Below are 55,713 nucleotides of genomic sequence, written 5' to 3'. Positions count from 1 at the left end.
AGCACAGTGTGGGCGCAGCGGAAGGGGGGCGATCACAAATTCTTATCGCTTCATGCTGGCCGGTCAAGCTGAAGGCATCGAAGGGGACCAGCGCATCAAATGTACAATGCCCCAGCCCAGCACCACCGCCAGCCTGGGCCCCCTCATTCTGCAAACCGCTTCCAGGAACAGGACACCAGCCATGCGCGACACCAGCCGGGCTTACCTTCTCGGTCCGCTGCTCAAGGGCGTCTCGCGTTCGTTCTACCTTACGCTGCGCGTGCTGCCCGCCGGCATGCGCGATCCGGTCGGGCTGGCTTACTTGCTGGCGCGTGCCGCCGATACGATTGCCGATACCTCGCTGATTCCGCCGCCCAGGCGGCTGGCATTGCTGCTGGCGTTGCGCGACCAGGTCAATGGTGCGTCGGCGGATCCAGCCCTGGCCGACAGCATTGCCATGGAGGCGGCGGCGCGGCAGGAACAGTCGGATGAGCGCCTGCTGCTGGAATCACTGGGCCCTGCGCTGGCGCTGCTGTCGCAACTGGATCCAAACGACCAGCAAGCCGTACGGCAGATCGTCTCGACGCTGACCGAAGGCATGGAGTTCGACCTGCGCACCTTCCCCGACGAGCATGCCGGGCGCATCGCCGCACTGCGCGATCCGCAGGCGCTGGACCATTACACCTACCTGGTCGCCGGCTGCGTGGGCGAGTTCTGGACCCGCATGGCCGCCGCCCATATGCCAGGCGCGATCGGCGACACTGCGACCATGCTGCACGACGGCGTGCGCTTCGGCAAAGCGCTGCAGATGACCAATGTGCTGCGCGATTGCGGCAAGGACTTGCGCATCGGCCGTTGCTACCTGCCGCAGACGATGCTGGAGAGGGAAGGTCTGCACCCGCAGGACCTGCTGCGCCCGGACGCCTCCGCGCGCACGCGGGCGCTGATGTTCGAACTGGTGCGCAACACGCTGGAACACTTTGAGGCGGCCATGGCATACACGCTTGCCATGCCGGCGCGCTACGTCAGGCTGCGGCTCGCGTGCCTGTGGCCGGTGCTGATCGGCATGGAGACGCTGCGGTGCCTGGTGCGCAATGACGACTGGCTCGACCCCGCGCGGGCGTCCAGGCTGCCGCGCGGCCAGGTCTACCGGATCCTGGCGGGCTCGCTGCCGGCGGTGCTGTCGAACCGGCTGTTGCGCTGGTGGTTCGCGCGCCAGCAGCGCGCGATCGGCGCCATCATCGGCCGGGGCGACACGGCCAGTGCCGCCTCGGCCGGACTGCCTTAGTCGGACTGGTACTTGGGCGAACGCGGCCCATACAGCAGGCCGCCGGGCTGGCCCGCGGCCAGCAGCCGATAGCTGGTGCTGCCGGCGACGGTGTAGCTGGCGTCCATCGTATGGTTCATCGCCTGCGTGATCGCCGCGCTGATCAGCATGCCGATCAGGCCGCCGCCGCTGCTGGAGCTGTCGGTGGCAGCCACCGCGGTGCCGGACCACAGGACGTCGCCGTTCTTCAGGTCGACCAGCTTGGCGTTGGCCGCGACCCGCGTCACGCTGCTGAGGATCTGGTACCGGGAGCCATACTCGGTCACGGTGACGTACAGCGCGGCGTCCGCGCCGAAGATCTCGCGCAGCTTGGCCACCGGCACGGCATGGATCTCGTCCGGCACGGTCAGGCCGTTCTGCCGGAAGGTTTCGTCGACCACGGCCACCGGGAATACGTAGTAGCCCGATTCCGCCAGCGGGAAGGTGGCTTGCGACAGCATGGCATAGGTAGCCTTGATGTCCGGCGACGTGTTCTGCGGCGGCAACACCACGATCGAGCGCGGCCGGCTGGACTTGAAGGCGGAATAATCGATCTGCTTGGTCGGCACGGCACAGCCCGCGAACAGCATGGCGATGACCGCGCCGGCGAGATAAGTCAGGAGTCGGCGCATCATTGGGGGCTCCCTGCGGTGGCGGCGTCCTTGCCCGCGGCGGTGGCGCCGGTCTTGATCTCGGTGCGGGTGTCGCTCTTCACGTTCCTGAGCAGGAAATCCATATAAGGCGCCGATTCCGGAAACAGCGTCTTTTCGGTCTGGAATTCCTTGATCATCTGCTCGCCCTTGCCGATGTTCAGGTACAGCATGCCAAGCTGGGCGTGATAGCCCGGCGGCACCGAACCGCTCTGGGCCTGGATCTTCTGCAGGCCGCTTTCCAGCGCGGTGATCTGCGCTTCCCTGGATTCGCCCTTGAAATACTCGTAGACCTGTGTTTGATAGCCTTCCCACTGGTACATGGGCTTGGGCGCCGCACAACCGGCAAGCAGCAGGCTGCCGGCGGCCGACAATAATGCTGCGTGGCGCAGCATGACCGTGTTCATCATTGTTGTTCTCGTTGCGTTGGACGCTTATTGCAGTGCCGGCTTCCAGGCGCCCGTCCCGATGGCGCTGACCAGGTTGTTCACGGCCTCGCGCATGGCCAGGTCCATCACCTTGCCGTTGAGCGTCGAGTCATAGCTCGCGGTGCCGCCAAACCCGATCACCTCGCGGTTCGACAGCTTGTATTCGCCGGCGCCTTGCGTGGCAAACACGACTTCCGAGGTATTGATGTTGACCACGTTGAGGTTGACCTTGGCATAGGCCACCTGCTCGCGGCCGCGGCCGAGGATGCCGAACAACTGCACGTCGCCGACTTCCTTGCGGCCGAACTCGGTGATATCGCCCGTGACCACATAGTCGGCGCCCTTGAGCCGCTGCGCCTGGTTCTTGATCGCCGCCTCGCGCTTGATTTCTTCCAGGTTGTCGCGCTCCAGCACATTGAAGCGGTTGGTCTGCTGCAGGTGGGTCACCAGGCTGGTCTTGGCCTGGCCGCTCAGGCGGTCGATGCCGTCCGAGAACACCCCGCGCATGTAGTTCGAGCGGTTGTCGAACTTGCCCACCGCGATCGGCGTGCGCACGCCGTGGTATGGCCTGGCGGCGCTTTCCACCTTCTGCACCGGCAACGCGGTCGAGGTCTCGGTAGCACAGCCTGCCAGCAGCAGCGCGGCGGCCACGCCGAGCAGGCAGCACGATTTCACGTTCTTCACTTCACTTCTCCCTGTGGTTATTCAGCGGATGCCATGCCCCATGGCGCGCCACGGCGGCCCGCGGCGCGCCATGCTACACCACGCCCTGCAAGGGAAGGTCGACCTGGATCAACAAGCTGGCGCGGCGGGTCGCATGGACCGCAGTCCTGTCTTACGGCAGGTGCTGGCAGATCCTTAGCCCCAGTTGAGACGAAAAAAAACCGGCCCAACGGGCCGGTTCGATACTGCAGACAGCAAGTGCCTGGCGGATGCTCAGTCCACCGTGGCCCCCGAGGCCTTCACCACCTTCGCCCACTTGGCCGTTTCCGACTTCATGAACGCGGCCAGCTGGGCCGGCTTTTCCGGGTTGGGTTCGGCGCCCTGGTCGGCCATCTGCTTCTTCACTTCCGGCATGGCCAGGATCTTCACCACTTCGGCGTTGAGGCGGTCGACGATGGCCTGCGGCGTGCCGCCGGTGGCGTACAGCGCGAACCACGAGGTGGCTTCATAGCCCGGCACGCCCGATTCGGCCACGGTCGGCACGTTGGGCAGCGCCGGCGAGCGCTTGGCCGAGGTCACGGCCAGCGCGCGCAGCTTGCCCGCCTTCACGTGCGGGTACGACGACGGCATGTTGTCGAACATCAGCCCGATCTGGTTGCCCAGCAGGTCGTTGACGGCCGGGGCGCTGCCCTTGTACGGGATGTGCTGGATATGCAGGCCGGTCATCGAGTTGAACAGCTCGCCCGACAGGTGCATCGACGAGCCGCTACCCGACGAGCCGTACGACAGCTTGTCCGGGTTGGCCTTGACGTAGGCGATCAGTTCCTTGATGTTGTTGACCGGCACCTTGGGGTTGGCCACCACCAGGTTCGGCACCATTGCCACGCGCGTGATCGGCGCGAAGTCCTTGACCGGGTCATACGGCAGCTTGGAATACAGCGACTGGTTGATCGCGTGCGTGCCGATGGTGCCCATGAACAGCGTGTAGCCATCGCCCGGCGCCTTGGCCGCCAGCGACGCGCCGATATTGCCGCCCGCGCCCGGACGGTTGTCGATCACCACCGGCTGGCCGAGCGCCTTGCCCAGCTGCAGGCCGACGATGCGGGCCAGGATGTCGGTGGTGCCGCCGGCCGAGAACGGCACGATCATGGTGATCGGCTTGGTCGGATAGCCGCCCTGTGCATGGGCCGCGCCGGCAAAGCCGGCAAGGGTGGTGGCCAGCGCCACGCCGGCGGCAAGCAGGCGGCGGCGCGTGGTGGAGGTCTGGGAATCTTGTCTCATCGGTAATGCTCCGGTGCTATGTCGTTCCGGCGGTGATCAGGTACCGCGGGAGGTTGTGCTGAATGGCGTGATTGCCGTTCCCGAACGGAGGGCGCGCACATGCGCGCTTCCGGTGGGCAGCCCGCTTACGGGCCGCCATGCGTGACGCTTGGTTAACGTCTCTTCTTGTTGAATGCTTGAGTCGCGCAGGCCGGCCGCGGCTTACACCGGCGCCACGCCCAGCGTGGTGCCGCCGCATACGTACAGCACCTGGCCGGTGACGAAGCCGTTGTCGGGCGACAGGAAGAACAGCGCAGCGCGCGCGACGTCTTCCGGGGTGCCCATGCGCTTGACGGTGATGCTGGCGAGAATCCGTTTGGTCTGTTCGGCGCCTTCCGGATTGCTCTTGCGGAACAGCTCGGTGGCGATCGGGCCCGGGGCCACCGCGTTGACGGTGATGCCGTCGCCGCCCAGTTCCATCGCCAGCGTGCGTGTCATGCCGACCAGGCCGGCCTTGGTGGCCGAGTACACCACGCGCTCGGGCTTGCCCAGCGCGGCGCGCGAGGCCATGTTGACGACGCGGCCGAAGCCTGCGGCGCGCATCGCGGGCAGGCAGGCCTGCAGCAGCAGCAGCGGGGCCTGCAGGTGCAGGCCGGTCACGTAGTCCAGGTCGGCAACGGTGGCGCTGTCGGCGGTGCCGGGGCGCGTGGCGCCGGCATTGTTCACCAGGCGCGTGACGGCAAAGCGCGACGTCACCTGCTCCGCCACGGCGCGGGTCGCGTCGGCGTTGGTCAGGTCGGCCTGGAAGAACGTCATGTTGGGATGCGACCACGCCGGCGCGGCGTAGTCGACATTGACCACCTGGGTCACGCCATCGGCCAGCAGCATTTCACAGATGGCGCGGCCGATGCCGGAACTGCCGCCGGTGACGAGGGTGGCTAGGGGGAGGGACATCTTGAGACTCCACTACCGGCAACGCCATGGCGCGGCCGGGACATGCATATGCGAAAAAACGATGCGTGAATCAGGGCGTGGCCCTGACAACTACTACTGGCCGGCTCCCTCTCCCGCTTGCGGGAGAGGGTTGGGGTGAGGGCCGGAGCATCGCGGCCTTACACCGCTTGTCGCGAGGCACGCGCCTGCCCTCACTCCCGGCCCCTCTCCCGCGCGCGGGAGAGGGGAGCAAACAAGCGGGAGATCAGCCGACCGCGCTCAAACCCGCTCGATCACCATCGCAATCCCCTGCCCCACGCCAATGCACATCGTGCACAGCGCGAAGCGGCCACCGGTGCGGTGCAGCTGGTACATCGCGGTGGTCACCAGGCGCGCGCCGCTCATGCCCAGCGGGTGGCCCAGCGCGATCGCGCCGCCGTTCGGGTTGACGCGCTTGTCGTCATCCGCCACGCCCAGTTCGCGCAGCACGGCCAGGCCTTGCGCGGCGAACGCTTCGTTCAGCTCGATCACGTCGATCTGGTCCATGGTCATGCCAAGCTGCCTGAGCAGCTTCTGCGTCGCCGGTGCCGGGCCGATGCCCATCACGCGCGGCGCCACGCCGGCGGTGGCCATGCCGACGATGCGTGCGCGCGGGGTCAGGCCGTGTTGCTTGATGCCGGCTTCGCTCGCCAGCAGCAGCGCGCAGGCGCCGTCGTTCACGCCCGAGGCATTGCCCGCGGTCACGGTGCCGTCAGCACGGACCACGCCGCGCAGCCTGGCCAGCGCTTCCATGCTGGTCGCGCGCGGATGCTCGTCGCGCTCGACCACGATCGGGTCGCCCTTCTTCTGGGCGATGGTGACCGGGGTGATCTCCTGCGCCAGCGTGCCGTCGGCCTGCGCGCGCGAGGCCTTTTCCTGGCTGCGCAGCGCCATCAGGTCCTGGTCTTCGCGGCTGATCTTGTAGTCGGTGGCGACGTTCTCGGCGGTCTCGGGCATCGAGTCGACACCGTAGGCGGCCCGCATCGCCGGGTTGATGAAGCGCCAGCCGATAGTGGTGTCGAAGATCTGCGCATCGCGCGAGAACGCGCTGGTGGCCTTGCCCATCACGAACGGCGCGCGGCTCATGCTTTCCACGCCGCCGGCGATCATCAGGTGGGCCTCGCCCGCCTTGATCGCGCGCGCGGCGGTGCCGGTGGCGTCCATGCCGGAGCCGCACAGGCGGTTGATGGTGGCGCCCGGCACGTCCTGCGGCAGGCCTGCCAGCAGCGACGACATGCGCGCCACGTTGCGGTTGTCTTCACCGGCCTGGTTGGCGTTGCCGTAGATCACGTCGTCGACGGCCTTCCAGTCGACGTTGGCATTGCGGGCCATCAGCGCCTTCAGCGGCACCGCACCGAGGTCGTCCGCGCGCACCGCGGACAGGCTGCCGCCGTAGCGGCCGATGGGGGTGCGGATGGCGTCGCAGATAAAGGCTTCGGTCATGGTGTGTCTCTCTCTTTGTGATGGGTATCGATGCCGGCGCTCAGGCCTGCTTCAGGGGCACGCCGGTCAGGCGCTGCAGTTCGTCAAAGCTCAGGCCCTCCACCAGGTCGCGCGCGACCAGCCCGTCGGCGGTCACGTCGAGCGTGGCGAGGTCAGTGTAGACGCGCGTGACGCAACCGATGCCGGTCAGCGGATAGGTGCATTGCGGCACGATCTTGCTTTCGCCCTGCTTGGTCAGGTGCTCCATCATCACGAACACCTGCTTGGCGCCGATCGCCAGGTCCATCGCGCCGCCCACGGCGGGAATGGCGCCCGGTGCGCCGGTATGCCAGTTGGCCAGGTCGCCCGTTGCCGACACCTGGAACGCGCCCAGCACGCAGAAGTCGAGATGGCCGCCGCGCATCATCGCAAACGAGTCGGCGTGATGGAAGTAAGAGCCGCCCGGCTTGATCGTCACCGGCTGCTTGCCGGCGTTGATCAGGTCGCCGTCCTCTTCACCGGGCGCGGGCGCGGGGCCCATGCCGAGCAGGCCGTTCTCGCTGTGCAGCAGGATTTCCTTGTCGGCCGGCAGGTGGTTGCCGACCAGGGTGGGCAGGCCGATGCCGAGGTTGACCACGGCACCGTCGGGAATGTCTTTGGCCACGCGGGCGGCCATCTGATCGCGGGTCAGGCGTTGCATGCTGTTTCTCCTGTATTCGCGCTCAGGCGACCTTGACGACACGCTTGACGAACAGGCCCGGCGTGACGATGTGCTCGGGATCCATCTCGCCCAGCTCGACCACGCGGCTGACCTGCACGATGGCGCATTTGGCGGCCATCGCCATGATCGGCCCGAAATTGCGCGCGGTCTTGCGGTAGGTCAGGTTGCCCCAGCGGTCGGCGGTGTCGGCCTTGATCAGCGCAAAGTCGGCGTGGATCGGGGTTTCGAACACATAGCCCTGGCCGTCGATGATGCGGGTTTCCTTGCCCTCGGCCAGCGGCGTGCCGTAGGCGGTGCGGGTGAAGAAGCCGCCGATGCCGGCGCCGGCGGCGCGGATGCGCTCGGCCAGGTTGCCCTGCGGCACCAGCTCCAGCTCGATCTCGCCGGCATGGTAGAGCGAATCGAACACGTAGGAATCCGCCTGGCGCGGGAACGAGCAGATGATCTTGCGCACGCGCTTGGTCTTGAGCAGCGCGGCCAGCCCGGTGTCGCCGTTGCCGGCGTTGTTGTTGACGATGGTAAGGTCGCGCGCGCCTTGTGCGATCAGCGCGTCGATCAGTTCCGCGGGCATGCCTGCCAGGCCGAAGCCGCCGGTCAGGATGGTGGCGCCGTCGTGGATGCCGGCAACCGCCGCTTCCACCGAGTCGTATAGCTTGTTGATCACTTGCGTTCCAGGTCGGAAGATCCGCCAGGCTACCGGAGCGGGCCGCAAGCCGCGGCGCATGAAAGACGGTCTCCAGGTAGTCCTGCCGGAAGGATGTTCGTTGCGGCGGGCAGCGCGGGCTGACCGGTGAACGAGTCCAGCAGTCTGCGCGTGCTCTTTGGTCGAGGTTGGACCAGGCACTCGTCGATCGAACCTCGGGCAAGCCCAAAATGTTCGATATACGAACTTGAATTCGCAGAATGAACAGAGTACACCTGCGCGTCGCCGACGGTCAAGCCGACCGGGCGGTCGGCAAATCAGTTTGTGCGATCACCGATCGCGGGTGACGCGCAGGCCCCGTATGTAGGACAGAGCCGACATCACAATCGGCTCGCGCGGGATAGGGCGCGCGCCCGGCCGGGCCTATCGTTGAATCGGAACAAGGCAGCGCCGCACAGCAGCCACCGGACCACCCGGCTGAGCACGCCGCCTGGCAACACACAAGAACGAGGAGCCCGTCATCATGGCCACCGCCAACGTCCCGTTTTCTTCCACGTCCCATGCGGCAGCGCTCGCGCGCATCCTGCATGTCACCCGTAGTGCCTGGGCCAGGGACCTGCGCCCGACGCAACCTGCCACGCCGCCGCTATCGCGCCGCGCGCGCCTGGCCCGCTCGGCCGCCCGCGCCTTCGAGGCGCAGGTGATGGCAATCCGCTGCCGCCAGGTGGTGGTCGCCTGATCCGCCCCCTCCACCCGTCTAGACCGCCACCGGTACACCGGTCAGCAGCACACGGCTGCCGCCGGTGCCGGGACGCACTTCCAGCCGCACGTCGATGCGCTCGCGCAACTCGGTCACGTGCGAGATGATGCCGACCAGGCGCCCGGCCTGCTGCAAGTCGAGCAGCGTGCGCAGGGCGAAGTCCAGGCTTTCGGGATCAAGCGTGCCAAAGCCTTCGTCGACGAACAGCGTATCGAGCTGGATGCCGCCCGCGCGCGACTGCACCACGTCGGCCAGGCCCAGCGCCAGCGACAGCGAAGCCAGAAAGCCCTCGCCGCCTGACAGCGTATTGGCCGGCCGCGCCGCGCCGGTATCGTGGTCGAACACTTCGATATCGAGCCCGCCGGCGCTGCGCTGGTCGGCCTGCTCGCGCACGCGCTGCAGCACGTAGCGGCCGCGGCTCATCGCCAGCAGACGCGCGGACGCGGCTTCCAGCACCTCGTCGAGCAGCGTGGCCAGCACGAAGCGCTGGAACGTCATGCGGCGCGGGTTGTTGCCGTTGGCCACCTCGGCCAGCCGGCCCAGCACGGCGAAGCGCGCTTCGATGTCACGGCCCTGCGCGTCCAGCTGCTGCAGCCGCTGCTGGCATTGCAGCAGCGCGTCGCGCGAACGGCCGCGCTCGGCCTGCTGCCGCACCAGGTCCTCCACCGTCGCCGCGCAAGCGCCGAGCGCTGCGCGCAGGCCATCCAGATCCGGGGCATCGAGCGCTTGCGCGGCAGCTTCGGCGCGTTCGCGCCGGTCCACGGCGGCGGCCAGCTGGCTGTCGAATGCGCGCAGCGTGGCGTCCAGCGCAAGCATTGCGTCCTCCTCCAGGCATGCATCGGCGTGCGCCCGCGCATCGCCAAAACCATGCTGCGCGAGCGCCTGCGCCAAGGCAGCATCGGCGTTGGCCATGCGTTCGGCAACTTGCGCCTGAGACTGCCGGGCCGATACCAGCGCGGCCTGCGCACCGGCGTCCCCGGCCGCGGCCTGCCGCTCGGCGGCCTGCGCCGCGGCCAGCGCCTGTTCCAGCCCCGACAACGTGGCCTGCGCCTGGCGCAGTGCCTCGCCCAGGGCCACCGGATCGCGCGAATCCTCGGGCACCTGCGCGCTCTCGGCCTGCCATTCGCCGCGGCAATGCGCCAGCGCCTGCGCGGCGGCATCGGCCGCTGCAACGGCATCGCGGTGCACGGCTTCGGCGCGGTCGCGCGCCGCGCGCGAGGTTGCGATCGCGGCCTCGCGTTGCGCCAGGCCGGCCGAGGCCTGGCGCTGCTGCGCCAGCGCCGCTTGCCGCGCTTCGATTTCGGCGTCGAGCCGTGCGGCCGCATCCTCGCTGGCATCGCCCAGTTCCGCGGCCAGTTCTTCCAGCCGCTCGCGTGCCTGTGCGATCGCCAGTTGCGCGGCCTGGTGCTGGCCGGCACAGCGCACCGCCTCGGCTTCCGCTTCCAGCACGGCGTGGCGCGCGGCTTCCAGCGCCAGGTCCGACAGCGGCTGCGCCACGTGGCGGGCCGGCTCGGGATGCGCGGTGCTGCCGCACACCGGGCAGGCGTCACCTGACGCCAGCGTCTGCGCCAGGCGCGCGGCCTGCCCGGCGCGCCACGCGGCTTCAGCGTCGGCCAGCGCGGCGCGGCAGCGGTCGCGCTGGCGCGCCGCCTGTTGTTCGGCCTGTGCGTGGCCAATGGCCTGCGTGTTCGCGGCTTGCAGCGAATGCCCAGCTTGACGGTAGCGTTCGAATTGCCGCGCGCGCTCCTGCAGCGATGCCAGCTGCAAGGCGCTCGTCTGTGCCTGCGCCGCGGCGAGCTGCGCCTGCCCCAGCGCCGCTTCGGCGTTCACGGCAGCGGCGCGGCATGTTTCCAGCTGCGCTGCCGCGCGCTCACGTGCGCTGGCGGCCGCGGCCTGTCCAGCTTCGGCTTCCTGCAACGCCCGATGCAGCGCGCCCAGCCGCTGCGCGCGCGGCAGCAGCGCCTCCAGCTGCGCCACCCGGCGCTGCGCTGCCTGGCGAGCGTCAGCCTGCTGCACCTGCGCCTGCAACATCGCCGCGGCCTGCGCGGCGCGTTGCCCGGCGCGCGCGGCGTGCTCGGTCGCCTGCGCCAATGCCGCGGAGGCGGCGGTGTGGTCGCGCTGCGCGGCCTGCGCGGCCAGCCACGCCGGCATGACGCGCGCGGCGCGCTGGGCGGCGTGCAAGCGGGCGCGCTGGTCTTCCATGGCCGGCTGCCGCGCCAGCAGCGCGGCGTGGGCGGCCTGCGCCTGCCCGCGCTCCTGCAGGCGCGCCGCCACCTGCTCGCCGGCGGCCAGCGCAGCCTGCGCGGCGGCTTGCGCGGCGCGGGCGCCCTGCTCCTGGCCTTGCAGCGCGTGCAATTCGGCCTGCATCGCCGCGACGCTGTCCGCCAACGTTTGTGCCGACTCCACCCCGGCCTGCCGCAAGGCTTCGTCGCGCTGGATGGCAATGCGCTCGGCGTCGCGCCGAATGCCGGCGGCCTCGGTCTTCAGCAGCTCTTCCACGCGCCGGTACAGCTCGGTGCGGAACAGCCGTTCCAGGATGGCCTGCCGCGCCTGCGAGCTGGCGGTCAGCAGTTCGCGAAAACGCCCCTGCGGCAGCACGATCACCTGGCGGAACTGCGCGCTGTCGAAACCCAGCAGGTCGCGCACGGCATCGCTGACCTTGCCCGGCTGGCTGGCCTTGCTGACCCAGCCGCTGCCGTCGTGCAGGTCCAGTTGCGCCCGCGCGGGCTCGGTCACCCAGCCCTCGCCGCGCTGCCTGGGCCGCTCCTGCACGGGCGAGCGCACCACGCGCCAGCGCTGCGCGCCAAGGCTGAACGTCAGCGTGACCTCGGTGCGCAGCGTGGACGCGGCATTGGCGCTGCGCATGGCCTGCGCACTGCGTTCGCCGCCGGAGGTATCGCCATACAGCGCGAAGCAGATGGCGTCGAGCAGCGTGGTCTTGCCCGCGCCGGTCGGGCCATGGATCAGCACGAAGGCCTGCTCGCCCAGCCGCGTGAAGTCGATCTCTTCGGTCGCGGCAAAGGGGCCGAACGCCTGCAGTGTCAGATGCAGCGGTCTCATGCCGACTCCCGCTCCGCCGCGGCGATGCCGGCCAGCACCTGGTCGAGCGCGGCGCGCTGGTCCGGGTCCAGCTCGGCATCGGCCACTTCGCGGAAGAAACTGGCGAACAGCTCGCCGGTGCCGAGTTGCCGCAGCTTGCGCCCGGCCTCCGACGCCATGCCGCTGCGCGCCAGCACCGTGCGCTCGATCGCGAGCGCGTTGGGATAGACCTGGCGCAGCCGGGCCATCGGGTCGAGCAGCGCGCCGGTATCGGTAAGGCGTGCGTGGATGTAGTCGTCGCGTTGCGCGTCGTCGGCGCCGGCGGCCAGCAGCTGTGCCAGTTCGCCCTCCACCACGCGCACGTCGCGCAGCGGCTGCAGCGCCACCGGCGTGATCGTCACGGCCCCGTCCGCATCCAGTTCGATGCGCGACACCGACTTCTGATGCGCGCACTCCGACAGCGAATATTTCAGCAGCGAACCCGCATAGTGGATGCGCCCGCCGCCCAGCGTCTGCGGCCGGTGCAGGTGGCCCAGCGCGACCAGGTCGAAGCCGTCGAACAGCTCGGCCGCCACGGCGCCACTGCCGCCTACGGACAGCGGCCGTTCCGATTCGCTGGCCGCGCCGCCCACCACGAAGGCATGGCCCACCACCACCGCGCGCACGCCCGCCGGATGCACCGCGCGGATGGCATCGAGCTGCGCGCGCAAGGCGGCTTCGTGCGACGGCATTTCGGTGCCCATGGCATCGCGCACCACGGCGGGCTCGGCATACGGCAGCGCGTAGACGCGGACTTCGCCGTGCGCGTCGTGCAGGCGCACGCAACTGGCGGCAGGCAGCGTGCGGCCGGCCACATGCAGGCCCTGCGCGCGCATCAGCCGTGCGCCGAATTCCAGGCGCTGCGCGCTGTCGTGGTTGCCCGCGATCATCACCACCGGCACGCCGGCGTCGACCACGATGCGGCCCAGCACGTCGTCGAGCAAGGCCACCGCTTCGGGCGGCGGCACGGCGCGGTCGTAGACGTCGCCGGCAATCAGCACGGCATCCGGGCGCTCGGTGCGGACCAGTTCGACAAACTGGTCGAGAAGATGGGCCTGGTCTTCCAGCAGGCTGCGCGCATGGAAGAGGCGGCCGAGATGCCAGTCGGCGGTGTGAAGGAAACGCAATGCGGGGTCCGTTGGAGAATCGGCGAAACCCGCATCATAATGCGTCGCAGGCCGCCCGCCATGGCGCGGGTCGCGCGCAACAGGCCGCGGATGCGCGACTACGGTGACGCCGGCCGGCGTTCAGACCGGCTCGGCCTCGCTGTCGGCGATCTGGTACTTGCGCATTTTTTCCCACAGCACCTTGCGGCTGATGCCGAGGCTGGCCGCGGTGTCCTGCCGCCGCCAGCCGTTGGCGTCGAGCGCGGCCAAGATGCGGCGGCGCTCTTCCATATCGCCGCGCAGGTCGGCGCGCTCGCCGCCATCGAATGCGCCCGGATGCAGCGCGCGGAACAGCGGCCGGATGCGTTCCTCGTCCCAGTGGCCGGTCTGCTGCACGGTGATGCCGACGCGCTCGGCCAGGTTGCGCAGCTCGCGCACGTTGCCGGTGAAGTAGGCGGTGCCGACCGCGCCCTTGAGCCAGTCCGGCATCGGCGGCAAGGCCTCGTAGCCCGACGCGCCCAGCATATGGCGCAGGAATGACTGCAGCAGCGCCACCTTGTCGGCCGGGCCGCGTTCTTCCAGGCTGGGGATGCGCATCTCGATCACGGCCAGCCGGAAGAACAGGTCGGCGCGAAAGCGCCCCTGCCGCACCGCGTCGCGCAGGTCCTTGTTGGTCGCCGCCACCAGCCGGAAATCCAGCTTCACCGCCAGCGTCGAGCCCAGCCGCGTGATCACGTTCTCTTCCAGCACGCGCAGCAGCTTGACCTGCTGGAACAGCGGCAGGTCGCCGATTTCATCGAGAAACAGCGTGCCGCCGTTGGCCTGCTCGAAGTATCCGCGATGCGCGAACGACGCGCCGGTGAACGCGCCCTTGGCGTGGCCGAAGAACTGCGACTCGAACAGCCCGTCGGGAATCGCACCGCAGTTGACCGCGACGAACGGGCCCTTGCCATAGGTGCTGTTGCGCTCGTGGAACAGGCGCGCGATGCGCTCCTTGCCCGCGCCGGTCTCGCCGTACAGCATCACATTGCTGCCGAAGTCGGCAAAGGTCTCGACGTGCTGCAGCAGCTGGCGCATCGCCGCGGAGCCGGCCACCAGGTCGGCCTCGCGCTCGGCGGGCGCGTCGGTGGCGAGCAGCTGCGGCAGCAGCTTGCCGATCTGGCCGCGCAGGTCGGCACCGGTAAAGTCATCGGCCAGGATATGCGCGTACTCGGGCGGGAAGCGGCCGGGATCGGTCTCGCGCCCCGGCCCGGCCACCCAGATCACCGGCATGCCGTGCGCGGCCTCCCAGTCCAGCGAAAAGCGAGCGGCGCCGATCACCGACACGCTGATCACCGCGATGCACGGCTTCAGCCGCGGCTCTGCGGGCAAGGCCTCGAGCGCGCCGGCGCGGATCACGTCCACGCCCAGCGGCGCGAGGAAACGCGTGACGCGGTCGGCAATCTCGTACTTGCCTTCCCACACGTAGACTTCAAGGTTTTCGTAGGCCCAGCGGTCTGTCTTCATTCTGTTTCTGCCATCAGGCGGTTTGGCGCGATCATGGCTCAGTACACCAGTTCTGCGTTGTTGCAATCGATGCTGTGGAGCCAGAGGTCGCTGTTGCCCAGCTGGACGCCGAGGCCATTGAGCAACGGCGGGACCAGCGCGTCGAGCGCAGCCCCCAGCGGCGCCAGCACCGGGCCGAGATCCAGGGGCAAGCTGAGGATCCCCAGCAATTTCGTCCGTACCTTCAGCGACAGCGCCTGCGAGAACAACCCGCCAAATGGATCAGCCATACCCGCTTGCGCATGCCCGCCCGGCGGCAGGGTGATGTCCTGGCCGACGGTGTTGCCATAGCGCGGCACGTCGGTGGCAATAACCTCTGCGACGTCCAGCGGCCCCACCTTAGCCTGGCCGAGCACCACCTCGCCACCTGTGCAGCCATCGGTCAGGCATGCCGTGGCCAGGCCGCTCTTCACATGCATCGTGGCCCGACGGTCCGCCGGGTTGGCCGCGCACTGCAGCCGGGTGAGGTCGGCCGTGGCGCCGGCGACATCGAGATAAAGCGGCACGTTCAGGTTGGCGTCCAGAACCGGCTTCAGGATGTCGGCCCTGATCTGGAGCAGCAGCGTCAGCCTGACCTGGGAGGAACTGGCGCTGGTCTGCCAGGTGTCCGGATTGCTGGACAGTTGCCGCGCCGGACCGGCCGCCGTGACCGGTGGTTCGATCACGCGCAGGTTGGCGCTGATGCCACCCAGGCCAAAGGGCAACTTGGGGATGTTCAGCGGCAAGGCGACCGCGGTGTCCCCGCGTGCGATTTGCGCACCGGCCAGCAGCAGCTGCGCGACATTCAGGCCCACTTCCACCGCCGACGATGCCGCGGGCGCCATCAGGCCAAGGTCAAGCAGCCTTGCCAGCGATACCGTCGCGGCGGCCCCGCTTGCTCCCAGCGTGGTCGGCGGGCTGCCCAGCATGGTCGACAGCAGCGTATCGCGCCCGGCCGCGCCAAGGACCAGCGCATAGTAATCACGCAGGCTCAGCGACGCATTCAGCAGTTGCTCCAGGGTGCCGACGTCCGCCTCGAGCCGCAGCTGGTCCAGCGTCACCGTGGTATTGACCAGTCCCTGCCAGTCCGCCAGCGACAGGTTCACCGTATTGCCAAGCAGCACGCTCAGCATGCTGTTGGCCGTAGAGACGTCCAGCAATCCCGTGCCCAGCGAAAACGCCGCCACCGGCGGGCTGCCGCTGGCAATCGATTCGGCAAACAGCTGCCTGCCGCTGCCGCCGTTGAATACGAACAGGATCGGCACCGTCTGCGTGGCCTGCACCCGCACGGCATTGGGCGAGACCGTGGCGGCGTTATACGCGCCATTGAAGTGCCGCGGACCGGCAGTCGCCGGGTCCCATACGCCAACGCACGCCGTCATCGCATCCGCGCTACCGCCGGCCGCGTCCGCACAGCCCATGGCGATGCCTGACGGATACCCGTTCTTCGCGCCGATATTGCTGACCGTTCCCAGCACCGCGGCGTTGAGACTGGCTGGACTATCCGCCCGCTTGAGCTGCTGCGCCGCCGACATCGCCGCCAGGTCCACCATGTTCTGCAGCTGCCGCTGGCGCATGAACACATGGCCGACGTCGATCGACACCAGCGCGGCAATCGCGACGGTGGCGATCAGCACCGCCGCCATCACGCTGACGGCGCCGCGTGCGCAGCGACGGGTGCGGGGCACCGGCGGCAGGCGCAGGCTCATTTTCCGCCCAGTACCTGCCCGGCCGAGCCGGCGCGCGTGGTGCTGGCGTTGGCCTGGCCGGTGTAGAACTCGGGCAGCGCGAAGCGGAAGCTGTTCAGGTAGCGCTCATAGCCCAGCGCGGCTTGCTCTCCGTGCATCGGCAGCATCGGACCAGCCTGCGTGCCTTCGCGCTGGATTGCCAGGATGGTGCGCGTGTCGGCGCCGATCTCGCGCTGCGCGGGTGGTGCCGCAAGCGGGCCAACGGAGGCGGGCGCCGCTTCGGCCGCCGCGGCGTCGCCCTGCGCGTGCGCGGGCGAGGCCAGTGCGCACAGGCTTAGCGCCACGCACGCGGCAGGCTTGCGGATCGCAACAAGAGGATTGGCTGTCATGGTGTAGCGCCGGCTTGCGCGGCGATGGCGATTGGCTTGGCCACGACCGCGACGGCGGCGGGCGCGGGGATCGGTTTCTGGCCCTGGCGCGCCGCGGCGCGGTCGCGCGCGGCGGCGGCGCGGGCGATGCGGTCGGCTTCCTTGCGGATCGCGCTGCGGGTGGGCTCGGGCAACGCGGCCTTCTGCATCATGGCGTTGGCCTGGGCGCGCTTGCCATCGGCCATCAGCCACACCACGGCATTGCTGATCACGCGCGGATTGCGCGCGTCCAGTTCGAGCGCCTGCATCACCGGCACGCGCGCGTCCTGCAGCGCGCCGGCGCGCATCAGCGCATAGCCCAGGTCGCTGGCGATGCGCGCGTTGACCGGGTCCAGCGCGGCGGCGGCGCGCAATTCGGTGACCGCGCGCGCAAAGTCGTCCTGGCGCCCGGCCAGCAGGCCCAGCCCGTGGTGCGCGTGCGCGGCCTCGGCGCCTTTGGCGGTGGCGGCCAGCTTCTGGTACGCCTCGGTGGCGGCCTGGTCCTGTCCGGTCTCGCGCAGCGCATCGGCGCGCATCATCTGGATCTCCGGGCCGGCGCCGAAGCGCTGCACATAGACCTCGATATGCGCGAGCGAGGCAAAGTACAGACCGTCCTGCTGCATCTTGCGAATCAGGCCCAGGTAGACCGCCTGCTCGCTGTATTCGGCGCGCGCGGTCTTGTCGCGCAATTTGGCCAGTTCCACCTGGGCCTCGGCCTGCTCGTGCATGGCCGCGGCGCCGTTGTTGCTGGCGGCGCAGCCAGACAGCCCGGCCAGCGCGGCCAGCAGCAGGCACGCGGCCGAAGTCCGGACCCGGCCCGTGGCCAGACCCACTGAGCGCGCCATGCGTCCCGTCATCGCGTTCCTCCCATGTTTGCCAGCATGCGGATCACCCCGAGAAAGCCGGGGCCCGCGGTCAGGATCAGCAGCACCGGCAGCAGGCTGACCACCATCACCGCGGTCATCTTGACCGTGAGGCGGCCGATCTCGTCCTTCATGCGCGACTTGCGCGCCTCCTGCATGCGCAGCCCGAACTGGCGCAGCGGCTCCTGCACCGCGCCGCCATGCTTGTCGACCTGCGTCAGCAGCGTGATCAAACTCTTCAGGTCTTCGCTGTCGAACAGCCGGCCGATGCGCAGCAGCGTCTGCTCGCGCGAGCGGCCCGACGCGAACTGCTGGTTGGCGCGCGCCAGCTCCGGGCCCAGCACGCGCAGCATGCTGCCGAACTCGGCCACGATCACCTGCAGGCTCTGGTCGATCGACAGGCCCACGCCCTGCAGCAGCCGCAGCATGTCGATCAGCACCGGCAGCTCGTCGTCGACCATGCGCAGGCGCGCGGCGGCGCGCCGGCGCAAATACCACTTGGGCGCCAAGTAGGCCACGGCGAAGGTGCCGAAACCCCATGCCACCACCGCGAACGCACCGGCGCCGAGGTGCCCCAGCATCGCCAGCACCGACAGGGCCAGCGGCAGGCCCAGCCGCAGCACGCCGAACACCGCGCGCGCCTGCAGGCCATACCAGCCGCATTGCTCCAGCAACTGCTGGTCTTCCGGCGTCACCACCGCGCGGCCCAGCCGCGATTCCAGCCAGTGGGCATCGAAGCGCTCGCCCACGCGCGCACCGAGCTGGGCGCCGAGCCCCGTGGCAACGCCGGCAGGTGCCGCGGCGGCCGTCGCCCTGGCGGCGGGATGCGCGCCCGGCGCGGCGGGTGCGCCCGGCGCACGCGGGGCGGCAGCCTGTGCGTTCTGCGTGGTGGCCGCGCCCTGGGCGGCCTGGGCGGCTTCCACCGCGCGCTGGCGCGCCAACGCGGCGTCGATGGTGCGGGCCGAGAGCCGGCGCTGGCGCCAGTCGCGCAGCAGCGGCAGCGCCAGTACGCCCACGCCGCACGCGGCGGCAAGCAGGCTCAGCGAGATCAGCGTCAGGCGGTCCATGATGGCGATGTCCGTGTCCTTGCGCTCAGATCGACCTGGCCAGCCGGTACAGCATCAGCGCGCCGGCGATTTCAAGCGCCGCGGCCGACAGCAGCATGGTCTTGCCGGTGGGGTCCTTCCACATCATCAGGATGTAGCCGGCGTTGAGCGTGAACAGGCCGCCGGCCACCACCAGCGGCAGCAGGCCCAGCACCCATGCCGACAGCCGGGTCTCGGCCGACAGCGCCATCAGCTCGCGCTGCGCCTGCTCGCGGTCGCGCATGAAGGTGGCGGTGCGCTCCATCACCACGTCGGCGCGGCCGCCGTAGCGCACCGACAGGCGCAGCACCGATGCCACCAGCACCAGTTCCTCGACCTTGTAGGCGCGCCCGACCTGCAGCACCGCCTGGTCCAGCTCCTTGCCGGCGCGCTGCAGGTGCACCGCCTGCACCAGGCACTGGCGCAGCGGCGCCTCGGTATTGGCGATGGAATTCTGAAACGCCGCGGGCACGCTGCTGCCAATGGTCATCAGCCGCACCACGCCATCCAGGAAGCCGGGCAGCTGCGACAGCAGCTTCTTGTGCAGCCGGCGCACGCGATGCCAGGCCGCGCACGCCGTCACCGCCAGCGCCACGACGAGGGCCGACACGGCACCGAGCCACTGCCCCGTGACCAGGCCAGCCAGCGTGCACAGCACCGTCGGTGCGAGCCAGACCAGCGCGGTGCGGCGCGTCGGCGCCAGGTCGGCGCGGCGCAGGAAGTCGTCCCAGCGCCGGCGCAGGTCGCGCGCCGGCGGCTGCAGCGACGGGTCGGGCGCCTGCGTGTAGCGCATGCGCACCTGCTCGGTCTGCGCCTGCAGGAACGCCTGCTGCTGTTCACGGCGCGCGCGCGACTGCGCGCCGGCGAGCAGCAGCAGCCCCAGGCCGGTGATGACCAGCGCGAGCGCGGCGAGCAGCAGCGTGGCGCTAGACATCGAAGCGGTCGTCCAGCATGAAGCCCGGCCCGCGCATGCGCGCCAGCTTGGGCGAGTGCGGCAGCAGGCCCAGCGACAGCCAGCGGTCGGTCTCGGTGCCGTCGGGGTTCAGGAACGGTTCGTGCCGGTACAGCTCCTGGGTCGAGATGATGTTGTCGCCCAGGCCGGTGACCTCGGTGATCGACACGATGCGGCGCTTGCCGTTGGACAGCCGCGCGATCTGCACGATGAAGTCGATGGCGTTGGCGATCTGGCGCCGCAGGCTCATCTCGCTGCCCTGGAAGCCGGCGAAGCCGGCCAGCATCTCGAGCCGGTACAGGCATTCGCGCGGGCTGCTGGCGTGGATGGTGCCCATCGAGCCGTCATGGCCGGTGCTCATGGCCTGCAGCATCTCCAGCACCTCGCCGCCGCGCACTTCGCCGACGATGATGCGGTCCGGGCGCATGCGCAGGCTGTTGCGCAGCAGGTCGCGGATCGACACCACGCCGGTGCCTTCGAAGCCGCCCGGACGGCTTTCCAGCCGCACCACGTGCGGGTGGTTCAGCGCCAGTTCGGCGGTGTCCTCGATGGTGATGACGCGCTCGGTGGGCGGCACGAAGGTCGCCAGCGCATTGAGCAGCGAGGTCTTGCCCGAACTGGTGCCGCCGCTCACCAGGATATTGCAGCGCGCCTGCACCGCGGCCTGCAGCAGGTCGCAGATCTCGGGGCTCATGGTGCCCAGCGCCTGCAGGTCGGCGGGCGTCATCGGGTCCTTGCGGAACTTGCGGATCGACACCACCGGCCCTTCCAGCGCCAGCGGCGGGATCACCACGTTGATGCGGCCGCCGTCGGGCAGGCGCGCATCGACCATCGGGTTGGATTCATCGAGCCGCCGGCCGATCGGCGCCAGGATGCGGCGCACGATGCGCAGCAGGTGGCCGCTGTCGGCAAAGCGCACCGGGATGCGCTCGAGCACGCCGTGTCGCGACACGTACACGTCGAGGTGGCCGTTGACCAGGATGTCCTCGACCGCGGGATCGTTGAGCAGGTCTTCGATCGGGCCGAAGCCGGCCAGCTCCTTGGTCAGCGCCTCGGCGATCTGGCGCAGCTCCACCTCGTTGATGGGGATGCGCCGCAGCCGCGTAAAGCTTTCCAGCTCCAGGTCGACGAAGCGCTGGATCGCGGTGCGCGACCAGCGGCCGAACTCGGCGCCCAGTTCTTCGATGCGCGTCAGCAGGTGCTCGTGCGCGGCTTCCTTGATGGTGTGGAACTCCTGCGACACCGGGAACGGTGCGGGGGCGTTGTCCGAGAATTCGATCGCTTGCGTCATGTCAGCTTCCTGTGCGTGCCGTGCGCGCGCCGCGCGCTACCAGCGCTGCGCGCAGCGCCCCGGGCAGTTTGTCCTTGATCCGCGCCAGCAGCGTGGTGTCCCTGGCCGCGGCGGCGCGGTAGCCCAGCCGTACCAGCAGCTCGGCCAGCGCGCGCACGTAGGGGCAGTGCGGGTCGTCGTCGGTCAGCACCGCGCCGCGGTTCGTCGCCAGCACCAGCGCCTCGCGGCTGTCCGGCAGCGTCGCCACCGATTCCACGCCGACGCGCCGTGCGATCTGCGCGGCGTCCACGCCCAGCCGCGCATCGAAGCGCGACACCAGCAGGTGCAGGTCGTCGCGCTCGACTTCGCGCGCGCGCAGCTCATGCACCAGTTCCGCCGCCGAGACGATCGCGCCCACGCTCTGGTCCGCCACCAGCACCACGCTGTCGGCCGCCTTGACGATCTGCGCGGTGAACTCGGCATTGCCGAAGCCGCCCAGGTCGACGATCTGCAGGTCGAAGAACGCGCGCAGGCGCTCGAGCAGGCCGAGCGCATCGGCGTACGAGATGTCGCGCAGCTCGCCCAGCGCCGCCGGCAGCGGCAGCACGCACACGCCGTTGGCGTGGCGCGTCAGCGCGGTCTGCACGAAGACCTGGTCGAAGCGGCGCAGGTTGCGCACCGCCTCGACGAAATGGAAGCCCGGGCTCAGGTTCAGGTAGAGCGCGCCGTCGCGCGCCGGCAGGCCCAGGTCGGTCAGCAGCACTTCGGCGCGGGCGTCGGTCTTGGCGTGGCGCGGCAGGTGGCGGCGCGCGGCGGCGGCCAGGTTGACCGCCAGGCTGGTCACGCCCACCCCCGCGCGCGCGCCCAGCAGCGCCACGATCTTGCCCTGGCGCGCCGCCTCGGCCGGGCGCACGTGCTCGCTCGGCACCGCCAGCCGCTTGACCACGGCCTCGGCCTCGGCCGGCGCGTCGCGCAGGTCGATAAAGTCCTTCACGCCCGCGCGCAGCGCGGCCAGCATCACGCCGGGATCGCCGGCGTGGCCCACCGCCACCAGCGGCAGGCCTGGAAACAGCCGCTGCAGCTGCTCGGCCAGGCGCGCCGACGGCGCCGCCAGTTCCGCCGAGAAATGCAGGAACACCAGTCCCGGGCGCAACTCGGAGACGCGCTCGATAAAGCCTTCCTGGGCGCCGCCATCGGCCACCAGCGTGCCCAGCGCGCCGATGACCCGGCCCAGCCAGTCCCTGACTTCGCCCTGCGTTGCGTGCAACAGAAAATAGTCCATCTCTCCGCCTCAAAAGCTGTTGGCCATGCCAGCCGGCATGGCCGGCGGCTATTTCGAGAAACCCGGCAAGGTCGGGTCCGCGTATTCACCCAGCACATACCAGCCCCACACATTGGGACTGGCGTTGGTCCGGCCGTCGGCGCCGACGGCCTGCGCCGCCGACGCGTTCTTCGCCATCGGCTTCACCAGGCGCGGCGTGACGACGATCATCAGCTCGCGGTCTTCCTGGTGGAAGTTCAGGTTCTTGAAGAACACGCCGATCACCGGCAGGTCGCCCAGCACCGGCACCTTGTTGACGTTGCTGACGGTGTTGCGGCTGACCAGCCCGCCGATCACGAAGCTCTCGCCATCGCCCAGCTCGACCGTGGTGTCGGCGCGGCGCGTGACGATGGCCGGCACCACCGCGCCGTTGATCGAGATGCCGCGCGACGGGTCGAGGTCGCTGGCCTCGGGCGCCACCTTCAGCGCAATGCGGTCGGCCGACAGCACCGTGGGCGACACCGTCAGCCCGATGCCGAACGGCTTGAACTGGATCGTGGTGGTGCCCAGCGCCTGCGGCACCGGGATCGGGATCTCGCCGCCGGCCAGGAAGCTGGCGCTCTGCCCCGACAGCGCCACCAGGCTGGGCTCGGCCAGCACGCGCGCCAGGCCGTTGGCCTCCAGCAGGCTGATGTTGGCGAAGATGCCGTGCGTGAGCGACGCTGCCACCAGGTTGAAGGCATTGCTCATCGGCGACGCGATGTCGGCGCTGAAGCTGCCGGGCGCGCCGCCGCTGCCCGGCGTGAAGGTGAACTTGTTCAGCGTCGACGGCGAGAACGTGCCGAAGGCAAAGCCCGAGTTGTTGCGGAAAAAGTTGATGCCGACTTCCTTGAGCACGGTCTTGCTGATCTCCACCACCTTGACATCGACCTGCACGGTGCCGCTCAGCGGCACCGTGGAGCGGTCGACCACCAGGCCCGGCTTGCCGTCGGTCTTGCCGGCGGTGGCCGCGCGCGCCGCCGCCTGCGCGCGCGCGGCGGCATACGCGTCCGGCGACTGGCCGGTGATGGTGGCGCCGGCTGCCGAGTAGCCCAGCGTGGCGCCGTTGGCGTCGGGCGCGATGGCGTCCACCTGCACGCTGTAGGTCTGCGGCTCGGCGCTGCCGCGGGTCCACACCATCACGTCGGTCACGCCGGGCTGCCTGGCCACCAGCAGCACGCTGGGCGCGCCGCGGGTGCGCAGCACCAGCGCATCGGCCACCGCGGGGTTGCCCACCGCCACGCGCTCTACCGGCTGCGCGCTGCGCAGCTCCTTCTGCGCGCCGGCCATCAGGCGCAACTGCCGCGCCGGGGCGGCGTCCTGCGCCTGCGCACGCGGCGCCAGCGCGCACCATGCGGTGGTGGCAAGCATGGCGGCGAGCGTGAACTGCATCAGCCGGCGGCGCAGCGTCGCGGCATGGGAGGGATGGGCTGGAGTCTTCTGGATTGGCATGCGATGGGCGCCCACGTTCTTATTCGATCTCGCGCTTGCCGGCGCGGATCACTTCCACGCCAGCGCGTTCTCTGACTTGTGCCGGCGCCGGCGGCGCGGCCACCTGCAGCGGGCGCGGTGCCGGCGCTGCCGCCGGTGCGCGCACAGCGGGTGGTCCGGTGGTGGCGGCCAGCCCGGACAGCAGCACGCCCGCCGTGGCCTTGTCGGTGGCGGCGCGCGGCGGGTCGGCGGGAACGCCGGCGCGTGCGGCCAGCGCGGGCGGGGGCTCGGCAAACAGGCCGTCGCTGGGCATGGCTTCGTCCTGCGGATTGCGCAGCGCCAGCATCAGGCGCCCGGAATGCTGCGCCATCGCCAGCCGGCTGACCTGTTCCAGCGGCACCGACAGCACCGCGGTCTTGGCGCCTTCCTGGCGCGCCATCATCTGTTCCGGCCTGGCCGCCTGCGGCCGGTTGACCGAGGCCACGCCGTAGGCCAGCACGCGCAGGCGCGACAGCAGCATGCGCGCCTGGCTGTCCGGGATTTCCTGCTGGTCGCGCCGCAGCACCAGGAACACATCGACATAGTCGCCCGGCTGCACCTGGTTGCCGACGCCGATGACTTCATCGACCGACACCGCCACCGCGCGCTCGCCTTCCGGCACCTGCGCGGCCAGGCCGGACAGCAGCTGGCTTTCCAGCACCGGCACGTTGGCGCCCAGCGCCACCAGCGGCACCTGCCCGGTCACGCGCGCCACCTCGCGGTAGGCGCCGGCGGGATCGATCGGCAGCATCTCGACCTTGAGCGCTTCGGCATCGAGCGGCTTGCCGGCTTCCGCCGGGCGCGTGGTCACCACCACCGGGTGCAGCGGCCTGGCGCCCGCCGATGGCTCGGGCCGGGCCGGCTGGCGTCCTACCTGCCATGCAAGCAGCGCCAGCAGCAAGGCCAGGCCGAGCAGCACGATGGCCAGTAATCGGATCTGCTTGCTGGTCATGCGGAAATCCTTGGTTCGGGCATGGGGCGGTTCGTCATGCGCATCAGATGTCTGGAGAGAGCTGGACCATGGCCGAGCCCGACAGCGCGGCCGGCAGCGGCACCATCGGTACCGCGGGCATGATGTTGGTGGTGGTCAGGGTCAGCGTGACCTGGACGCAGACGTCGGCCGAGCCCGCCGCGCAGGGCACGGCCGCGGCGACGCCGGCGGTGGGGATCAGGTCACGGAGGGATGCGGGTAAGGTGCCGCGCGCCATCGCGGCCGCGGCATCGACACGTGCCTGCTGCGTGGCGGCGAGGCTGGTGCCGGAAACCCCTGCGGGATAGCGCAGCGCGGCGCGCGCGCCTTCCTCGGCGGCCAGCGTCAGCACCTGCTGCAGCGCCAGCATCACGCCGTAGTACACGATGCCGATCACGATGGTGATCAGCACCGGCGCCACGATGGCAAACTCGATCGCGGCGCTGCCGGCACCGTGGCGGCGCCGGCTGATCTTCCTGTTGGCCCCTGCATGCAGCAACATCTGAAACCCCGGTCTCTTGGTGTCCTGCCGCGCCGACCGGCGGCGCGGCCTGCCGGCCTCAAGCCATTGCGGCTATCGGCCCGCAGCCATCCAGGCCAGCACGCCCACGGCCAGGTACGCCGCATACGGGATGCCCCGCGCCAGCGAAAACTGCGCCGTGGAAAGTGATGGGTCCTGGGAATGCAAAGCGTGATCCGTCGCCGGCGCGCGGCGCGCCAGTGCCAGCGCCAGCAGCGCGTGCACCAGCCCGAGCAGGCTGCCGACGACCCATGCCACCACCAGCCCTTGCGGACCGGTGAACAACCCCGCCACCGTCAGGAACTTGACGTCCCCTGCGGCCATGCGCCCAAGGGCGTAGACCGGCAAGGTGACGGCAAGACCCAGCCCCGCGCCGATCAGGCGCGCGGCCAGCGGCGGTTCCGCGGCCTGTCCGGCGAGCAGTGCCAGCCCGAGGGCCAGTACGGCAAGCGCCAGCAGGACGTTGGGAACACGCCGGTGGGCGAAGTCTGTGTAGAGGGTCGCCGCGCAGAGGAGCGCGGCAATCACGGCGCCTTACGTTGTTGGCTTGCCAAGCATGGTCACGACCTTTTCGCCAAGGCTCTTAAAGCCATCGCTAAGGTTGTTGCCAAGTTGGGTAGCGCCTGCGGCGACTGCGAGGGCAACGAGCCCCGCAATCAGCCCATATTCAATAGCGGTTGCCCCCCGCTCATCTTTAATAAAGCGTGCAATGAGTCGTTTCATGATTTGACACTCCCGAAGTGATCTGATGCCGCGATCACGCTTCCCCCGTTCGATTATCACGGTGCTCTGCTGGCCCGCTCTTTTATCGACTGTTCACGCTTGCTGCGCTTTTTTTATAAGACATGGTATGTCTCAACCATACCCCTCCCTCGGGTGATAGTAATGACCCGAAGGGGTTAATACCCGCGTTTGAATCGACCCGGCACGCGCTGGGTCGCAGTTTTTTAAAGAGCAGGCAGGCCGGCGTAAACCGGCCTGCAGCCTGGCCAGGCGGGCATTCAGCCGCGCGGCCAGCGGGAATAAAAAGATGCGCTGCGACGGGGTGATGAGCGACAGCGCACCGTGAAAACACCTATGCGGGTTGAGACATTTCAGTGGAGCAATCCGCCCAGGATCGGCAGTTGCGGCTTGCTGTCGCCACCGCCCGAACCGCCGCCGGCGCTGCCGCCGACACCGCTCTTGATGCCGCCAACCAGGCCGGTGACCGGGGCCAGCAGCGCACCGACCGGGCCCAGCGCGCCGCCGCCACCGGCACTGCCATCGCCGCTGCCGGGCTTGAGCAGCGGCAGGTTGCCGAGCAGGCCGCCCAGCGCATTGCTACCGTGGCCGCCATCGCCACCCTGGCCACCCTGGCCACCACCGGCCCCCACCAGCGGCAGGTTGTTCAGCAGGCCGCCCAGCGGGTTGCCGCCGGCCTGGCCGTTGCCGTTGACCAGCACGCCGACCGCGGCAACGGTCTTGCCGGTCTCGGTCACCACGCCGCCGAGCGGCGCCACCACCGGCGCCTGCGTGTTGCTGAGCATGCTGCCGCCGGTGGCCACGGTATTGCCCACCTTGTAGAGCAGGCCGTCGACCGGTCCGCCCAGGCGCGTGACCGCGCCCAGCGTCTGCGTGCCGTCGGTGACCTTGCTGGTCAGCGGCACGATGACCTTGCTGAGCGAGTTGGTGACCTGCGCGACGGCACCATCGGACAGCACCGTCTGCAGCTTGTCGCCGCCGCCCTGCACCACCGTGCCGACCTTTGCGACCAGCCCGCCCACCGGCGTGGTCAGCGGTGCCAGCGGCGCCAGCTTCTCGGTGCCCAGGCCCTTGACCAGCGCGCCGCCGCTGACCACGGCGTCGCCCACTTCGCGCACGACGTTGCCGGTGCTGGACACGGTGACGCCGAGCGGGTTGTCGACCGAGCCCATCTGGCCCAGCCCGTCGCGCACGCCGGCGCCGAGCGCGCCGACCGCTTCGCCCGCATTGACCACCACCCCGCCCGCGCCCTTGCGCGCGTCAGTGGGCAGCAGCGGCAGCGGTGCGTCCTGGATCGACTTGCCGATCTCGCTGACGGCATTGCCCGTTGCCACCACGGTGTTGCCCGCGCCTTCGGTGACCTTGGCGGTCGGCGTGGTTTGCGCGGCGGCGGGCGGCGGCGGCGTGACCGGCGTGTCGGCGCCGCCGCCGCTGGGCTGCGGATTGGCGCCGCTGCCGCCGCCGCTCGACGAGCAGCCCGCCATCAGCAAGGCAAGGGCGGCCACGCCGGCCGCGGCCAGCGAGGTCATGGAAAGCGGTGCGGGATGCTTGGTCTTCATTGTCCTTCTCCTGTCTGGTTGGCCACGGCGCTGCCGGGGCCGTCTTTTCTTGTGAACCGCATGGAATGCCGACGAGCCCCCCCTGTGTCCCGCTTTGTTCGCCCGGCGCGCCATCCCCATCAGTCATGGCAGCACGGTGGAACGCGAAATCGTCGGCGCGTCGGGATAGCGAATGGCAAGGCGCGTGCCAGCGCGGCAAGGTGCGCTGGCGCGCAGACCGGCGGGCCGCTTGCATGCCTTGTGCGGCGCGGGTTGCAGGGCGGAACCGGGTAGCGGCGAAGCGCGCGCAGGCAGCGTCGCCGCAGGGGCCAGACGTGTTACGTGCTACGTAACGTGTTCCGGGCCTGCGGGAACACGCAGCGCCAGCACGGCGGGCGCGCGGCGGCGGGCTTCGCACCGCCTGGCCCACGCGGTTTTGTTCCCCGCGCACGACACACGTTACGTAACGCGTAACACGCCGCCCCCTTCACGCAGACCCTTGCGCCGATCCCGCGGCGATCGCTTCGATCCGCGCACAGGCCGCGTGCCGCAAGGCTTCGCGGGTAGCGCACCCGACTTTGGCGGGGTCTGTTCGGTAGGGCGCCAAAGGGCTGGCATACCGATTGCGCCATCACCGTCACCGCCGCACGCAGAAGACGAACGCGTTGCGCGGCCGAGCGATTGAAACGACGGGAATGAGGGAACAGATCATGCGCAAACAACAACTCGCCGTAACGGCACTCCTCGCAACCCTGCTGGCCCTGGGTGGCTGCGCCAGCGGCAGCGGATCGACGTCGATGGGCACCAGCGATACCGCTGGCACTGGTGGCGGCACGAATGGCGGTACCAATGGCGGCACCACGGGCACCGGCGGCGGCACCGGCGGAACCGGAGGCGGCACTGACGTGGCCGGCGGCGGGACCGGAGGCACGGGCGGCACGGGTGGCGGTACGGGCGGCACTGGCGGTGGCACCGGTGGCACTGGCGGGGGTAGTGGCGGTGGCAATGGCGGCGGCAATACCGGCGGTGGCGAGACGCCCACCGCGCTGACGCCGACGGCCACGGTCATCAACAACGCCGGCACGGTGCTGGGCAATACGGGCAGCACCGTCAAGGATCTTGGCAACCAGCTTGGCAACGCCAACCTGCCGCTGCTGCCTGGCCAGACCCAAGGCGGCCTGGGCGGCGTGGTCGGGTCTACCGGCGACGCCGTGGGCGCGCTGGCCACGGGCCTGCAGTCCGGGCTGGGCAGCATGCCCAATTCGGCCAATCCGGTCGGCACCACGGTCGCCAGCACCGGCAACGTGGTGACTGAAGTGGGCAAGGCGGTGACCCACGCGGGCACCGCGGTGAGCGGGCTGGGCACGGGCCAGCTGGCACCGCTGGCGCCGCTGACCTCGCCGCTGGGCGCGGTGGTCGGCACGCTGGGCAACACCGTGAGCAACACCGGCCAGACGCTGACCTCGGTGCTGTCGAGCGGCGCGGTCGAGCAGGTCACCATCACCACCAGCAAGCTGATCGTGCCGATCACCTCGCAGCTGACCAGCACGACGCAGTCGCTGGGCGCGGCGACCGGCCTGGGCACGCCGACCGCCGGCCTGCTGGCGACGGTGGGCGGCGCGCTGGCAACGGCGGGCAGCAAGCTGCAGCAGACCAACACGCCGGTGGTCGCGGGCGTCGGCGGCGTGGTGAACGCCACCGGCACCACCGTGGCTTCGCTCGGCGGCGCGGTGAACGGCCCCGCCAGCGGCGGCGGCCTGGGCGCGCTGGGCCCGGTCCTGGCACCGGTAACTTCGCTGGCCGGGGGGCTGACGGGGGGTGCGGGCGCTGGCGGCGCGGGTTCGCCGCTGGCGCCTGTCACCGGCCTGGTCAGCACTGTCACCGGCGGCCTGACTTCGGCCACGGCCAACACGCCGCTGGCGCCGGTCACTTCGCTGGTCAGCGGCGCGGTGGGCGGCCTGGGCAGCGCAACCGGCGGCACCGGCGGTTCGCCGCTGGCACCGGTCACCAGCCTGGTCGGCAGCGTCACCGGCGGCCTGGCCTCCGCCACGGCGAGCACGCCGCTGGCGCCGGTTACTGGCGCGGTGAGCGGCGTGGTGAACGGCGTGGTCGGCGGCGTGGTGGGCAGCGTTGGCGGCGCCACCGCCGGCACCGGCACCGCCAGCGCGCTGGCGCCGGTCACCAATGTCGTCTCCGCCGTCACCGGCGGCGCCACCGCCACCACGGGCAGCACCACCGGCAAGGGCACGACGACCGGCCCTGCAGGTGGTCCGTTGGGTGGCCTGGTCGGTGGCTTGCTCGGCGGCCTGACCGGCGCGCTCGGCCAGAAGTAATCCTGCCTTGACCGCTGCCCCGGCGATCGCGGGATCGCGGGCAGCGGTGTTCACCAGATTCAACGTAGCGGCCACGCGCTGGACCGGCAGTATCGGCCAGCAGGCGCCCGGGGGTAGCGGCAATCCCCACGCCGGTGGCACGCGACGTCAATAGCCGCAGTGTTTCTTACAGGGGTTTTGCCATGCGTGCACGTCATCGCGTTGCCGCGCTGCTGGTCGGCGTCGGCGCGTTCCATCACGGCCTGGTCCAGGCCGATCCGCGCAGCCCGGTCCAGGGCGATCCCACCCAGACGCTGCCCAAGATTGCACCGGCCCGGCCCGACAGCCGCGTGACCGTGCAGGTCGAGCGGCCGCAGCCCGCCATGCAGGATCTGCTGAACGCGCGCCTGACGCCGCGGCGCTTCCGCATCGAGGGCGCGAAGACGCTGCCGTTCGACGAAGTGGCCGCGCAGTTCAAGCCGCTCGCCAACCGCGAGATCACGGTGGCGCAACTGCTGGAAGCCGCCAATGCGGTAACGCAGATGTACAAGGAGCGCGGCTACCCGCTGTCGTTCGCGTTCGTGCCGGCGCAGGACTTTGCCAATGGCGATGTGCTGGTCACGGTGGTCGAAGGCTACGTCGCCAAGGTCACGGTCACCGGCAAGGCGGGCCCCGCCGAGCGCCGGCTGCGCGCCATCGCCGAGAAGCTGCAGCAGGACCGCCCGCTGCGCCAGGACCGCTTCGAGCACTACGTCAACGCGCTGGCGCTGCAGCCCGGGCTGCAGGTGGCAGCCACGGTGCAACCGCCGACCACCACCGACGGCGCCTGCGAGATGGTGCTCGAGGTCAAGCGCAAGCCCTTCACCTTCGGCACCGGCATCGAATACATGTCGCCGGGGCTGCGCGCCATCGCCACGGCAACCACCAACAGCCTGACGCCGCTGGGCGAGCAGATCTCGGTGTCGGCGCTGTTTCCCAAGGGCCGCGACAACGAGGAGTACTACGCCGCCAGCTATGCCCAGCCGATCGGCACGGAAGGCATGGTGGCGCGGCTCAATGCCTCGCACTACCGCGGCGTGCCGCAGAACGCAACGCTCGAGCCGATCGGCTTCAACCCGCGCTATGTCAACGACACCAAGCGCATCGGCGGCACGCTGAGCTATCCGCTGCTGCTGTCCAACGCGCATACGCTGACGCTGACCGGCGGCGTCTACGGCGCCGACCAGTTCGAGCGCTATACCCATGCCGCCACCGGCACGCGCGTCACGCTCGGCACCAATGTGCGCGTGGCCACCGCCGAGCTGACTTACCTGCAGCGCGGCGAAGGCGTCAGCCGCAACGCCACGCTGGGCCTGTACAAGGGCTTCGATGCGCTGGGCGCGAGCCGCCAGAACAACATCAACGACCTGAGCTTCTTCCGCACCCGGCTGCTGCTGTCGCAATCGAAAGACCTGCCCGCCGGCTTTGGCCTGACCGTCGCCGCGGCCGGCCAGTACAGCGGCGACCGGCTGGCCTCCGGCGAGCAGATCAGCTTTGGCGGACGCTTCTTCGGCCTGGGTTATCCCGCGGGTGAAGTCGCGGGCGACAAGGGCTGGGGCGCGTCGGCGGAAATCAGCCGGCTGTTCCTGCCGGACCTGACCTACCTGCGCACGGTCCAGCCCTACGTGTCGGCCGACGTGGCGCGCGTGTATTCCAACAGCGTGTCGCTGTCGCACCGCAGCCTGTCGTCGGTGGCGCTGGGCGCGCGCTTCTCGGACCGGCGCTACTACACGCTGGACCTGTCGCTGGCGCAGCCGGTCGGGGACAAACCCACCAATGCCAGCCGCCGCTCGCCGCGCATCAACATGATTTATTCCTACCAGTTCGACTGAATACTGGTTCCTGAAGGGTTCCCTGCACGGCCGGCGGCAGTTCTGCGCCGGCCGATTTTTTTGGACGAGCGGCCGTCGGAGCCGGCCAACGGTCGCGTGCCGCAATTCCGCAACACTCCCGCTCACCGGTGTCCATGTACGCCATTGTCTGCATTGACCCGTCAACGCTAATCAAATGATAATCCTTCTCATTATTGTTCCACCTTCATAACAAGAGGTCAAAGTGCAGTATTCGGCAGTCATAACAAAAAAGAGCCACGGGAAGCTGGGTGCCATTCCACGATTGACCAGCATGGTCGGCGCCGCGGTCGCCGCCGCGCCGGTTGCCGCGCAGGAGGCGCCCAAACCGGTCAACCTGCCGCAGGTCACGGTGACCGGCGACAGCGGTTTCAAGGCGGAAACCTCGTCGTCGATCAAGAACCCCGAGCCGCTGCGCGATACGCCGCGCTCGATCACGGTGATTCCGCAGGAAGTGATCCAGAGCACCGGTTCGACCACGCTGACCGACGTGCTGCGCACGGTGCCGGGCATTGCCTTCGGCGCGGGCGAGGGCGGCAACCCGGTCGGCGACCGGCCGTTTATCCGCGGCTATGACGCGCAGGCCAGCACCTTCCTCGATGGCTTCCGCGATATCGGCGCGCAATCGCGCGAGCTGTTCAATGTCGAGAGCGTCGAGGTGACCAAGGGCCCGGCCGGTGCCTACGACGGGCGCGGCTCGGCCGGCGGCAGCATCAATATCACCAGCAAGGCGCCGAAGCTGGGCAATTTTGCCGAAGGCAATATCGGCGTCGGCAATGCGCAGTACGTGCGCGGCACGGCCGACGGCAACTGGCAGTTCGCCGACCACGCGGCGTTCCGCCTCAATGCGATGTTCCACGACCAGGACGTCGCCGGCCGCGACGCCGTGCACCAGAAGCGCTGGGGCGTGGCGCCGTCGGTGGCGTTCGGGCTGGGCACCGATACGCGCCTGACGCTGTCGTACTACCACATGCAGACCGACGACATGCCCGACGTCGGCATCCCGTACAACAACCCCGCCTTCGTCGCGCGCCGCGACGGCCTGCCGCGCACGCGCCAGATGGGCGACGGCTCGCCGGTCAACGTGCCGCGCAGCACCTACTACGGCCTGCTGGACCGCGACTTCCGCAAGGACCAGGCCGACATGGGCACGATCCGCTTCGAGCATGATTTTTCGCCGGCGCTGAAGTTCCGCAACCAGACCCGCTTCTCGCGCACCAACCAGGACTACATCTACACGCAGCCTGACGACAGCAAGGGCAACATCTACTACGACCTGCTCTGGCGCCGCGTGAACACGCGCTATTCCACCGCGCGCACGGTGGCCAACCAGACCGACCTGTCGGGCGAGTTCCTGACCGGCGCGATCAAGCACAAGTACGTCTTCGGCGTGGAGTTCTCGCAGGAAAAGAGCGAGAACGACAGCTACAACGTCGCCACCGGCAACAGCGCCTGCCCCACCGGCGCGGGCGCGGCCGGCGGCTACAACTGCACCACGCTGCTCAACCCCAACCCGAACGACCCGTGGGCCGGCAGCATCGCGCGCGCCAACAACCCGACCAACGCCAAGACCAACACCGCGTCGGTGTACCTGTTCGACTCGGTCGAGCTGAACAAGCAGTGGATCGTCAACGGCGGCGTGCGCCTTGACAGCTACCGCTCGAGCTTCACCGCGGCACGCGCGGCCAACGGCTCGCGCGCCGAATACTCGCGCGACGACAACCTGTTCAACTACCAGCTTGGCGTGGTGTACAAGCCGGTGGAAAACGCCAGCTTCTATGTGTCGTACGGCACCTCGTCGACGCCCGCGGGCGCGTTCCTGGCGCAGGGCTCGGACCCCAACGGCCTGGCCCCGGACCGCAGCGGCAACCGCGGCGACCAGCTGGCACCCGAGAAGAACCGCTCGTTCGAACTGGGCACCAAGTGGGACGTGCTGAAGAACCGCCTGGCGCTGACCGCGGCGATCTTCCGCATCGAGACCACCAACGCGCGCATCGTGCAGCAGGACGGCACCGCGGCGATGGCCGGCAACAAGCGCGTGGACGGCTTCGAGCTGGGCTTCTCCGGCAACGTGACCGACAAGTGGGCCCTGTTCGGCGGCTACACCCACCTGAAGAGCGAACTGCGCAACAACGGCGGCGCCGGCGCTGCCTTCGGCCTGACCGACGGCCAGTCGTTCCCAAATACGCCGGACGACAGCTTCAGCCTGTGGACCACGTACCAGCTGCTGCCGAACCTGACCATCGGCGGCGGTGCGTACTACGTGTCGAAGATCTGGGGCAACGAGGGCACCAACAAGTGGGTGCCGTCGTACTGGCGCTTCGATGCGATGGCCGCATATCGCATCAACAAGAACGTGGCGCTGCAGCTGAACGTGCAGAACCTCACCGACAAGACCTACTACAGCCAGGCCTACACCTCGCACTACGCGACGGTGGCGCCCGGTCGCACCGCGGTGCTGAACCTGAACCTGCGCTACTGAGCGCGGCGGTTACCCCCAGCGCCCCGCGGCACGCGGCCGGCACCGGCCGCGTGCCGCTTTGCCTTGCAACCGAAGCCCTTCGTATGGATACCCTGCCCTTTCGCGTCGCCACGCCGGTCGAACTCGACCAGCTCGGTCCCGCCGCGCTGCGCGACAAGCTCGCCGGCCCGCCGCAGCTGGCGCTGCCGTGGCTGGGCGGCGCCGCGGTGGCGGGCCAGCTCGATGCGCAGATGGTGCTGGGCCAGTGGTTCCTTGCCGGCCATGGCGTCGCGCGCGACGAAGCGCGCGCCTTCGCCTGGTTCAAGCATGCGGCGCACGCCGGCCACGCCGGCGCGGCCAACCTGGCCGGCCGCTGCTACGAAAACGGCTGGGGCACCGCGCAGGACGATCGCGCCGCCGCGCACTGGTACACGCTGGCGGCCGAGCGCGGCTCGGACTGGGGCATGTACAACCTGGCCACGGCGCTGGTGCTGGGCCGCGGCATCGGCGCGGACCGGCGCGCCGCGCTCGGCTGGTATCAGAAGGCGGCGGCGCTTGGCCATGCCAAGTCGCTCAACATCGTCGGCGGCTTTTATGAGGACGGCTGGGAGGTAGCGCCAGACCCGGCGCGCGCGGCCGCGTACTACCGCCAGGCGGCCGAAGGCGGCGACTTCCGCGGCCAGTTCAACCACGCGCGCATGCTGGCGCTGGCGGGGCGCGAGGCCGAAGCGCAGCAATGGATCCGGCGCGTGCCGCAGACCGCCACCGAGGCCTTCCTCGACAAGATCCTCGCGTTCCTGCGCGACGCGCCGCAGCAGGCGCTGCAGCGCCTGCACGCGCATGCCAGCCAGGCGGTGGGCCACGCAGCCCACTACGGCCGCTACGACCGCCTGAGCGCGGCGCGGAATCAGGGAATCAGGTCACGCGGAAGCCTACCTTCAGCGTGACCTGGTAGTGCGCGATCTTGCCATTCTGGATATGGCCGCGCGTTTCCACCACTTCGAACCAGTCGATGTTCTGGATGGTCTCGCCAGCCTTGGCGATGGCGCTCTGGATGGCCTGGTCGCAGCCGTCGGGCGAAGACCCGACGATCTCGACCAGCTTGTAGGTGTGGTTGCTCATGACCTCTCCTTGGCGGCCGCCGCCGCAGGGGTTGCCTCCATCATAGGCGCCGCCCGCGGATAGTCCCAAGGCTGCCGCGGGACGCCGCGCGCGCCACAGATCCTGTTACACAATCCCGCTTTGCCAGTGGCGTATGCGGCTGCTACGCTGCGTTCCCGCCCCGGACAGGTGCGGCGCGCGGCGCGCGCACGCTGTTCTTCACCGACGCAAAGATCCGCCGTGACTTATCGATTCATTCGCCGGGCCGTGCTGGGCCTGGGCCTGGCCGCCGCCTTGTCGGCCTTCACTTCGTTCAGTCCCTTCGCGCTGCTGGCGCACGCCCGTTCGGCATCGACCTTCGACCAGGTGTCCGAAACCATCGCCAACAGCATCAGCGAGACCTTCAACGAAGCCGTCGCCAACCACTTCCCCGCCCACACCGGCAAGCCCGCGCAACCGGCCCAGCCGCCCGATGCGAAGCCGCTGCCGGCCAAACCCTTTGCCGATGGCAGCGGCTACACGCTGTGCTTCGTTCCCGACGGCGCGAGTTGCCAGGCGCTGCTGATCAATGCGATCCGCAGCACGCGCCATCGCCTGCTGATCCAGGCCTATTCGTTCACCAGCGCGCCGATCGCCGAAGCCGTGGCGCAGGCGCACCGGCGCGGCGTCGACGTGCGCGTGATCCTGGACAAGAGCCAGCAGAGCGAGCGCTATACCAGCGCCACCTTCCTCAAGCACGCCGGCGTGCCGGTGGTGATCGACAACAAGCCCGCGATCGCCCATAACAAGGTGATGGTGTTCGATGACCAGGCGGTCTTCACCGGGTCGTTCAACTTCACCAAGTCTGCGCAGGAGCGCAACGCCGAGAACGGCATGCTGATCCGCGGCGACGCGGCGGTGGTCAAGGCCTATACCGACAACTGGAACAAGCGCTACCGGCAGTCGCGCGCGTACTGAGGGCAGCATCGGCGCGGACCGCCTGCACGAAGCGGCGCGCGGTGGCACACTGGCGAGCTGACATTGCGGCAACCCCTGCCAAGTCCTTTCCGGAGAACTCTTCGCCATGACAGCCATTCCCGACAGCCAGTGGATCCGCGTCGACACCGCCGCGGGCAGCTTCGATGCCTACCTGAGCCTGCCGCCGGCGGGCGTGCAGCCCGGCGCGCCGGGCATCGTGCTGCTGCAGGAGATCTTCGGCGTCAATGAACATATCCGCGCGGTGGCCGACCAGTACGCCGCCGACGGCTACGCCGTGCTGGCGCCGGACGTGTTCTGGCGCCAGGCCCCGCGCGTGCAGCTGGGCTACGAGGGCGACGACATGGCGCGCGCCATGGCCCTGCGCAAGGCGGTGGACGTGGCCGCCGCGCTCGACGATATCGCGGCCACGGTGCAGGTGCTGCGCCAGCATACCGGCGCCGGCAAGGTGGCCGCGGTGGGCTACTGCTTCGGCGGGCTGCTGTCGTACCTGAGCGCGGCGCGCGGACTGGTCGATGCCGCCGTGCCCTTCTACGGCGGCGGCATCCAGAACCAGTTGCAGGAAGCCGCGAACATCCGCGTGCCGGTGCAGTTCCACTACGGCGCGCTCGACGCGCATATCCCGTCCGACGCCGTACAGGCCGTGCGCGACGCGATGGCCGGCAAACCCGCCACCGAGATCCACGTCTACCCGCAGGCCGACCACGGCTTCAACTGCTGGGCGCGCGGCTCCTACCACCAGCCCAGCGCCGCACTGGCGCACGGGCGCGCGCTGGTGTTCCTGTCGGCAGCGCTGTAGTCCCCCGAGAGGGGCCGGCTTGCCATGGCAAGCCGGCAGCCCTTATCCTCGGCGCTTGGCTTCAAGACTTGCTGGACCCCAAACCATAACAATGGAGACCACCATGCAGTCAGAGCAGCAGCGCGCCCTGCGCAACACCATCCCCGACGCCATCGCCCGCGCCGTGCGGCGCAGCCCGGACAAGACCGCGATCCGCTTCGGCGACCGGTCCTGGACCTTCCGCCAGCTCGATGACGCCACTGCACGCGTGGCCGGCGCGCTGGCGCAATGGGGCCTGCGTCCCGGCGACCGGGTCGCCGCCTTCGGCAAGAATTCCGACGCCTATGTGCTGTTGTGGCTCGCCTGCCTGCGCAGCGGCCTGATCCATGTGCCGGTGAATTTCTCGATGACGCGCGCCGAGGCCGAATACATCGTCACGCAATCGGGCGCCAGCGCGGTCTTTTGCGACCCGGCGCTGGCCGAGCGCGTCGACGGCCTGCCGTGCAAGGTCCGTGGCACGCTGCATGGCGGCGATCGCCGCACCGATATTCTTGCGGCTGCTGCCGATGGTCCCGCAGTGCCGGTGTCGGACGCCCTCGCCGAAACCGCGCCCGCGCAGATCCTGTACACCTCCGGCACCACCTCGGCGCCCAAGGGCGCCGTGCTGACGCATCGGGCGCTGCTGGCCGAATACGTCAGCACCATCGCCGCCTGCGATATCCGCGCGTCGGACTATTCGCTGGCGGCGCTGCCGCTGTACCACTCGGCGCAGATGCATGTGTTCCTGATGCCGCTGCTGCTGTGCGGCGGCACCACGCTGATCGCCGACAGCCCGGAAGCCGGCTATTGCCTGCGCACCATCCACGCCGAGGGCATCACCAGCTTTTTCGCTCCGCCGACGGTATGGATCGCGCTGCTGCGCCATGCGGAGTTCGATCCGGCCCGGCTGGGTGCGCTGACCAAGGCCTACTACGGCGCCTCGATCATGCCGGTGCCGGTGCTGCTGGAGCTGCAGCAGAAGCTGCCGGCGCTGCGCTTCTACAACTGCTACGGGCAAAGCGAGATCGGGCCGCTGGCCACGGTGCTGGGGCCCGACGAGCACGCCGCACGGCCGGCGTCGGCGGGGCGGCCGGTATTGAACGTCGAGACCCGCATCGTCGATGAAACCCTGCAGGACGTGCCGCCGGGCGAGCTGGGCGAGATCGTGCATCGCTCGCCGCAGCTGCTGACGCACTACTGGGACAAGCCGGAGCAGAGCGCCGAAGCCTTCGCCGGCGGCTGGTTCCACTCCGGCGACCTCGGCTACATGGATGCCGAGGGCTACCTGTACGTGGTGGACCGGATCAAGGACGTGATCAACTCGGGCGGCGTGCTGGTGTCGAGCCGCGAAGTGGAAGAGTGCCTGTACACCCATGGCGCGGTCGCCGAGGCAGCGGTCTTTGCGCTGCCGCACCCGAAGTGGGTCGAGGCGGTGACGGCGTGCGTGGTGCGCAAGCGCGGGCATGAAGCCGCCACCGAGGACGAACTGATCGCGCATGCGCGCCAGGCGCTGGCGCCGTTCAAGGTGCCCAAGCGCATCGTGTTCGTCGCCGACCTGCCGCGCAATACCGCGGGCAAACTGCTCAAGCGCCAGCTGCGCGAGGACTACGCGCAGCTGTTCGGCGCGGACTGAAGGGCTCAGTAGGGCACGGCAACGCCGTTCTCGATCCTGACGCGGTCGCCGATGCGCATCTGGTAGGCGTTGGCCTGGGTCAGCGTCAGGTAGGCGTTGTCGCTGGTACGCACACGCACGCGGTAGGCCGGGGCACTGGTGCCGGTGCGCTTCTCGACCTCGTTGCCGGCCACCGCGCCCGCCACGGCGCCGCCGATGGTCGCCACGGTATTGCCGCGGCCGCCGCCCACCTGGTGGCCAAGCAGCCCGCCGACGATGCCGCCCACCACGGCGCCGGCGCCGCTGGTCGACGGCGGCTGGCCCGGCAGCATTTCGATCCCTTCGACCCAGCCGTAGCGCACGCCGTAGGCCTGGTTGCCGTAGCCGTTGCCATAGCCGCCGTCCTGGTAGGACGGTTGGGGATACGGCTGCTGCGGATACGAAGACTGCGGGTAGTCCTGCTGCGGATAGCCTTGCTGCGGGTATCCCTGTTGCGGATAGCCTTGTTGCGGATAGCCCTGCTGCGTCGGGTAGCCGCTGATGGTGGTGCCGCTGCCGTAGCCCGTGCTGCCGTAGCCGTTGCTGCTGTAGCCGTTGCTGCCATAGCTGCCGCCGTAGCCCCCGCCATACCCTGCGCCATAGCCGTTGTCGTAGCCATACGGCGTGGCACACCCGGCCAGCGCACCGGCGCCAAGCACCGCAAGCACAACCGAACGAAGGGGGATGGACATGTCAGGACTCCTGCGCGCTGCGCGTGTTGGGGAATGCGCGCGAGTCTAGGGCCGCCGGCGGCCAGCGGGTGTCACCGGAGCTTGTGATTGGTAACCGCCTGTAACGGGTAGCGATGCCGGCCTGGCGGGGCTCAGCCGCGCTCCGCGCCGTCGTCGTTGAACTGCGTGATGCGGGCCACGCGGAACGCGCCGCGCAGCGATTCCAGCTCGGTCCGGTGCAGCATGGCCAGGCGGTTCAGGTAGCGCTCGCCCTTGGCGGTCAGGTGCACCTGCACCACGCGGCGGTCTTCGGCATTGAGCTTGCGTTTGACCAGCCCGGCGGCCTCGCAGCGGTTGACCAGTGCCACCACGCCATGCTGCTTGGCCTGCAGGCGCTCGGCCAGTTCGCCGATCGAAGCCCAGTCCTTGTCGACACAGCCGCGGATATGCAGCAGCAGGTATTGCTGCACCGTCAGCCCTTCTTCGCGCGCCGCGTCTTCGGAGAACCGCAGGAAGCGGCGCAGCTGGTAGCGGAAGTCGGACAGTGCCTCGAAGTCGGCCTTGCTGAGCGGGGCGGGATGCGGCGACGAGGCGGACTTGCTGGGCATGGGCGGCAAAAAACGCGAAAGGAAAGGATGGCGCGGAAATCCGCGCAAGCCCCGGGCGGGGCGCTCGCAATTATAGGGGCCGCACGGCACACCGGCAGCGGATCCCGGTTTGCGCCGTGCGCGCGCCCGGCTATGGCAGAATCTGTGCGGTTGCAGACACCTTCACCCGTCACCGGAAAACGCACCGATGTTCTCGGAAATCGCTCTCTTCCTGCTGGATACCGTCTTTACCCTGTTCGGCATGGCGCTGCTGCTGCGCGTGTGGATGCAGCTGACGCGGCTGCCCACGCGCAACCCGGTCTCGCAGGGCGTGTTCCAGATCACCGACTGGCTGGTGCGGCCGCTGCGGCGGATCATCCCGGGCGTGGGCGGCATCGACTGGGCCACCATCCTGGCGGCGTGGCTGACCGCGGTGGTGTTTCTGGCTTTGGTCGCGCTGATCAGCGGCATCGACCTGCCCGGCTTCGTGCCCGCCATGCTGCTGACCGCGGTGCTGTACGTGCTGAAGTGGGCCATCAGCCTGGTGATGTGGGTCACGCTGCTGATGGCGATCCTGTCGTGGGTCAACCCGCATTCGCCGATCACGCCGGCCATCGACCACCTGACCGCACCGGTGCTGCGCCCGATCCAGCGCGTGGTGCCGCGGCTGGGCGGCTTCGATGTCTCGCCGCTGGTGCTGTTCGTGATTGCGCAGATCCTGCTGATGGTCATTGCCCGGCTCGGGGCCGGCATTATCGGCCTGCATTAAGGCAAAGGCGGCGGGTGACGATTCGCGACATTGTTCGCGGCCTTGGACAGTGTTTCGCGCAGCCGCACTTTTTCTGACCAGTGTGAAGTCCTACATTACAGGGCAACGTGGCGCGGACGCCACGCTCTGCCAAGAAGGACCACACACCATGAAGACCCTTATCCAGCGCCGCACCCTGGCGCTTTCCCTGCTGTGCGCCGCCGGCCTGTCGTTTGCCGCCGCGGCCCACGCCTCTGAACCGGTTTCCGACCTCGCTCGCCTGGACGGCAGCAGCGCCCATGTGGGCAAGCCCGATCCGTTCCTGGACGGCGCCCGCATCGGCCAGCCCGACCCCTACACCGATGGCGCCCGCACCGGCAAGCCGGACCCGTTCACCGACGGCGCCAACGTCACCGACCGCCGCAACGCGTTTACCGACGGCGCCTGATCCGCAAGTTCCCTTGCCACGGCCCCGGCCGTGGCGGCTCGCCGGCGACCCTCAACCCGCCGTGCGGGCCTCTCCCGGTGCCGGCCCGTCGACGGCTGTATCCAGCCCGGCATCCCGTGCCGTCTCCGCCTCCCCCTCCGGCGGCAGCTCCGACACCATCATCGATTCGATCGCTTCCATGAAGGCGCGCACCTTGCGCGGCTGCAGGCGCCGGTCCGGCAGCAGCGCGAACACGCGCAGCGGCGGCAGCGGATAGTCGGGCAGCACCCGCACCAGCCGCCCTTGCGCGATCTCGGCCTCGCAATAATTCACCGACAGCCGGGCGATGCCCAGCCCAGCCAGCGCGCCCTGCAGGCGCAGCTCGGCGTTGTGGGTCTGCATGCGCGGGCGGATCGGCACCGATACGGACTGGCCGTCGCGGGTGAATTCCCAGACGGTGTCGCCGGGCGTGGTCAGCGTCGGCATATTGGCCAGGTCTTCCGGGCGCAACTGCGCCGGCAGGCTGGCCGCCAGCGCCGGCGCGGCGAACAGGCCGCGTTCGACGTGGTAGATGCGGCGCGCCACCGTGCCGGAATCAGGCAGGTCGGCGTCGACGATGACGAAGGCCACGTCATAGCCGTCGCGGATCGGGTCGACCAGGCCCTGCGTGATTTCCACCGCCACATCCAGCGCGGGGTGCGCCGCCAGCGTGCGGCAGATCACGCCGCCCAGCTGCTGCGCGCCGAATTCATAGGGGGTGGCAATGCGCAGCACCCCCTGCACGCGCTCTTCGCGCGCCAGCGTTTCCTGGCGGATCTCGCGCAGCCGCGCGAACAGCGGCGCGACATCGCGATACACCGCCTTGCCCGCATCGGTCAGGCGCATGCGGCGCGTGGTGCGCTCCAGCAGCTTGGCGCCGATGGCGGTCTCGAGCCGCGCCACCGCCGCCGACACGCGCGACTTGGGACAGTCGAGCTGCTCCGCCGCGGCCGTGAACGTGCCCTGCTCGACCACGCAGCAGAACGCCTCCCAGTCATTCCATTGGATTGTTTCGTTCACCGGACAATGTTTCCCTGACAAGCTGTAGTTCTCGACGGTGGGCCTACATTATGCTTGAGCGATGCAACAAACGCCCGTCCAGGCCGGAGCGGACGCGCTAGCTTCCGCCATGCCGGCCGCCTCAGCCCCCGCCGCAGCGTCCGCCGTCACGCCCGCCATCCCCGCTCAACGCCCGCGCATGCAACTCGCCAGTCACCCCGAAATGGGTCACTGGCGTCTTTCATTGTTCGGTTTGACGCTGGGGTTGGTGACCGGCATCGACTTCTCTTCCACGCTGATGATGGGCGTGGCCAGCCAGCATATCCAGGGCGGCGTTGGGGCGGCGCCGGAAGACTACCTGTACGCGGTGTCGGCCTACGCGGCCACCGCGGTGCTGATGAACATGGTGCTGGACCAGGTTGCGCGCCGCACCACGTACAAGCGCTTCACCATCGGCTCGCTGCTGGTCTTCATCCTCGGCTCGCTGATCTGCGCCGAATTCGCCAGCCCCGCCGGGCTGATCACCGGCAAGGCGGTGCAGGGGCTGGGCGCGGGCGGCCTGTTCGCGGCGTCGCGCATCCTGGTGCAGCTGGTGTCGACGCCGGCCGAACGCGCCCCGCTGATGCTGCGCTTTGGCGGCGGCTCGTTCTCGATGCTGGCGATCACGCCGTGGCTGACCAGCATCTTCCTGGACGATATCGGCTGGCGCGCGGTGTTCCTGTTCCAGGCCGGCATTGCGCTGCCGGTGCTGCTGTCGGTCGCGCTGACCTACCCGACGCGCGCCGCGCGCGATCCGCATCCGCCGGTATCGACGCTGGACTGGCCCGCCGCCATCGCCGCGGCACTGGGCGCGCTGGTGTTCCTGCATACGCTGCAGGAAATGCGCTACACGCGCTTCTTCAGCTCGCTGGAGATGCCGCTGGCCGCGCTGTGCGGGGTGGCGCTGTTTGCCTTCAGCGGCTGGCGGCTGTACCGCCACCCGGACCCGTGGATCGACTTTTCGCGCCTGGCGGGGCGCCAGTACCTGTACGGGCTGGGCTTCTACACGCTGTATTACCTGCTGTCGTCGGCGTGGTCGTTCCTGCTGCCGGCGCTGACGCAGACCGGGCTGGGGCTGACCTTCCGCACCACCTGCATGCTGCTGTCGACCAGCGGCACGGTGTCGGCCATCGGCGCCATCGTGATCACGCTGGGCATGGCGCTGGTGTTCCGCAAGCGGCGCGTGATCGCGATCGGCTTTGTCGTCTACGCCTGCGCCGCGATGCTGCTGTCGCGCCAGCTGATGCCGGGCGCGCCGGATTATGCGCTGGTGCCGGTGGTGCTGCTGGAAGGGCTGACGCCGGTGCTGGTGATGGTGCAGGTGGCATCGATGACTTACCTGGACGTGCCGGTCGAGGATTTCTCGCACGCCTACCAGTTCAAGAATGTGTGCAAGCAGATCGCCTCGGCAATGGGCACTGGGCTGGCCAGCGTGTTCATGCAGGACGGCCTGGCGCAGCACCGCACCCACCTGGTGGAGCATGTCACCCGCTTCAACCCGGCGCTGCAGTTGCCCGACGCGCTGTCGGCATCGGGCCTGGCCAGGCTCTCGCAGGAAGTCGACCGGCAGGCCACGCTGCTCGCCGGCATGGACCTGCTGCATGGCTTTGCCGCGCTGTGCGTGGTGGCGGCGGTGTTCGTGCTGGCGCAGCGCAGCTTCCGCTGAGGCCACGCGGAACCGGTTGGGGCCGGCACTGGCGCAATCCTGGCATTTCCTCTACCCTTTCGGCCTTTCCGTGCCAATCCGGCGAACCGCGCCGGGCTACGCAGATGGCCAGTCCCACCGATCCCCGCCAGACCCCGCCGCCAGCATCACCGACCGCCGACAGCGCCGCCACGCCCGAAAAGCCGAGCGACAGCTATGTGCAGTCCTTTGCACGCGGGCTGTCGGTGATCCGCGCCTTCAACGCGCAGCACCCGGCCCAGACCCTGACCGAAATCGCCCAGGCCAGCGGCCTGACCCGCGCCGGCGCGCGCCGCATCCTGCTGACGCTGGTGGGGCTGGGCTATGTGCAGGCCGACGGGCGCCTGTTCCGGCTCACGCCCAAGATCCTGGACCTGGGCTTCGCCTACCTGACCTCGATGCCGTTCTGGAACCTGGCCGAGCCGATCATGGAGACGCTGTCGCAGCAGGTGCATGAAAGCTGCTCGATCTCGGTGCTGGACGGCACCGAGATCGTCTACGTGCTGCGCGTGCCGGCGCGCAAGATCATGACCATCAACCTGTCGATCGGCAGCCGCCTGCCGGCGTATTGTTCTTCGATGGGACGGGTGCTGCTGGCCGGGCTGAGCGAGCCCGAGCTCGACAGCGTGCTGCGCGCCTCCGAGCTGCGCGCGCGCACCGTGCGCACCGTGACCGACGTGGACGCGCTCAAGGCCATCGTCGCCGATATCCGCCAGCGCGGCTGGGCGCTCAACGACCAGGAGCTGGAAGAAGGGCTGGTGTCGCTGGCCGCGCCGATCCGCAACCGCGCCGGCCACACCATCGCCGCCATCAACATCAGCGGCCAGGCCAACCGCACCAGCGCGCAGGAGATGCTGGAGCGCTTCCTGCCGCCGCTGCTGGAAGCTTCCGAGAAAATTTCCGGGCTGGTCGGGCTGCGCACCTGAGCGGGCGCCGCGCCGGGTTCAGATCGCCGGGTTTAGTCCGCCGGGTGCAGTTCCACGCTGCCGAACTCGGCCGAGCGCGTGCCGTCCAGCGGCCGGTTGCTCGCGCCGAAATACGCGAACGCCACCGACAGCTTGACCGCGTTGGAGGTATTGCGGCCGGCGGCATGGAACAGCCGGCTGTCGAAGCACAGCACATCGCCGCGATGCAGCGACAGCGGCTGCGCGGCGTCCAGCAGCGGCTGGCTGGCCGGGTGCGCTTCGATCAGGAATTCGGCGGGGTCGAGCTGGCCGGGCTCTAGCTTCGCCTGGTGCGAACCGGGGATGACGCGCAGCACGCCATTGCGCTCGTCCTCGTCGCCCAGCGCCAGCCACACCGTCACCAGTTCCGGACGCGCGAACGACCAGTAGCGCGTATCGCGGTGCCAGCCGGTCTGGCTGCCGTAGTGCGGATGCTTGGTCATCACGCAGTTGTGATGCGCCAGCGTGATGCGCGCGGGCTCGCCCAGCAAGGCCTGCACCACCGACACCAGCTTCGGATCACTGGCCCAGCGGCGGAATTCCGCATCGCGCCCGTAGGCCTGGCGCAGGCGCCTGACCGTGCCGCCGCCGGCGGCATCGCGCGTGGGCGGCGCCCCCGGATAGCCGAGGTCGGCCTCGAATTCCACCGGCGGCACCGCCGCGGCGAGATGCTGGCGCGTCACGGCCTCCAGCGCCGCGCACACCGGCTCGTCGGCAAAGCCGCGCAGGATCACGAAACCGTTGGCATGGAAGGCATGCACCAGGCGCGGCAGCGCGCCGGGATCGGCGGACAGGGTGGAAGCAGGCAGGTCGGCGCAGGGATCCAGCGAGGTCATTGCAGCAGGCGCGGCGCAGGGCCGCGCAAAGAGGCGGAAAAATGGAACCGGGCCGCGGTGGCCCGACAGGCTCATGATGCCAGAACCCGCGCCATCTGGCGCAGGCGCCGCATCCGCATCCTGCAGGCCGCGCCGGGCCATCGCTTGCCTGCGTACGGCAACAGACGGTAGCGCATGCCGTGCGCGCCGCTACAATGCGCTGGTCTTTGCCCGATAATGCCTGCATCCCCCGCGTTTTCCTGCGCTCTTGCGCCGAGGTCCCACGTGACTGCACGCCCCCGCATCGTCGCTTCGCTGGCCGAGGCCCAGGCCCAGCTGGGCCGCATTGTTCTTGGCAAGCCGCAGCAGGTGCGGCTGGCACTGGCCTGCATGCTGGCGCGCGGCCACCTGCTGCTGGAAGACGTGCCGGGCGTGGGCAAGACCACGCTGGCGCATGCGCTGGCGCGCACGCTGGGGCTGCACTACCAGCGCGTGCAGTTCACCAGCGACCTGCTGCCGGCCGACCTGATCGGGGTCTCGGTCTTCGTGCGCGACGCCGGCGAATTCCGCTTCCACCGCGGCCCCGTGTTCGCGCAGGTGGTGCTGGCCGACGAGATCAACCGCGCCCCGCCCAAGACCCAGAGCGCGCTGCTCGAGGCCATGGCCGAGCGCCAGGTGACCCATGACGGCGCCACGCACCCGCTGCCGTCGCCGTTCTTCGTCATCGCCACGCAGAATCCGCTGGAGCAGATCGGCACCCATGCGCTGCCGGAATCCCAGCTGGACCGCTTCACCATGCGGCTGTCGCTGGGCTACCCCGACCCCGCCTTCGAGCGCGTGCTGTACCTGGGCGGCGCCAGCGCTGCCGAGCTGCCGCCGGTGATGGATGGCAGCCAGGTGCTGGCATTGCAGGAAGCGGCCGCGCAGGTGTACGCCAGCCCGGCGCTGGTCGACTACGTGCTGGCGCTGGTGCAGGCCACGCGCAGCCACGGCGGCTTTGCCGCGGGGCTGTCGCCGCGCGCCGGGCTGGCGCTGCTGGCATGCGCGCGCGCCTGGGCGCTGCTGGCCCAGCGCGACCTGGTGCTGCCCGAAGACGTGCAGGCGGTCTTCACGGCCGTGGCCGCGCACCGCTTGCTGCCCGCCGGCGCCGGCGGCAATGCGGCCGTCGACGGCCAGCTGGCCGCGCTGCTGGCCGGCGTGGCGATTCCCTGAAGGCCATGGCGGCGCGCAAGGGCGTGCTTGGCGGCGCGCCGCGCCTCCCCCGTCTCGCCCGGAGCCGCGCGGCAAGGCGCCCCGCGGGCGGCGCCGGCGGCGTGGTGCTGCTGGACCGCCGCCATCTCTATATCCTGCCCACGCGCGGCGGGGTCGGCTTTGCGGTGGTGCTGGCCGCGATGCTGATGACCTCGCTGAACTACAACATCAGCCTGGGCTTTGCGCTGACCTTCATGCTGGCGGGCATCGGCATGTCGTGCCTGTGGCTGGCCTACCGCAACCTGCTCGACCTCGCCGTGGCCGCGGGACCGGTGGCCGCGGTCCATGCCGGGCAGGACGCCGTGTTCCACCTGCGCGTCGACAGCCGCGGCGGCGACGCGCGCATCGGCATCGAGGCGCGCCTGCCCGCGTTGCCGGAAGTGGCCGCCGCAACGCTGACGCTCGATGCCAATGCCAGCGGCATGCTGGCGCTGCACGTGCCGGCGCCGCGCCGCGGCCGCCTGGCGCTGCCGCGCGCGACCATCTCCAGCCGCTTTCCGTTCGGGCTGTTCCGGGTCTGGAGCCATGCGGACCTGGAACTGTCGACGCTGGTCTATCCCGCGCCGGAGCCCGGCGCGCCGCCGCCGCCGCCCGCGCATCGCCCCGGCGATGGCGACGGTGCGCACCCGGCCGCCAGTGCCGCAAGCAGCGAAGACGGCATCGACCAGCTGCGCCGCTACCGCAGCGGCGACCCGCTGCACCGCATCGCCTGGAAGCACAGCGCGCGCACCGGACGCTGGCTCAGCCGCGCCGGCGACCCGCCGCGGCAGCCGGCACGCTGGCTGGACTGGCACGCGCTGCCCGCCGGCATGGAGGCCGAGGCCCGGCTGTCGCGCCTGTGCGCGTGGCTGCTCGCCGCCGGCGATGAGGTCGAAATCGGCCTGCGCCTGCCCGGTATCGAACTGCCGCCGGCGCGCGGCGCCAGCCACCGGCGCGCCTGCCTCGAAGCGCTGGCCTTGTGGCCGCAACACCCCGGCGTCCGCCGCGCCGCCCAGCCCGCATGAAACCCGCCGCCCGGCCGCTGCGGCATGAAGACCACGGCCTGTTGCTGGGCCAGCTGGCGCTGGTGCTGGCGCCGCAGGCGCGCACGCTGCCGGTGGCGGTCAGCCTGCTGCTGGTGCTGCTGCTGGCGTGGCGCTGGCTGCTGTGGCGGCGGCGCGCGCCGCTGCCGTCGCGCTGGATGCTGGGCACCACCGCGATGCTGGTGCTGCTGGTGGCGTGCGCTTTGGTGTGGCAGGACGGCGGCGGCATCGGTCGCGAGCTGGCGGTGGCGTTGCTGGGCGCCTTTGTCATCCTCAAGCTGCTGGAATGCCGCGCGCTGTCGGACGCGACGCTGGTCACGCAGCTGTCGTTCTACCTGCTGCTGACGCTGTACCTGTCCGACCAGCCGTTCTGGCTGGCGCTGTACAGCCTGGCGATCGGCGCCTGGGTGCTGCGCAACTGGCTGTTGCTGCATCACCCCGAGGCGCGCAGCCGGCTGGCGATCTGGCCGCTGCTGGGCCGCATGGCGCTGCTGGGGTTGCCGTGGGCGCTGGCGCTGTTCGTGCTGTTCCCGCGCCTGGAGCACCCGCTGTGGCAGTTGCCGCAATCGGCGCAGAGCGGCACCACCGGCATCAGCGACACCATGCGCCCGGGCAGCGTGGGGCAACTGATCCGTTCGCCCGAAATCGCCCTGCGCGCCGAAATCGCCGGCCAGCCGTTGCCCGCGGCCGCGCTCTACTGGCGCGCGCTGGTGCTGTGGGAATACGACGGCACCGCCTGGCATCCGTCGCGGCTGCGGCGCCAGCAGCTGTCCCCCGCGGCCGGCGCCGGCAGCGCCGCGGGCATCGACATCAGCATCACGCTCGAGCCCAGCCGGCAGCGCTGGCTGTTCGCGCTCGACCGAGGGCAGGCGCTGGCCGGCGGCACGGATGCCGCCATCACGCCCGACGGCGAGTTCATGGCGCGCCGGGCGGTGGACCAGCGCATCCGCTATCGCACCCATTCCACGCTGTCGCCGCCGGCGGAGGCGTTGCCGCCGGCCACGCGGCGGCTGGCCCTGGGCCTGCCGCCCGGCAACCCGCGCGCCCGCGCACTCGGCGCGCAATGGGCCCAGCGCCACGCAGATCCCGCCGCGCGCGTGCAGGCCGCGCTGCGGCTGTTCGCGGCGGCACCGTTCGCCTATACCCTTACCCCGCCGCCGTTGGGCGCCGAGCAAATCGACAGTTTTGTGTTCGACACCCGCCGCGGCTTCTGCGAGCACTACGCCAGCAGCTTCGTATTCCTGATGCGCGCCGCCGGCGTGCCCGCGCGCGTGGTCACGGGCTACCAGGGCGGCGAGTACAACCCGATGGCGAACCACTACGTGGTGCGCCAGTCCGACGCGCATGCGTGGGCCGAGGTCTGGCTGGACGGCCGCGGCTGGATGCGCGTGGACCCGACCAGCGCGGTCGCGCCCAGCCGCATCGAGCAGGGGCTGGATGCGGTGGTCGGCAGCGAAGCCGCCGGCTGGCGTCCGTCGCGGCAGCCGGCATGGCTGAAGGACTTGCGCTGGGCCTACGAGGGCATGGTCTACACCTGGCAGCGCTGGGTGCTGCAGTACGACCATGCCCGGCAGCAGCGGCTGCTGCAGGCGCTCGGCACCAGCGCCGGGGCCGGACCGTTGCTGGCCGCCGTGCTTGGCATGCTGTGCCTGCTGGCGCTGGTGCCCCTGTGGCGGCGGCGCGCGCCGGCTGACCCGGTCGGCGCGGTCTATGCGCGCTTCTGCGCCGTGCTGGCCCGCCACGGCTGCACGCGCGCGCCGGCCGAAGGCCCGCAGGACTTTGCCGCGCGGGCCAGCGCGCAGCTGCCGCGCGCCGGCGCGGCGATTGCCGGCGTCAGTGCCGCCTATGTCAGCCAGCGCTACGGCAACCTGCCGGCCGAGACGCAGGCACAGGCGCTGGCGTCGATGCGGGACGGCATTCGCCGGATCTCGGCGGCATTGCGTCGCTAGCGGGCGGGCGCATCGGCGATTCGCTACATTTGATATAATTACATCTGTAACTATATCAGGCGTGATTAATCCGCCGCCCCGCCATGTCCTTCGAGCAACGCATCGACCGCTTTTGCGCGACCCACCCCGAGGCCCCGCGCGACCTGATCCTGGCCTCGCGGCTGCTGCTGCGCACCGCGCGCCTGCTGCGCGGCCATATCGACCAGGCCCTGGCGCCTTTTGAACTGGACATGAGCCAGTACCTGGTACTGAGCATGCTGGCCGTCGATGAGGGCGAGCCCAGCATGCCGTCCGAACTGGGGGCCACGCTCGATGCCACGCGCACGCAGATGACGCGCCTGCTGGATGGCCTGGAAACGCGCGGGCTGCTGCGCCGGCGTGCCTCGGCCAGCGACCGGCGCAGCCTGGAGCTGACGCTGACACCGGCCGGCCGCCGGCTGCTCGAGCGTGCCGCGCCGGCCGTGCATGCGGCGTATGGCGAGGCCTGGGCGCCGCTCGGCACAAGCGGGCTGGCCAGCGCCACCCGCGCGCTGGGCCTGCTGCACCAGACCCTGGAGGCGCCGCAGCCATGAACCCGGCCCGGCCCTGGCGGCCGTTGTGGCGATTGCGCACCGGCATGCGGTGGCTGCGCTGGCTGAGCCGCCGGCAGCGGCAGACCTTGCTGATGCTGCTGCTGGCGCTGGCCACGGGCGTGGAGTTCCTCGAGAACATCATGTTCATCTTTGCCTCCAGCCATATCGTCGGCGGCCTCGACGCCGATCCGCGCAGCTTTGCGCTGGCGCAGGCGGCCTATGCGGTGGGCAGCATGCTGATGATCCTGAAGCAGCAATGGCTGTCGCGCCGGTTCGGTTACCGCGATTACCTGACCGGCGCGCTGCTGCTGTTCATGGCCGGCACGGTGGTCGCCGCGACCAGCCATGCGCTGCCGCAGATGGTGGTGGCGCGCTTTATCCAGGGCGTCGGCGGCGGTGCCTTGTTCACCAGCTGCCGCATCCTGGTCAACGTCCTGTTCGGGCCGGCAGAGCGGCCGCGCGCCACGCGCATCTTCATGATCGGCATCTTCACGGCGTCGGCGCTGGGCCCGGCCTTCGCCGCCGAACTGATCGAGCACGGGGTCTGGCAGGACGTGTTCTACGGCGTGCTGCCGTTCGCCGCGCTGGCGGCGCTGGGCGCGTGGCTGCTGCTGCCGGATGCCGAGCCGCGCGCCGACGCCGACGGCCCCGCGCTCGGGCCGCTGCTGCTGTTCGGCGCCGCCATCGTGACGCTGCAGGCGGCGCTGACCGAGGCGCGCTTCGACGTGTTCTCGCATCCGCTGCGCCTCATGCTGGTGGCTGCCGCCGGGCTAGTACTGCTGGCGCTGTTCCTGTGGCACCAGTGGCACCACAGCGCACCGGTGCTGCACCTGCGCGCGCTGCGCCAGCCGGTGTACCTGGCCGGCCTGGCGATGTACTTCGTGTACTACATGATCAGCAACCTCAGCGGCTACCTGTTCCCGATCTATGCCGAGCAGGCGCTGAGGATTCCGCTGGCGACCACGGGCTGGCTCAACACCTTTGCCGCGCTGGTGAGCCTGGCCGGCATCTTCGTCTACCTGTGGCTCGCGCCGCGCCTTACCCGCAAGAAGCCGCTGATGGTGGCCGGCCTGGTGCTGATGGCCGCCACGGCATGGTGGTTTGCGCAGATGCCGCCCGATGCCGGGCCGTCGGCGCTGGTGTGGGGACTGGTCGGCAAGGGTCTGTTCGGGGTGCTGGTGATCATTCCCATCGCCGGGCTGACCTTCCGCGCGCTCAGCCCGGATGCGTTTGCCCACGGCTACCGCAGCAAGAACCTGATGCGGCAGATCGCCAGTTCTTTTGCCTCGGCGCTGGGTGCGGTGCTGCTGCAAAACCGCCAGTTCGCGGTGCACGACAGCCTGCTGCACGCGATCGGCCAGCGTCCCGCCGAGACCGGGCACTGGATGACGGGAATGCAGGCCGCGCTGGCCGCGCGCGGCTTCGATGCGGCGCAGGCACATCAGGGCGCGCTGGCGCAGCTGAACGCACTGGTCACGCAGCAGGCCACGCTGATTGCCTGCGAGGATATCTATCGGCTGATTGCCGTACTGGCGCTCGGCGCGGCGGCGTACATGCTGTTGCAGCGGCGGCTGGCGTAAGCGCTGCGTGCATCGCGACGTCGGGCTGGCAAGGACTGCGCAGGCTGTCGGCTACGCCTGGGACTGCAGGGACGGCTGGGGAAGATCAGGGAGAAGCGAAGGCACCGCGCGCAACGGTTGGCGCGGACGGGTCGCAGTGCCGGCGGACGCGGCACCGGCGAAGATCCTGCTCAGAACAGCGACAGCTGGCGCATGCCGAAACCGATGGTCTCTTCCACGCGCGCACGGGCGTGGGCCAGCGAGCCTTCCGCGCCGGAGTAGTTGCCGGCGGCCCAGTGGTAGACCACCGGCAGCTCGCCGCGCTCGGACAGGCGCACTTCGCCAAGCTTGTCGCCACGCTCGTTGCGGTAGAAGTGCGAACGGTAGCCGCGCTCCCAGTGCGGGGCCACCTCTTTCTTGCGCCGCCGGGACTTCGGCGCGGAGCCGGTGGCAGACGTCGTGGACGTCAGTCGCCGCGCTCTATCGGTACCCGGCATCTGGGCACGGGTGAAATCCAACTGCATAGACTTCCTCTTTGTCGATTCAGCAGAACCAGGGCCGGCGGGGGCTGCCGCCGCATGCTTCGTGCATCGCAGTCGAGATGATACCTGCTAGCGCGCTTTCTGTAAGCAGTTCGTTGCGCTGAATCCCGCCTCTGGTAAGGCTTAGCGGGCCGTATACCGTGTTCGTATACGTGTCGGTATACGTGCAGGTATACGTCAAGGTATACGGCCCGCGGAGGCGTCGAAGCCTTGCTGGTTAACGGCTTGCGGGCACGCAGCGGTGCCCGCGAGAATCAACCCAGATCGAGCGGAATGAAGATGCGTGCATCGTCGCGCTGCACCAGCAATGCCACCTGCTTGCCCGACTTGCCCACCAGCGTGCGCAGCTGATCGACCGAGCCGATCGGTGTGCCGTTGAGCGACAGGATCACGTCGCCGGGCTGGATGCCCACGCGCGCGGCGGGACCGGTCACGTCCTCGACCACCAGGCCGCCTTCGATACCGCTTTCGCGCTTCTCCGCCGGCGACAGCGGGCGCACGGCCAGCCCCAGACGGCCGTTGGCCTCCTTGCCGCCCGCCTTCTGCGCCACCGCCTGGTCGCGGGCAGTGCCCACCGTCACCGACAACGTCATCGGCTGGCCCTTGCGGATGATCTTCAGCGAGGTCTGTGTGCCCGGCTTGATGTCGGCCACGTGCTCCGGCAGGTCGCCCGAATGATCGATCACGTCGTTGTCCAGCTGCACGATGACATCACCCGGCTTCAGGCCCGCGCGCGCGGCGGGGCTGTCAGGCTCGACCGAGTTGACCAGCGCACCCGTCGGCTTGGGCAGGCCGAACGATTGCGCCAGCGCCTGGTTGACCTCCTGCACGCTGATGCCAAGGCGACCGCGCGTGACCTTGCCGTGCGCCACCAGCTGCTGCTGCACCTTGGTCGCCACGTCGATCGGAATCGCGAACGAGAGGCCCTGGTAGCCGCCGGTCTGGCTGTAGATCTGCGAGTTGATGCCGACCACTTCGCCGCGCTGGTTGAACAGCGGACCGCCCGAGTTGCCGGGATTGACGGCCACGTCGGTCTGGATGAACGGCACGTAGGTGTCGTCAGGCAGCGAGCGTGACTTTGCGCTGACGATGCCCGCGGTCACGGTGTTCTCGAAGCCGTAAGGCGAACCGATCGCCAGCACCGGCTCGCCCACGCGCACCTGCGACGGGTCGCCCAGGCGCACGGTCGGCAGGTCCCTGGCATCGATGCGGATCACCGCGACGTCGGTCTGCGGATCGGTCCCGAGCACCTTGGCCTTGAACTCGCGCCGGTCGGTCAGCTTGACGGTGACTTCCTGCGCGCCGTCGACGACGTGCGCATTGGTCAGGATCAGGCCGTCGGGGCTGACGATAAAGCCCGAGCCCTGCCCGCGCACCAGTTGCTGCGGACCGCCCTGCGGCCCCTGGAACTGCGGGCCGAAGCGCTTGAAGAACTGGAACAGCGGGTCGTCCGGTTCGATGCCGGGCGGCATCTGCACCGCGGTGCGCTGGGCGCGCGCGGTCACGCTGATATTGACCACCGCGGGTCCGTACTGGGCGACGATGCCGGAGAAATCCATCGGCGTCGCCACGGCATCTGCCGGCTGGGCCGCTGCCACCACGGGCGCGGGCGCGGCGTAGCCCGGGGTGATGACTTCTCGCTGCAGATAGGCATAGCCGCCGCCGAGCGCGGCCAGGGCCGCGATACCAACGGCGGTGCGAGCAATGGTCTGGCGCATCATAGGTGTTCCTTTCCTTTTAGCATCTGGCGTCGGCACGATGCGACGCGACAGGGTCATGCTAGCGACCAAGACTTAAAACAGACTTAAGGGTCGTGGCCCGCATCGGCCGGCTGTCCCTTTGTTCCAACTCCGCGATCGAAAATTTATCTTGCACACAATCAAATTGTGTCTAATATATCGACATGGAACGCGACAACCAACCCGCCACCGACTGGCTTTTGCTGGATCACCAACTATGCTTTGCGCTGTATTCCAGCTCGTTGGCAATGACCAAGCTGTACAAGCCCATCCTAAGTGAGCTTGGGCTTACTTATCCGCAGTATCTCGTCATGCTGGTATTGTGGGAGACGCAGACCTTGTCGGTCTCGGAACTCGGCGACCGCCTGGCGCTGGATTCGGGCACGTTGACGCCGCTGCTGAAGCGGCTCGCGGCGACCGGGCTGGTAAGCCGCACGCGGGACACGGCTGACGAACGCAGGGTCCTGATCAGCCTGACGGACGCCGGCCGCGCACTGCGTCAGCGCGCCACGACGATTCCTGAACAGATGTTATGTGCCACGCAATGTCCGATCGAAGAGATCCAGGCACTGACGCGGCGCTTGCACGCACTGCGGTCGACGCTCGAACAAGCGCGGACCGATTCCAGCCTGCCGGACTGACGGCAGGCCTTGATAGCGCCCCAGCGGGCAACCAAACCGGAGCCTTAGATGAAACTCGAGAAAGTCGTATATACCGCCCATGCCACCGCCACCGGCGGCCGCGATGGCCGTGCCACCACGTCCGACGGCCAGCTCGATGCCAAGCTGGCGGTGCCCAAGGAAATGGGTGGTGCCGGCAACGGCCTGAATCCGGAACAGCTCTTCGCTGCCGGCTATTCGGCCTGCTTCCTGGGTGCGATGCGCTATGTCGCCAGCCAGCAGAAGATCAACGTGCCCGCCGATGCGTCGATCGAAGGCGCGGTCGGCATCGGTCCGATCCCGCAAGGCTTCGGCATCCAGGTCGAGCTGAAGATCTCGCTGCCGGGCTTCGAGCGCGAAGCTGCCGAAAAGCTGGTCGAGCAGGCGCACCAGGTGTGCCCGTACTCGAACGCGACGCGGGGCAATATCGACGTCACGCTGACCGTGGTCTGACGCGTCAGGCTTAGAAAAAACGGCCAGCATCGCGATTGCGATGCTGGCCGTTTTTTTAACTCACGCTGCCTGTTGATCGGTTTCGAGGGCAGGCAGCTGCGCGCAAAATGACCGCTTCTGCGCCGAATTCATTCGTTTGATTTCGATCTCCGCCTTCAACGCTTCCGACTTGGTGGCAAAGCGCATCTGCCCGAGCACGCGCAGGGGCTTGCGCGAGCGCGTATATTTGGCGCCTTTTCCGGACTGGTGCTCGGCAAAACGGCGTGCCACGTCCGTGGTGATTCCGGTGTAAATGGAATCACCGGTGCATTCGAGCAGATAGAGATACCAGGCGCAGTCAGCGGACATGTGCGGAAATGGGGAGCTGCGGGAATGGTATTACGCCATTCTGGCGAAGGCGAGCGCCGCGCCAAAAACAAAACCCCTCGCAGCGAACGCTGTCGAGGGGTTTTGCACAATAAGAGCCTGGCGATGACCTACTTTCACACGGGC

Annotated in this window: 52 protein-coding genes; 20 read left to right on the top strand and 32 right to left on the bottom strand. The window is 69.5% G+C overall.

Annotation, left to right across the window (positions count from 1 at the left end; all coding sequences use genetic code 11):
• Window positions 1-181: 181 nt before the first annotated feature.
• Window positions 182-1,267 (top strand): phytoene/squalene synthase family protein, encoded by a 1,086-nt coding sequence (locus CBM2594_RS16145; RefSeq protein WP_116357856.1) that lies wholly within the window; start codon window positions 182-184, stop codon window positions 1,265-1,267.
• Here the strand turns inward: CBM2594_RS16145 and CBM2594_RS16140 are convergent.
• The 8 genes from CBM2594_RS16140 to CBM2594_RS16105 form a co-directional block, all read right to left on the bottom strand.
• Window positions 1,264-1,920, bottom strand: a complete 657-nt coding sequence (locus CBM2594_RS16140; protein ID WP_116357855.1) for a DUF799 domain-containing protein — start codon at window positions 1,918-1,920, stop codon at window positions 1,264-1,266. The genes CBM2594_RS16145 and CBM2594_RS16140 overlap by 4 nt on opposite strands.
• The gene (locus CBM2594_RS16135; protein ID WP_116357854.1) at window positions 1,917-2,345 is read right to left on the bottom strand and encodes a DUF4810 domain-containing protein; all 429 of its coding nucleotides are present in this window, start codon (window positions 2,343-2,345) and stop codon (window positions 1,917-1,919) included. The genes CBM2594_RS16140 and CBM2594_RS16135 overlap by 4 nt, the downstream gene beginning before the upstream one ends.
• A gap of 24 nt (window positions 2,346-2,369) precedes the next feature.
• Window positions 2,370-3,038, bottom strand: a complete 669-nt coding sequence (locus CBM2594_RS16130) for a CsgG/HfaB family protein (RefSeq protein ID WP_116359643.1) — start codon at window positions 3,036-3,038, stop codon at window positions 2,370-2,372.
• A gap of 261 nt (window positions 3,039-3,299) precedes the next feature.
• Window positions 3,300-4,307 (bottom strand): Bug family tripartite tricarboxylate transporter substrate binding protein, encoded by a 1,008-nt coding sequence (locus CBM2594_RS16125; protein WP_116357853.1) that lies wholly within the window; start codon window positions 4,305-4,307, stop codon window positions 3,300-3,302.
• Between the two features lie 201 nt (window positions 4,308-4,508).
• A complete protein-coding gene (locus CBM2594_RS16120) occupies window positions 4,509-5,240 on the bottom strand; it encodes an SDR family NAD(P)-dependent oxidoreductase (protein ID WP_116357852.1) in 732 nt (243 codons plus the stop codon).
• Between the two features lie 258 nt (window positions 5,241-5,498).
• Window positions 5,499-6,701: a 3-oxoadipyl-CoA thiolase gene (gene pcaF / locus CBM2594_RS16115; protein ID WP_116357851.1), complete on the bottom strand. Its 1,203-nt coding sequence runs from the start codon at window positions 6,699-6,701 to the stop codon at window positions 5,499-5,501.
• A gap of 40 nt (window positions 6,702-6,741) precedes the next feature.
• Entirely contained in the window at window positions 6,742-7,380 is a 639-nt protein-coding gene (locus CBM2594_RS16110) for a 3-oxoacid CoA-transferase subunit B (RefSeq protein ID WP_116357850.1), read from the bottom strand.
• 22 nt (window positions 7,381-7,402) lie between these two features.
• Window positions 7,403-8,065 (bottom strand): 3-oxoacid CoA-transferase subunit A, encoded by a 663-nt coding sequence (locus CBM2594_RS16105; RefSeq protein ID WP_092316195.1) that lies wholly within the window; start codon window positions 8,063-8,065, stop codon window positions 7,403-7,405.
• Between the two features lie 502 nt (window positions 8,066-8,567).
• On the opposite strand from CBM2594_RS16105, the gene CBM2594_RS16100 reads away from it, so the two are divergent.
• A complete protein-coding gene (locus CBM2594_RS16100) occupies window positions 8,568-8,783 on the top strand; it encodes a hypothetical protein (RefSeq protein ID WP_116357849.1) in 216 nt (71 codons plus the stop codon).
• 18 nt (window positions 8,784-8,801) lie between these two features.
• Here CBM2594_RS16100 and CBM2594_RS16095 read toward each other — a convergent pair whose 3' ends face one another.
• From CBM2594_RS16095 to CBM2594_RS16020, 16 genes are all read right to left on the bottom strand, one after another.
• Complete coding sequence (locus CBM2594_RS16095) at window positions 8,802-11,864, bottom strand: AAA family ATPase (protein WP_116357848.1); 3,063 nt, start codon at window positions 11,862-11,864, stop codon at window positions 8,802-8,804.
• Window positions 11,861-13,009 (bottom strand): exonuclease SbcCD subunit D, encoded by a 1,149-nt coding sequence (locus tag CBM2594_RS16090; protein WP_116357847.1) that lies wholly within the window; start codon window positions 13,007-13,009, stop codon window positions 11,861-11,863. The genes CBM2594_RS16095 and CBM2594_RS16090 overlap by 4 nt, the downstream gene beginning before the upstream one ends.
• A 120-nt stretch (window positions 13,010-13,129) precedes the next feature.
• Complete coding sequence (locus tag CBM2594_RS16085; protein ID WP_116357846.1) at window positions 13,130-14,494, bottom strand: sigma 54-interacting transcriptional regulator; 1,365 nt, start codon at window positions 14,492-14,494, stop codon at window positions 13,130-13,132.
• 38 nt (window positions 14,495-14,532) lie between these two features.
• Window positions 14,533-16,221, bottom strand: coding sequence for a TadG family pilus assembly protein (locus CBM2594_RS16080; RefSeq protein WP_116357845.1), 1,689 nt, complete (start codon window positions 16,219-16,221; stop codon window positions 14,533-14,535).
• Window positions 16,218-16,589: a DUF3613 domain-containing protein gene (locus CBM2594_RS16075; RefSeq protein ID WP_116357844.1), complete on the bottom strand. Its 372-nt coding sequence runs from the start codon at window positions 16,587-16,589 to the stop codon at window positions 16,218-16,220. The genes CBM2594_RS16080 and CBM2594_RS16075 overlap by 4 nt, the downstream gene beginning before the upstream one ends.
• The gene (locus CBM2594_RS16070) at window positions 16,586-17,452 is read right to left on the bottom strand and encodes a pilus assembly protein TadD (RefSeq protein WP_116357843.1); all 867 of its coding nucleotides are present in this window, start codon (window positions 17,450-17,452) and stop codon (window positions 16,586-16,588) included. Before CBM2594_RS16070 ends, CBM2594_RS16075 begins: the two co-directional genes overlap by 4 nt.
• Before the next feature lie 8 nt (window positions 17,453-17,460).
• Window positions 17,461-18,537, bottom strand: coding sequence for a type II secretion system F family protein (locus CBM2594_RS16065; protein ID WP_116357842.1), 1,077 nt, complete (start codon window positions 18,535-18,537; stop codon window positions 17,461-17,463).
• A 25-nt stretch (window positions 18,538-18,562) separates the two neighbouring features.
• Window positions 18,563-19,489, bottom strand: a complete 927-nt coding sequence (locus CBM2594_RS16060) for a type II secretion system F family protein (protein WP_116357841.1) — start codon at window positions 19,487-19,489, stop codon at window positions 18,563-18,565.
• Entirely contained in the window at window positions 19,482-20,798 is a 1,317-nt protein-coding gene (locus CBM2594_RS16055) for a CpaF family protein (protein WP_116357840.1), read from the bottom strand. The genes CBM2594_RS16060 and CBM2594_RS16055 overlap by 8 nt, the downstream gene beginning before the upstream one ends.
• A 1-nt stretch (window position 20,799) precedes the next feature.
• On the bottom strand, window positions 20,800-22,059 hold the full coding sequence (locus tag CBM2594_RS16050) for an AAA family ATPase (protein WP_116357839.1): 1,260 nt from the start codon (window positions 22,057-22,059) through the stop codon (window positions 20,800-20,802).
• Window positions 22,060-22,107: 48 nt separating this feature from the next.
• Window positions 22,108-23,529, bottom strand: a complete 1,422-nt coding sequence (locus CBM2594_RS16045) for a type II and III secretion system protein family protein (RefSeq protein WP_116357838.1) — start codon at window positions 23,527-23,529, stop codon at window positions 22,108-22,110.
• 19 nt (window positions 23,530-23,548) lie between these two features.
• Window positions 23,549-24,499, bottom strand: coding sequence for a Flp pilus assembly protein CpaB (gene cpaB / locus CBM2594_RS16040; protein ID WP_116357837.1), 951 nt, complete (start codon window positions 24,497-24,499; stop codon window positions 23,549-23,551).
• Window positions 24,500-24,542: 43 nt separating this feature from the next.
• A complete protein-coding gene (locus tag CBM2594_RS16035) occupies window positions 24,543-25,019 on the bottom strand; it encodes a TadE/TadG family type IV pilus assembly protein (protein WP_116357836.1) in 477 nt (158 codons plus the stop codon).
• Window positions 25,020-25,091: 72 nt separating this feature from the next.
• Window positions 25,092-25,565 (bottom strand): prepilin peptidase, encoded by a 474-nt coding sequence (locus CBM2594_RS16030; RefSeq protein ID WP_116357835.1) that lies wholly within the window; start codon window positions 25,563-25,565, stop codon window positions 25,092-25,094.
• A 6-nt stretch (window positions 25,566-25,571) separates the two neighbouring features.
• Complete coding sequence (locus CBM2594_RS16025) at window positions 25,572-25,760, bottom strand: Flp family type IVb pilin (RefSeq protein ID WP_116357834.1); 189 nt, start codon at window positions 25,758-25,760, stop codon at window positions 25,572-25,574.
• A 371-nt stretch (window positions 25,761-26,131) separates the two neighbouring features.
• Window positions 26,132-27,337, bottom strand: coding sequence for a collagen-like triple helix repeat-containing protein (locus CBM2594_RS16020; RefSeq protein ID WP_116357833.1), 1,206 nt, complete (start codon window positions 27,335-27,337; stop codon window positions 26,132-26,134).
• A gap of 689 nt (window positions 27,338-28,026) precedes the next feature.
• Here CBM2594_RS16020 and CBM2594_RS16015 point away from each other — a divergent pair.
• From CBM2594_RS16015 to CBM2594_RS16000, 4 genes are all read left to right on the top strand, one after another.
• A complete protein-coding gene (locus CBM2594_RS16015; protein ID WP_116359642.1) occupies window positions 28,027-29,649 on the top strand; it encodes a collagen-like triple helix repeat-containing protein in 1,623 nt (540 codons plus the stop codon).
• Between the two features lie 182 nt (window positions 29,650-29,831).
• Window positions 29,832-31,499, top strand: coding sequence for a ShlB/FhaC/HecB family hemolysin secretion/activation protein (locus CBM2594_RS16010; RefSeq protein WP_116357832.1), 1,668 nt, complete (start codon window positions 29,832-29,834; stop codon window positions 31,497-31,499).
• 292 nt (window positions 31,500-31,791) lie between these two features.
• Window positions 31,792-33,999 carry a TonB-dependent receptor gene (locus tag CBM2594_RS16005; RefSeq protein ID WP_232346641.1) on the top strand — a complete coding sequence of 736 codons (2,208 nt, stop codon included), beginning with the start codon at window positions 31,792-31,794 and terminating at the stop codon, window positions 33,997-33,999.
• A gap of 83 nt (window positions 34,000-34,082) precedes the next feature.
• Window positions 34,083-34,925 (top strand): tetratricopeptide repeat protein, encoded by an 843-nt coding sequence (locus CBM2594_RS16000; protein ID WP_232346640.1) that lies wholly within the window; start codon window positions 34,083-34,085, stop codon window positions 34,923-34,925.
• On the opposite strand, the gene CBM2594_RS15995 is transcribed toward CBM2594_RS16000, so the two are convergent.
• Window positions 34,894-35,100, bottom strand: coding sequence for a dodecin (locus tag CBM2594_RS15995; RefSeq protein ID WP_116357831.1), 207 nt, complete (start codon window positions 35,098-35,100; stop codon window positions 34,894-34,896). The two genes, CBM2594_RS16000 and CBM2594_RS15995, sit on opposite strands and share 32 nt — an antisense overlap.
• 219 nt (window positions 35,101-35,319) lie before the next feature.
• Here CBM2594_RS15995 and CBM2594_RS15990 point away from each other — a divergent pair, with 219 nt between their 5' ends.
• The 3 genes from CBM2594_RS15990 to CBM2594_RS15980 all read left to right on the top strand — a co-directional run bounded on the left by CBM2594_RS15990 (window position 35,320) and on the right by CBM2594_RS15980 (window position 38,504).
• Entirely contained in the window at window positions 35,320-36,036 is a 717-nt protein-coding gene (locus CBM2594_RS15990; RefSeq protein ID WP_232346639.1) for a phospholipase D family nuclease, read from the top strand.
• Between the two features lie 106 nt (window positions 36,037-36,142).
• A complete protein-coding gene (locus tag CBM2594_RS15985) occupies window positions 36,143-36,853 on the top strand; it encodes a dienelactone hydrolase family protein (protein WP_116357829.1) in 711 nt (236 codons plus the stop codon).
• A 103-nt stretch (window positions 36,854-36,956) separates the two neighbouring features.
• A complete protein-coding gene (locus CBM2594_RS15980; RefSeq protein ID WP_116357828.1) occupies window positions 36,957-38,504 on the top strand; it encodes an acyl-CoA synthetase in 1,548 nt (515 codons plus the stop codon).
• A 5-nt stretch (window positions 38,505-38,509) separates the two neighbouring features.
• Here the strand turns inward: CBM2594_RS15980 and CBM2594_RS15975 are convergent, their stop codons facing one another.
• Together CBM2594_RS15975 and CBM2594_RS15970 are read right to left on the bottom strand one after the other, a co-directional pair.
• On the bottom strand, window positions 38,510-39,214 hold the full coding sequence (locus tag CBM2594_RS15975; RefSeq protein WP_116357827.1) for a glycine zipper 2TM domain-containing protein: 705 nt from the start codon (window positions 39,212-39,214) through the stop codon (window positions 38,510-38,512).
• 131 nt (window positions 39,215-39,345) lie between these two features.
• Complete coding sequence (locus tag CBM2594_RS15970) at window positions 39,346-39,801, bottom strand: MarR family winged helix-turn-helix transcriptional regulator (protein WP_116357826.1); 456 nt, start codon at window positions 39,799-39,801, stop codon at window positions 39,346-39,348.
• A gap of 187 nt (window positions 39,802-39,988) precedes the next feature.
• Here CBM2594_RS15970 and CBM2594_RS15965 point away from each other — a divergent pair, with 187 nt between their 5' ends.
• Window positions 39,989-40,549, top strand: coding sequence for a YggT family protein (locus tag CBM2594_RS15965; RefSeq protein ID WP_116357825.1), 561 nt, complete (start codon window positions 39,989-39,991; stop codon window positions 40,547-40,549).
• Between the two features lie 148 nt (window positions 40,550-40,697).
• On the top strand, window positions 40,698-40,976 hold the full coding sequence (locus CBM2594_RS15960; protein WP_116357824.1) for a hypothetical protein: 279 nt from the start codon (window positions 40,698-40,700) through the stop codon (window positions 40,974-40,976).
• 51 nt (window positions 40,977-41,027) lie between these two features.
• Here the strand turns inward: CBM2594_RS15960 and CBM2594_RS15955 are convergent, their stop codons facing one another.
• Entirely contained in the window at window positions 41,028-42,014 is a 987-nt protein-coding gene (locus tag CBM2594_RS15955) for a LysR family transcriptional regulator (RefSeq protein WP_116357823.1), read from the bottom strand.
• 61 nt (window positions 42,015-42,075) lie between these two features.
• Here CBM2594_RS15955 and CBM2594_RS15950 point away from each other — a divergent pair, with 61 nt between their 5' ends.
• Both CBM2594_RS15950 and CBM2594_RS15945 read left to right on the top strand, forming a co-directional pair.
• Window positions 42,076-43,698 (top strand): MFS transporter, encoded by a 1,623-nt coding sequence (locus CBM2594_RS15950; protein WP_116357822.1) that lies wholly within the window; start codon window positions 42,076-42,078, stop codon window positions 43,696-43,698.
• 104 nt (window positions 43,699-43,802) lie between these two features.
• Window positions 43,803-44,642 (top strand): IclR family transcriptional regulator, encoded by an 840-nt coding sequence (locus tag CBM2594_RS15945; protein ID WP_116357821.1) that lies wholly within the window; start codon window positions 43,803-43,805, stop codon window positions 44,640-44,642.
• A gap of 32 nt (window positions 44,643-44,674) precedes the next feature.
• Here the strand turns inward: CBM2594_RS15945 and CBM2594_RS15940 are convergent, their stop codons facing one another.
• Window positions 44,675-45,496, bottom strand: a complete 822-nt coding sequence (locus CBM2594_RS15940; protein WP_116359640.1) for a phytanoyl-CoA dioxygenase family protein — start codon at window positions 45,494-45,496, stop codon at window positions 44,675-44,677.
• Window positions 45,497-45,760: 264 nt separating this feature from the next.
• Between CBM2594_RS15940 and CBM2594_RS15935 the strand changes: the two genes are divergently transcribed.
• The 5 genes from CBM2594_RS15935 to CBM2594_RS15915 all read left to right on the top strand — a co-directional run bounded on the left by CBM2594_RS15935 (window position 45,761) and on the right by CBM2594_RS15915 (window position 51,849).
• Window positions 45,761-46,687 (top strand): AAA family ATPase, encoded by a 927-nt coding sequence (locus tag CBM2594_RS15935; RefSeq protein ID WP_116357820.1) that lies wholly within the window; start codon window positions 45,761-45,763, stop codon window positions 46,685-46,687.
• 5 nt (window positions 46,688-46,692) lie between these two features.
• On the top strand, window positions 46,693-47,730 hold the full coding sequence (locus CBM2594_RS15930; protein WP_116357819.1) for a DUF58 domain-containing protein: 1,038 nt from the start codon (window positions 46,693-46,695) through the stop codon (window positions 47,728-47,730).
• Window positions 47,727-49,697 (top strand): transglutaminase TgpA family protein, encoded by a 1,971-nt coding sequence (locus CBM2594_RS15925; RefSeq protein ID WP_116357818.1) that lies wholly within the window; start codon window positions 47,727-47,729, stop codon window positions 49,695-49,697. The genes CBM2594_RS15930 and CBM2594_RS15925 overlap by 4 nt, the downstream gene beginning before the upstream one ends.
• Window positions 49,698-49,780: 83 nt before the next feature.
• Complete coding sequence (locus CBM2594_RS15920; protein WP_116357817.1) at window positions 49,781-50,269, top strand: MarR family winged helix-turn-helix transcriptional regulator; 489 nt, start codon at window positions 49,781-49,783, stop codon at window positions 50,267-50,269.
• Window positions 50,266-51,849, top strand: coding sequence for an MFS transporter (locus CBM2594_RS15915; protein WP_116357816.1), 1,584 nt, complete (start codon window positions 50,266-50,268; stop codon window positions 51,847-51,849). Before CBM2594_RS15920 ends, CBM2594_RS15915 begins: the two co-directional genes overlap by 4 nt.
• Before the next feature lie 170 nt (window positions 51,850-52,019).
• Here the strand turns inward: CBM2594_RS15915 and CBM2594_RS15910 are convergent, their stop codons facing one another.
• Complete coding sequence (locus tag CBM2594_RS15910; RefSeq protein ID WP_116357815.1) at window positions 52,020-52,352, bottom strand: hypothetical protein; 333 nt, start codon at window positions 52,350-52,352, stop codon at window positions 52,020-52,022.
• A gap of 272 nt (window positions 52,353-52,624) precedes the next feature.
• Window positions 52,625-54,091 (bottom strand): DegQ family serine endoprotease, encoded by a 1,467-nt coding sequence (locus tag CBM2594_RS15905; protein ID WP_116357814.1) that lies wholly within the window; start codon window positions 54,089-54,091, stop codon window positions 52,625-52,627.
• Between the two features lie 182 nt (window positions 54,092-54,273).
• Here CBM2594_RS15905 and CBM2594_RS15900 point away from each other — a divergent pair, with 182 nt between their 5' ends.
• The gene (locus tag CBM2594_RS15900; protein ID WP_116357813.1) at window positions 54,274-54,750 is read left to right on the top strand and encodes a MarR family winged helix-turn-helix transcriptional regulator; all 477 of its coding nucleotides are present in this window, start codon (window positions 54,274-54,276) and stop codon (window positions 54,748-54,750) included.
• Window positions 54,751-54,798: 48 nt separating this feature from the next.
• Entirely contained in the window at window positions 54,799-55,221 is a 423-nt protein-coding gene (locus tag CBM2594_RS15895; RefSeq protein WP_116357812.1) for an organic hydroperoxide resistance protein, read from the top strand.
• Between the two features lie 60 nt (window positions 55,222-55,281).
• Here the strand turns inward: CBM2594_RS15895 and CBM2594_RS15890 are convergent, their stop codons facing one another.
• Entirely contained in the window at window positions 55,282-55,569 is a 288-nt protein-coding gene (locus CBM2594_RS15890; protein ID WP_116357811.1) for a GIY-YIG nuclease family protein, read from the bottom strand.
• Window positions 55,570-55,713 lie beyond the last annotated feature (144 nt).

It is taken from the genome of Cupriavidus taiwanensis (assembly GCF_900249755.1).
In the GTDB taxonomy this organism is placed as follows: Bacteria; Pseudomonadota; Gammaproteobacteria; order Burkholderiales; family Burkholderiaceae; genus Cupriavidus; species Cupriavidus taiwanensis_D.
Note: the sequence above shows the minus strand (reverse complement) of the source record. Positions and strands in the feature narration are given on the sequence as shown.

What these genes read in the sequence shown, in the direction of transcription:
- CBM2594_RS15925 (WP_116357818.1), top strand. Translation starts at nt 47,727, where the DNA reads ATGAAACCCGCCGCCCGGCCGCTGCGGCATGAAGACCACGGCCTGTTG.
- CBM2594_RS15970 (WP_116357826.1), bottom strand. Translation starts at nt 39,801, where the DNA reads ATGCCCAGCAAGTCCGCCTCGTCGCCGCATCCCGCCCCGCTCAGCAAG.
- CBM2594_RS15960 (WP_116357824.1), top strand. Translation starts at nt 40,698, where the DNA reads ATGAAGACCCTTATCCAGCGCCGCACCCTGGCGCTTTCCCTGCTGTGC.
- CBM2594_RS16045 (WP_116357838.1), bottom strand. Translation starts at nt 23,529, where the DNA reads ATGCCAATCCAGAAGACTCCAGCCCATCCCTCCCATGCCGCGACGCTG.
- CBM2594_RS16005 (WP_232346641.1), top strand. Translation starts at nt 31,792, where the DNA reads ATGGTCGGCGCCGCGGTCGCCGCCGCGCCGGTTGCCGCGCAGGAGGCG.
- CBM2594_RS15950 (WP_116357822.1), top strand. Translation starts at nt 42,076, where the DNA reads ATGCAACAAACGCCCGTCCAGGCCGGAGCGGACGCGCTAGCTTCCGCC.
- CBM2594_RS15910 (WP_116357815.1), bottom strand. Translation starts at nt 52,352, where the DNA reads ATGCAGTTGGATTTCACCCGTGCCCAGATGCCGGGTACCGATAGAGCG.
- CBM2594_RS16100 (WP_116357849.1), top strand. Translation starts at nt 8,568, where the DNA reads ATGGCCACCGCCAACGTCCCGTTTTCTTCCACGTCCCATGCGGCAGCG.
- pcaF (WP_116357851.1), bottom strand. Translation starts at nt 6,701, where the DNA reads ATGACCGAAGCCTTTATCTGCGACGCCATCCGCACCCCCATCGGCCGC.
- CBM2594_RS16145 (WP_116357856.1), top strand. Translation starts at nt 182, where the DNA reads ATGCGCGACACCAGCCGGGCTTACCTTCTCGGTCCGCTGCTCAAGGGC.
- CBM2594_RS16025 (WP_116357834.1), bottom strand. Translation starts at nt 25,760, where the DNA reads ATGAAACGACTCATTGCACGCTTTATTAAAGATGAGCGGGGGGCAACC.
- CBM2594_RS16000 (WP_232346640.1), top strand. Translation starts at nt 34,083, where the DNA reads ATGGATACCCTGCCCTTTCGCGTCGCCACGCCGGTCGAACTCGACCAG.
- CBM2594_RS16110 (WP_116357850.1), bottom strand. Translation starts at nt 7,380, where the DNA reads ATGCAACGCCTGACCCGCGATCAGATGGCCGCCCGCGTGGCCAAAGAC.
- CBM2594_RS16085 (WP_116357846.1), bottom strand. Translation starts at nt 14,494, where the DNA reads ATGAAGACAGACCGCTGGGCCTACGAAAACCTTGAAGTCTACGTGTGG.
- CBM2594_RS16125 (WP_116357853.1), bottom strand. Translation starts at nt 4,307, where the DNA reads ATGAGACAAGATTCCCAGACCTCCACCACGCGCCGCCGCCTGCTTGCC.
- CBM2594_RS16080 (WP_116357845.1), bottom strand. Translation starts at nt 16,221, where the DNA reads ATGAGCCTGCGCCTGCCGCCGGTGCCCCGCACCCGTCGCTGCGCACGC.
- CBM2594_RS15895 (WP_116357812.1), top strand. Translation starts at nt 54,799, where the DNA reads ATGAAACTCGAGAAAGTCGTATATACCGCCCATGCCACCGCCACCGGC.
- CBM2594_RS15915 (WP_116357816.1), top strand. Translation starts at nt 50,266, where the DNA reads ATGAACCCGGCCCGGCCCTGGCGGCCGTTGTGGCGATTGCGCACCGGC.
- CBM2594_RS16095 (WP_116357848.1), bottom strand. Translation starts at nt 11,864, where the DNA reads ATGAGACCGCTGCATCTGACACTGCAGGCGTTCGGCCCCTTTGCCGCG.
- CBM2594_RS16120 (WP_116357852.1), bottom strand. Translation starts at nt 5,240, where the DNA reads ATGTCCCTCCCCCTAGCCACCCTCGTCACCGGCGGCAGTTCCGGCATC.
- CBM2594_RS15980 (WP_116357828.1), top strand. Translation starts at nt 36,957, where the DNA reads ATGCAGTCAGAGCAGCAGCGCGCCCTGCGCAACACCATCCCCGACGCC.
- CBM2594_RS15900 (WP_116357813.1), top strand. Translation starts at nt 54,274, where the DNA reads ATGGAACGCGACAACCAACCCGCCACCGACTGGCTTTTGCTGGATCAC.
- CBM2594_RS15965 (WP_116357825.1), top strand. Translation starts at nt 39,989, where the DNA reads ATGTTCTCGGAAATCGCTCTCTTCCTGCTGGATACCGTCTTTACCCTG.
- CBM2594_RS15975 (WP_116357827.1), bottom strand. Translation starts at nt 39,214, where the DNA reads ATGTCCATCCCCCTTCGTTCGGTTGTGCTTGCGGTGCTTGGCGCCGGT.
- CBM2594_RS15890 (WP_116357811.1), bottom strand. Translation starts at nt 55,569, where the DNA reads ATGTCCGCTGACTGCGCCTGGTATCTCTATCTGCTCGAATGCACCGGT.
- cpaB (WP_116357837.1), bottom strand. Translation starts at nt 24,499, where the DNA reads ATGACCAGCAAGCAGATCCGATTACTGGCCATCGTGCTGCTCGGCCTG.
- CBM2594_RS16035 (WP_116357836.1), bottom strand. Translation starts at nt 25,019, where the DNA reads ATGTTGCTGCATGCAGGGGCCAACAGGAAGATCAGCCGGCGCCGCCAC.
- CBM2594_RS16075 (WP_116357844.1), bottom strand. Translation starts at nt 16,589, where the DNA reads ATGACAGCCAATCCTCTTGTTGCGATCCGCAAGCCTGCCGCGTGCGTG.
- CBM2594_RS16070 (WP_116357843.1), bottom strand. Translation starts at nt 17,452, where the DNA reads ATGGCGCGCTCAGTGGGTCTGGCCACGGGCCGGGTCCGGACTTCGGCC.
- CBM2594_RS16060 (WP_116357841.1), bottom strand. Translation starts at nt 19,489, where the DNA reads ATGTCTAGCGCCACGCTGCTGCTCGCCGCGCTCGCGCTGGTCATCACC.
- CBM2594_RS16055 (WP_116357840.1), bottom strand. Translation starts at nt 20,798, where the DNA reads ATGACGCAAGCGATCGAATTCTCGGACAACGCCCCCGCACCGTTCCCG.
- CBM2594_RS15905 (WP_116357814.1), bottom strand. Translation starts at nt 54,091, where the DNA reads ATGATGCGCCAGACCATTGCTCGCACCGCCGTTGGTATCGCGGCCCTG.
- CBM2594_RS16020 (WP_116357833.1), bottom strand. Translation starts at nt 27,337, where the DNA reads ATGAAGACCAAGCATCCCGCACCGCTTTCCATGACCTCGCTGGCCGCG.
- CBM2594_RS15920 (WP_116357817.1), top strand. Translation starts at nt 49,781, where the DNA reads ATGTCCTTCGAGCAACGCATCGACCGCTTTTGCGCGACCCACCCCGAG.
- CBM2594_RS15985 (WP_116357829.1), top strand. Translation starts at nt 36,143, where the DNA reads ATGACAGCCATTCCCGACAGCCAGTGGATCCGCGTCGACACCGCCGCG.
- CBM2594_RS16140 (WP_116357855.1), bottom strand. Translation starts at nt 1,920, where the DNA reads ATGATGCGCCGACTCCTGACTTATCTCGCCGGCGCGGTCATCGCCATG.
- CBM2594_RS16050 (WP_116357839.1), bottom strand. Translation starts at nt 22,059, where the DNA reads ATGGACTATTTTCTGTTGCACGCAACGCAGGGCGAAGTCAGGGACTGG.
- CBM2594_RS16010 (WP_116357832.1), top strand. Translation starts at nt 29,832, where the DNA reads ATGCGTGCACGTCATCGCGTTGCCGCGCTGCTGGTCGGCGTCGGCGCG.
- CBM2594_RS16135 (WP_116357854.1), bottom strand. Translation starts at nt 2,345, where the DNA reads ATGATGAACACGGTCATGCTGCGCCACGCAGCATTATTGTCGGCCGCC.
- CBM2594_RS16015 (WP_116359642.1), top strand. Translation starts at nt 28,027, where the DNA reads ATGCGCAAACAACAACTCGCCGTAACGGCACTCCTCGCAACCCTGCTG.
- CBM2594_RS15940 (WP_116359640.1), bottom strand. Translation starts at nt 45,496, where the DNA reads ATGACCTCGCTGGATCCCTGCGCCGACCTGCCTGCTTCCACCCTGTCC.
- CBM2594_RS16065 (WP_116357842.1), bottom strand. Translation starts at nt 18,537, where the DNA reads ATGGACCGCCTGACGCTGATCTCGCTGAGCCTGCTTGCCGCCGCGTGC.
- CBM2594_RS15945 (WP_116357821.1), top strand. Translation starts at nt 43,803, where the DNA reads ATGGCCAGTCCCACCGATCCCCGCCAGACCCCGCCGCCAGCATCACCG.
- CBM2594_RS15930 (WP_116357819.1), top strand. Translation starts at nt 46,693, where the DNA reads ATGGCGGCGCGCAAGGGCGTGCTTGGCGGCGCGCCGCGCCTCCCCCGT.
- CBM2594_RS15995 (WP_116357831.1), bottom strand. Translation starts at nt 35,100, where the DNA reads ATGAGCAACCACACCTACAAGCTGGTCGAGATCGTCGGGTCTTCGCCC.